This window comes from Botrimarina mediterranea, assembly GCF_007753265.1.
Classification (GTDB): Bacteria; Planctomycetota; Planctomycetia; order Pirellulales; family Lacipirellulaceae; genus Botrimarina; species Botrimarina mediterranea.
The window spans coordinates 5,344,603-5,401,073 of the sequence record NZ_CP036349.1 but is presented as its reverse complement, the minus strand read 5'-3'; the positions used below and the strand labels follow the sequence as shown (position 1 = coordinate 5,401,073).

52 protein-coding genes, 1 tRNA gene and 1 riboswitch (1 of these 54 running past the window's edge) are annotated in these 56,471 nt (G+C 65.6%); of the genes, 25 read left to right on the top strand and 28 right to left on the bottom strand.

Annotated features, from left to right (window positions below):
* Positions 1 to 433 precede the first annotated feature (433 nt).
* Positions 434 to 1,765, bottom strand: a complete 1,332-nt coding sequence (locus Spa11_RS23510) for a methyl-accepting chemotaxis protein (RefSeq protein WP_145116383.1) — start codon at positions 1,763 to 1,765, stop codon at positions 434 to 436.
* Positions 1,766 to 2,281: 516 nt separating this feature from the next.
* Between Spa11_RS23510 and Spa11_RS20745 the strand changes: the two genes are divergently transcribed.
* The 3 genes from Spa11_RS20745 (at position 2,282) to Spa11_RS23670 (ending at position 5,212) form a co-directional block, all read left to right on the top strand.
* Entirely contained in the window at positions 2,282 to 3,601 is a 1,320-nt protein-coding gene (locus tag Spa11_RS20745; RefSeq protein ID WP_145116381.1) for a UDP-glucose dehydrogenase family protein, read from the top strand.
* Positions 3,602 to 3,796: 195 nt separating this feature from the next.
* Positions 3,797 to 4,855, top strand: a complete 1,059-nt coding sequence (locus Spa11_RS20740) for a DUF1559 domain-containing protein (RefSeq protein WP_145116379.1) — start codon at positions 3,797 to 3,799, stop codon at positions 4,853 to 4,855.
* Positions 4,856 to 4,942: 87 nt separating this feature from the next.
* Complete coding sequence (locus Spa11_RS23670; protein ID WP_391503294.1) at positions 4,943 to 5,212, top strand: DUF5808 domain-containing protein; 270 nt, start codon at positions 4,943 to 4,945, stop codon at positions 5,210 to 5,212.
* 40 nt (positions 5,213 to 5,252) lie between these two features.
* Here the strand turns inward: Spa11_RS23670 and Spa11_RS20735 are convergent, their stop codons facing one another.
* The 5 genes from Spa11_RS20735 to trpB all read right to left on the bottom strand — a co-directional run bounded on the left by Spa11_RS20735 (position 5,253) and on the right by trpB (position 8,918).
* Complete coding sequence (locus Spa11_RS20735; RefSeq protein ID WP_145116377.1) at positions 5,253 to 5,789, bottom strand: hypothetical protein; 537 nt, start codon at positions 5,787 to 5,789, stop codon at positions 5,253 to 5,255.
* Positions 5,790 to 6,264: 475 nt separating this feature from the next.
* A complete protein-coding gene (gene trpA, locus Spa11_RS20730; protein ID WP_145116374.1) occupies positions 6,265 to 7,065 on the bottom strand; it encodes a tryptophan synthase subunit alpha in 801 nt (266 codons plus the stop codon).
* A 46-nt stretch (positions 7,066 to 7,111) separates the two neighbouring features.
* On the bottom strand, positions 7,112 to 7,417 hold the full coding sequence (locus Spa11_RS20725) for a type II toxin-antitoxin system RelE/ParE family toxin (RefSeq protein ID WP_145116372.1): 306 nt from the start codon (positions 7,415 to 7,417) through the stop codon (positions 7,112 to 7,114).
* Complete coding sequence (locus tag Spa11_RS20720) at positions 7,417 to 7,674, bottom strand: hypothetical protein (protein ID WP_145116370.1); 258 nt, start codon at positions 7,672 to 7,674, stop codon at positions 7,417 to 7,419. Before Spa11_RS20720 ends, Spa11_RS20725 begins: the two co-directional genes overlap by 1 nt.
* Before the next feature lie 17 nt (positions 7,675 to 7,691).
* Positions 7,692 to 8,918 (bottom strand): tryptophan synthase subunit beta, encoded by a 1,227-nt coding sequence (gene trpB, locus Spa11_RS20715; RefSeq protein WP_145116367.1) that lies wholly within the window; start codon positions 8,916 to 8,918, stop codon positions 7,692 to 7,694.
* Positions 8,919 to 9,061: 143 nt separating this feature from the next.
* Between trpB and Spa11_RS20710 the strand changes: the two genes are divergently transcribed.
* The 3 genes from Spa11_RS20710 (at position 9,062) to Spa11_RS20700 (ending at position 12,138) form a co-directional block, all read left to right on the top strand.
* Complete coding sequence (locus Spa11_RS20710; RefSeq protein WP_145116365.1) at positions 9,062 to 10,000, top strand: hypothetical protein; 939 nt, start codon at positions 9,062 to 9,064, stop codon at positions 9,998 to 10,000.
* Between the two features lie 37 nt (positions 10,001 to 10,037).
* Positions 10,038 to 10,925, top strand: a complete 888-nt coding sequence (locus Spa11_RS20705) for an Fpg/Nei family DNA glycosylase (RefSeq protein WP_315851337.1) — start codon at positions 10,038 to 10,040, stop codon at positions 10,923 to 10,925.
* 157 nt (positions 10,926 to 11,082) lie between these two features.
* Positions 11,083 to 12,138, top strand: a complete 1,056-nt coding sequence (locus Spa11_RS20700) for a DUF3500 domain-containing protein (protein ID WP_145116363.1) — start codon at positions 11,083 to 11,085, stop codon at positions 12,136 to 12,138.
* 182 nt (positions 12,139 to 12,320) lie between these two features.
* Here Spa11_RS20700 and Spa11_RS20695 read toward each other — a convergent pair whose 3' ends face one another.
* The gene (locus tag Spa11_RS20695) at positions 12,321 to 12,986 is read right to left on the bottom strand and encodes an NAD(P)H-hydrate epimerase (RefSeq protein WP_145116361.1); all 666 of its coding nucleotides are present in this window, start codon (positions 12,984 to 12,986) and stop codon (positions 12,321 to 12,323) included.
* 340 nt (positions 12,987 to 13,326) lie between these two features.
* On the opposite strand from Spa11_RS20695, the gene Spa11_RS20690 reads away from it, so the two are divergent.
* From Spa11_RS20690 to Spa11_RS20670, 5 genes are all read left to right on the top strand, one after another.
* Positions 13,327 to 14,244, top strand: a complete 918-nt coding sequence (locus Spa11_RS20690) for a hypothetical protein (RefSeq protein WP_145116359.1) — start codon at positions 13,327 to 13,329, stop codon at positions 14,242 to 14,244.
* Positions 14,245 to 14,321: 77 nt separating this feature from the next.
* Positions 14,322 to 15,026 (top strand): class I SAM-dependent methyltransferase, encoded by a 705-nt coding sequence (locus Spa11_RS20685; protein WP_145116357.1) that lies wholly within the window; start codon positions 14,322 to 14,324, stop codon positions 15,024 to 15,026.
* Between the two features lie 198 nt (positions 15,027 to 15,224).
* Positions 15,225 to 15,761 (top strand): translation initiation factor IF-3, encoded by a 537-nt coding sequence (gene infC, locus Spa11_RS20680; RefSeq protein WP_145116355.1) that lies wholly within the window; start codon positions 15,225 to 15,227, stop codon positions 15,759 to 15,761.
* A gap of 159 nt (positions 15,762 to 15,920) precedes the next feature.
* A complete protein-coding gene (locus Spa11_RS20675) occupies positions 15,921 to 16,964 on the top strand; it encodes a site-2 protease family protein (RefSeq protein ID WP_145116353.1) in 1,044 nt (347 codons plus the stop codon).
* Positions 16,965 to 17,143: 179 nt separating this feature from the next.
* Complete coding sequence (locus Spa11_RS20670) at positions 17,144 to 17,881, top strand: SDR family oxidoreductase (protein WP_145116351.1); 738 nt, start codon at positions 17,144 to 17,146, stop codon at positions 17,879 to 17,881.
* A 351-nt stretch (positions 17,882 to 18,232) separates the two neighbouring features.
* Here Spa11_RS20670 and Spa11_RS20665 read toward each other — a convergent pair whose 3' ends face one another.
* From Spa11_RS20665 to def, 8 genes are all read right to left on the bottom strand, one after another.
* On the bottom strand, positions 18,233 to 18,967 hold the full coding sequence (locus Spa11_RS20665) for an esterase/lipase family protein (protein WP_145116349.1): 735 nt from the start codon (positions 18,965 to 18,967) through the stop codon (positions 18,233 to 18,235).
* A 162-nt stretch (positions 18,968 to 19,129) separates the two neighbouring features.
* The gene (locus tag Spa11_RS20660; RefSeq protein WP_145116347.1) at positions 19,130 to 19,378 is read right to left on the bottom strand and encodes a GlsB/YeaQ/YmgE family stress response membrane protein; all 249 of its coding nucleotides are present in this window, start codon (positions 19,376 to 19,378) and stop codon (positions 19,130 to 19,132) included.
* 27 nt (positions 19,379 to 19,405) lie between these two features.
* On the bottom strand, positions 19,406 to 19,768 hold the full coding sequence (locus Spa11_RS20655; protein WP_145116345.1) for an STAS domain-containing protein: 363 nt from the start codon (positions 19,766 to 19,768) through the stop codon (positions 19,406 to 19,408).
* Between the two features lie 186 nt (positions 19,769 to 19,954).
* Complete coding sequence (locus Spa11_RS20650) at positions 19,955 to 21,361, bottom strand: 2-oxo acid dehydrogenase subunit E2 (RefSeq protein WP_145116343.1); 1,407 nt, start codon at positions 21,359 to 21,361, stop codon at positions 19,955 to 19,957.
* 113 nt (positions 21,362 to 21,474) lie between these two features.
* Positions 21,475 to 24,210: a pyruvate dehydrogenase (acetyl-transferring), homodimeric type gene (aceE, locus tag Spa11_RS20645; protein WP_145116341.1), complete on the bottom strand. Its 2,736-nt coding sequence runs from the start codon at positions 24,208 to 24,210 to the stop codon at positions 21,475 to 21,477.
* Between the two features lie 143 nt (positions 24,211 to 24,353).
* Positions 24,354 to 25,778: a dihydrolipoyl dehydrogenase gene (gene lpdA, locus Spa11_RS20640; protein WP_145116339.1), complete on the bottom strand. Its 1,425-nt coding sequence runs from the start codon at positions 25,776 to 25,778 to the stop codon at positions 24,354 to 24,356.
* A gap of 417 nt (positions 25,779 to 26,195) precedes the next feature.
* The gene (fmt, locus tag Spa11_RS20635) at positions 26,196 to 27,131 is read right to left on the bottom strand and encodes a methionyl-tRNA formyltransferase (protein ID WP_145116337.1); all 936 of its coding nucleotides are present in this window, start codon (positions 27,129 to 27,131) and stop codon (positions 26,196 to 26,198) included.
* Between the two features lie 138 nt (positions 27,132 to 27,269).
* Positions 27,270 to 27,857 (bottom strand): peptide deformylase, encoded by a 588-nt coding sequence (gene def / locus Spa11_RS20630; protein ID WP_145116335.1) that lies wholly within the window; start codon positions 27,855 to 27,857, stop codon positions 27,270 to 27,272.
* Between the two features lie 220 nt (positions 27,858 to 28,077).
* Here def and Spa11_RS20625 point away from each other — a divergent pair, with 220 nt between their 5' ends.
* From Spa11_RS20625 to Spa11_RS20605, 5 genes are all read left to right on the top strand, one after another.
* The gene (locus tag Spa11_RS20625) at positions 28,078 to 29,031 is read left to right on the top strand and encodes a vWA domain-containing protein (protein ID WP_145116333.1); all 954 of its coding nucleotides are present in this window, start codon (positions 28,078 to 28,080) and stop codon (positions 29,029 to 29,031) included.
* Positions 29,032 to 29,302: 271 nt separating this feature from the next.
* Positions 29,303 to 30,022 carry a MotA/TolQ/ExbB proton channel family protein gene (locus Spa11_RS20620; protein ID WP_145116331.1) on the top strand — a complete coding sequence of 240 codons (720 nt, stop codon included), beginning with the start codon at positions 29,303 to 29,305 and terminating at the stop codon, positions 30,020 to 30,022.
* Positions 30,023 to 30,239: 217 nt separating this feature from the next.
* Entirely contained in the window at positions 30,240 to 30,671 is a 432-nt protein-coding gene (locus Spa11_RS20615; protein ID WP_145116329.1) for an ExbD/TolR family protein, read from the top strand.
* Positions 30,668 to 31,138, top strand: coding sequence for an ExbD/TolR family protein (locus Spa11_RS20610; RefSeq protein WP_145116327.1), 471 nt, complete (start codon positions 30,668 to 30,670; stop codon positions 31,136 to 31,138). The genes Spa11_RS20615 and Spa11_RS20610 overlap by 4 nt, the downstream gene beginning before the upstream one ends.
* A gap of 209 nt (positions 31,139 to 31,347) precedes the next feature.
* Positions 31,348 to 32,799 (top strand): hypothetical protein, encoded by a 1,452-nt coding sequence (locus tag Spa11_RS20605; RefSeq protein WP_145116325.1) that lies wholly within the window; start codon positions 31,348 to 31,350, stop codon positions 32,797 to 32,799.
* 104 nt (positions 32,800 to 32,903) lie between these two features.
* On the opposite strand, the gene mtnC is transcribed toward Spa11_RS20605, so the two are convergent.
* The 3 genes from mtnC to mtnB form a co-directional block, all read right to left on the bottom strand.
* Complete coding sequence (gene mtnC, locus Spa11_RS20600; RefSeq protein WP_145116323.1) at positions 32,904 to 33,599, bottom strand: acireductone synthase; 696 nt, start codon at positions 33,597 to 33,599, stop codon at positions 32,904 to 32,906.
* Between the two features lie 171 nt (positions 33,600 to 33,770).
* A complete protein-coding gene (locus tag Spa11_RS20595) occupies positions 33,771 to 34,367 on the bottom strand; it encodes a 1,2-dihydroxy-3-keto-5-methylthiopentene dioxygenase (RefSeq protein WP_145116320.1) in 597 nt (198 codons plus the stop codon).
* A 106-nt stretch (positions 34,368 to 34,473) separates the two neighbouring features.
* Positions 34,474 to 35,130, bottom strand: a complete 657-nt coding sequence (gene mtnB, locus Spa11_RS20590) for a methylthioribulose 1-phosphate dehydratase (RefSeq protein WP_145116317.1) — start codon at positions 35,128 to 35,130, stop codon at positions 34,474 to 34,476.
* Positions 35,131 to 35,528: 398 nt separating this feature from the next.
* On the opposite strand from mtnB, the gene glgA reads away from it, so the two are divergent.
* The 3 genes from glgA to Spa11_RS20575 all read left to right on the top strand — a co-directional run bounded on the left by glgA (position 35,529) and on the right by Spa11_RS20575 (position 40,449).
* A complete protein-coding gene (gene glgA / locus Spa11_RS20585) occupies positions 35,529 to 37,010 on the top strand; it encodes a glycogen synthase GlgA (protein ID WP_145116315.1) in 1,482 nt (493 codons plus the stop codon).
* A gap of 95 nt (positions 37,011 to 37,105) precedes the next feature.
* Positions 37,106 to 37,993 (top strand): galactose-1-phosphate uridylyltransferase, encoded by an 888-nt coding sequence (locus Spa11_RS20580; RefSeq protein ID WP_197529555.1) that lies wholly within the window; start codon positions 37,106 to 37,108, stop codon positions 37,991 to 37,993.
* Between the two features lie 257 nt (positions 37,994 to 38,250).
* Positions 38,251 to 40,449, top strand: a complete 2,199-nt coding sequence (locus Spa11_RS20575) for an alpha-amylase/4-alpha-glucanotransferase domain-containing protein (protein ID WP_145116310.1) — start codon at positions 38,251 to 38,253, stop codon at positions 40,447 to 40,449.
* Between the two features lie 78 nt (positions 40,450 to 40,527).
* Here the strand turns inward: Spa11_RS20575 and bioD are convergent, their stop codons facing one another.
* Together bioD and Spa11_RS20565 are read right to left on the bottom strand one after the other, a co-directional pair.
* The gene (gene bioD, locus Spa11_RS20570) at positions 40,528 to 41,187 is read right to left on the bottom strand and encodes a dethiobiotin synthase (RefSeq protein ID WP_145116308.1); all 660 of its coding nucleotides are present in this window, start codon (positions 41,185 to 41,187) and stop codon (positions 40,528 to 40,530) included.
* 65 nt (positions 41,188 to 41,252) lie between these two features.
* Positions 41,253 to 42,122 (bottom strand): shikimate dehydrogenase family protein, encoded by an 870-nt coding sequence (locus Spa11_RS20565; RefSeq protein ID WP_145116306.1) that lies wholly within the window; start codon positions 42,120 to 42,122, stop codon positions 41,253 to 41,255.
* 175 nt (positions 42,123 to 42,297) lie between these two features.
* Here Spa11_RS20565 and Spa11_RS20560 point away from each other — a divergent pair, with 175 nt between their 5' ends.
* Entirely contained in the window at positions 42,298 to 43,155 is an 858-nt protein-coding gene (locus Spa11_RS20560) for a hypothetical protein (protein WP_145116303.1), read from the top strand.
* A 12-nt stretch (positions 43,156 to 43,167) separates the two neighbouring features.
* Here the strand turns inward: Spa11_RS20560 and Spa11_RS20555 are convergent, their stop codons facing one another.
* From Spa11_RS20555 to Spa11_RS20535, 5 genes are all read right to left on the bottom strand, one after another.
* The gene (locus tag Spa11_RS20555; protein ID WP_231933056.1) at positions 43,168 to 43,992 is read right to left on the bottom strand and encodes a class I SAM-dependent methyltransferase; all 825 of its coding nucleotides are present in this window, start codon (positions 43,990 to 43,992) and stop codon (positions 43,168 to 43,170) included.
* A 100-nt stretch (positions 43,993 to 44,092) separates the two neighbouring features.
* Positions 44,093 to 44,311: a DUF5522 domain-containing protein gene (locus tag Spa11_RS20550; RefSeq protein ID WP_145116300.1), complete on the bottom strand. Its 219-nt coding sequence runs from the start codon at positions 44,309 to 44,311 to the stop codon at positions 44,093 to 44,095.
* Positions 44,311 to 45,180, bottom strand: coding sequence for a DUF4465 domain-containing protein (locus Spa11_RS20545; RefSeq protein ID WP_145116298.1), 870 nt, complete (start codon positions 45,178 to 45,180; stop codon positions 44,311 to 44,313). Before Spa11_RS20545 ends, Spa11_RS20550 begins: the two co-directional genes overlap by 1 nt.
* Positions 45,177 to 46,079 (bottom strand): DUF1559 domain-containing protein, encoded by a 903-nt coding sequence (locus Spa11_RS20540; RefSeq protein ID WP_145116295.1) that lies wholly within the window; start codon positions 46,077 to 46,079, stop codon positions 45,177 to 45,179. The genes Spa11_RS20545 and Spa11_RS20540 overlap by 4 nt, the downstream gene beginning before the upstream one ends.
* A 146-nt stretch (positions 46,080 to 46,225) precedes the next feature.
* Positions 46,226 to 46,455: riboswitch (cobalamin riboswitch) on the bottom strand.
* A 159-nt stretch (positions 46,456 to 46,614) separates the two neighbouring features.
* Positions 46,615 to 47,691, bottom strand: a complete 1,077-nt coding sequence (locus tag Spa11_RS20535) for a permease (RefSeq protein WP_145116293.1) — start codon at positions 47,689 to 47,691, stop codon at positions 46,615 to 46,617.
* 179 nt (positions 47,692 to 47,870) lie between these two features.
* Between Spa11_RS20535 and Spa11_RS20530 the strand changes: the two genes are divergently transcribed.
* Complete coding sequence (locus Spa11_RS20530; RefSeq protein ID WP_145116290.1) at positions 47,871 to 49,328, top strand: hypothetical protein; 1,458 nt, start codon at positions 47,871 to 47,873, stop codon at positions 49,326 to 49,328.
* A gap of 123 nt (positions 49,329 to 49,451) precedes the next feature.
* On the opposite strand, the gene Spa11_RS20525 is transcribed toward Spa11_RS20530, so the two are convergent.
* Positions 49,452 to 51,224 (bottom strand): DUF3592 domain-containing protein, encoded by a 1,773-nt coding sequence (locus Spa11_RS20525; protein WP_145116288.1) that lies wholly within the window; start codon positions 51,222 to 51,224, stop codon positions 49,452 to 49,454.
* Positions 51,225 to 51,462: 238 nt separating this feature from the next.
* On the opposite strand from Spa11_RS20525, the gene Spa11_RS20520 reads away from it, so the two are divergent.
* The 4 genes from Spa11_RS20520 to Spa11_RS20505 all read left to right on the top strand — a co-directional run bounded on the left by Spa11_RS20520 (position 51,463) and on the right by Spa11_RS20505 (position 54,871).
* Positions 51,463 to 53,106: an OprO/OprP family phosphate-selective porin gene (locus Spa11_RS20520; protein WP_145116285.1), complete on the top strand. Its 1,644-nt coding sequence runs from the start codon at positions 51,463 to 51,465 to the stop codon at positions 53,104 to 53,106.
* Between the two features lie 151 nt (positions 53,107 to 53,257).
* On the top strand, positions 53,258 to 53,764 hold the full coding sequence (locus Spa11_RS20515) for a hypothetical protein (RefSeq protein ID WP_145116283.1): 507 nt from the start codon (positions 53,258 to 53,260) through the stop codon (positions 53,762 to 53,764).
* A 213-nt stretch (positions 53,765 to 53,977) separates the two neighbouring features.
* Positions 53,978 to 54,643, top strand: coding sequence for a phosphate signaling complex protein PhoU (phoU, locus tag Spa11_RS20510; protein WP_145116280.1), 666 nt, complete (start codon positions 53,978 to 53,980; stop codon positions 54,641 to 54,643).
* Between the two features lie 155 nt (positions 54,644 to 54,798).
* Positions 54,799 to 54,871: transfer RNA gene (locus Spa11_RS20505), tRNA-Arg, on the top strand.
* 47 nt (positions 54,872 to 54,918) lie between these two features.
* On the opposite strand, the gene Spa11_RS20500 is transcribed toward Spa11_RS20505, so the two are convergent.
* Both Spa11_RS20500 and Spa11_RS20495 read right to left on the bottom strand, forming a co-directional pair.
* On the bottom strand, positions 54,919 to 56,040 hold the full coding sequence (locus Spa11_RS20500; RefSeq protein ID WP_145117088.1) for a DUF1559 family PulG-like putative transporter: 1,122 nt from the start codon (positions 56,038 to 56,040) through the stop codon (positions 54,919 to 54,921).
* Positions 56,041 to 56,115: 75 nt separating this feature from the next.
* A protein-coding gene (locus Spa11_RS20495) for a PEP-CTERM sorting domain-containing protein (RefSeq protein ID WP_145116277.1) crosses the window boundary here: on the bottom strand, positions 56,116 to 56,471 show its 3' portion. It continues 649 nt past the right edge of the window; 356 of the gene's 1,005 nt are visible here — the last part of the coding sequence; the start codon falls outside the window, past its right edge; the stop codon is at positions 56,116 to 56,118.

Sequence of the window (56,471 nt, the reverse complement as noted above, 5' to 3'; positions counted from 1 at the left end):
AGAGGTTGGGTCAATAACCGGCGCCACGCGGCAGAGACGTTGGAAACCACACGAGGCAGCGCAACCGCTACAGCCGTTGTGGGCGTCGCGAAGAAGGGGCGAGAAACCGCTCCAGAGACCGGCGCAGACGGCGCCGACGGCACAAACCGGCGATAAGAAGGCGGCGCGAGAGCGCCGCAAGATTTCGGATATTTTTATGCGCGGCGTTCGGGTTGAGCCGCGCGTAGTGATCGTGGCGAGGCGCGCGACGTTAGTCGTCGGTGGGAAGCACCATTCGATCTAACGCGACAACAGGCGCACACCGACGACTAACGTCGCGCGCCTCGCCGTCAATCGCAGGCGATGTGCATTGCGCCGCTCCCAAAAGCAACAGCGGCGGGGAATCGCGAGGATTCCCCGCCGCCGTTTGCCCCATCCCCTGATGTGGAGCCGACTATTCAGAGAGACGCACCAAGCCCTCGGCCGTCTTCGACAGTTCGCTCATCGTGATCGATTGCTCTTCGATCGCGGCGGCGACGGTGTTGGTGTTGCCGGAGACCTCGGTGACGCTCTCGGTGATCAAGCGGATCGACTCAGAGACCTCGGCGATGCGGGTCTGAATCTCTTGGACCGACTGCTCAATGCTCTGCGTCGCGTTCGAAGTCTCGGACGCTAGGTCCTTCACCTCGTTGGCGACCACGGCGAACGAACGGCCGTTCTCGCCGGCGCGGGCCGCTTCGATCGTGGCGTTGAGCGCCAGGAGATTCGTCTGGTCGGCGAGCTCTTGGATCACGCCAACCACCTTGCCGATCGCGCGGCTGCTCTCTTGCAGGGCGTCGGTAGCGGCGTTGGACGTCTGGGCGTGGTTCTCGGCCTGCTGCGCCAGGGTGGCGGTGCGGGCGACGTTCTTGGAGATCTCTTCGATGGTCGCCGCCATCTCGGTCGTGCTGGTCGCGACGCTGTGACCGACGGTCTGGGCTTCCTTCTTGTTGCCTTGCTCGGCCTGGACTTCCTTGGTGATGTCTGAGGCGAGCTTCACAACGCGGACGACCTGACCCTGGGCGTTGAGCACGGGGTTGTACGAAGCCAAGATCCACACCTCACGCCCGCCCTTGGCGAAGCGTTGGAAGCGGCCGGCAAAGAACTCGCCCTGACGCAAGCGGCTCCAGAACGAGGTGTACTCGCCGCTGGCCGTGTAGGTGGGGTCGCAGAACATCCGGTGGTGCTTGCCGCGAACCTCGTCGAGCGAGTAGCCGAGCGTCGACAGGAAGTTGTCGTTGGCCTTGATGATGACGCCGTCCGGCTCGAACTCGATCATCGCCTGCGAGCGGCTCAACGCATCGATCAGAGCGGTCTGCTCGAGCATCAGCTGCTTGGTAGCGGTGATGTCCGAGGCGATCTTGACGACCTTCAAGACGCGGCCCGTCTCGTCGAGCACGGGGTTGTAAGAGGCCGAGATCCAGATCTCCTGGCCGCTCTTGGTGACCCGCTTGTACTCGCCCGCGGAGAATTTGCCGCGGGCCAAGTCATTCCAGAACAACTGGTAGGCCGTCGATTTGCTCTCGGCCTGATCGACGAAGATCCGGTGGTGCTGACCGCGAATCTCGCCGAGCGTGTAGCCGACAACCGAGAGGAAGTTCTCGTTGGCGTCGAGGATCTCGCCCTGCGGGGTGAACTCGATGGTCGCCTGGGCCCGGCCGAAGGCGTCGAGGACTGCCTGCGCGTCGTTCGGGGCGGGGGTTTCGACCGCGGGGATGCGCGAGGACTTCGTCTTCGTCATGAACATGCTGGAACTCTCAGAAAACGGTGGGCGGGGAGGGTGGGCCGCCGAGCGGGGTGTGAACCCCCGTTGGCGGGCATGCCGTAATCTGGGTTAGCCCGGCGCGCCCCGCCTTGGCGCGGATACGGCAAGTACGGCCAGAGTTCCGGGGTCAAAACCGATAGGCGCGGAGGATCCCGACCCGAATCGAGCCGAAAACGCCCCGAAGAATCCGCGTTATTTACCCAATCCATCGCCACACGGGCGTGGCTCTCTTCCGGGACTTTTTAGTAAGTTTTTAGCCGCTGACGGCGGGTATTGCGGATCGGTACGATTGTGCCTACGGATGGCCGCGAAGGCCGTGATAGCGAAGTTCGAATATTGACGGACCAACTGGACGACCCAGCCCGCCTTCGCTCGACGGCGTCAACCCGCCAATTATCATGAAGACCCCCGCCGGCGGGCGCCTTCGGCTTGCCACCCCTCCCCGTCTACGATGGCTCATCCCTTCGCTCACTCCGTCCTTTCGCAGTCGCCCCTCGCATGAAGATCGCAGTCATCGGCACCGGCTACGTCGGCCTCGTCACTGGCACCTGTTTCGCCAACAGCGGTAACGACGTCACCTGCATCGACATCGATGAGAAGAAGATCGAGCGGCTCAAGGGGGGCGTCATCCCGATCTACGAGCCGGGCCTCAAGGAGCTCGTGCTTCGCAACGCCGAGGACGGACGCCTGCACTTCACGACCGACACCGCGGCGGCGGTGAAGACAGCCGAGATGATCTATCTGGCCGTCGGCACGCCGCAGGGGGATGACGGCGCCGCGGACCTGTCGGCGATGTGGGCCGTCACCAAGGCGATTGCCCCGCACCTGCGTGAGGACGCGATCGTCGTCACCAAGAGCACGGTCCCGGTGGGCACCAACGCCCGCATCTTCGCCATTCTGAAAGAGTTGACCGGCCGTGAGTGCCACGTCGCCAGCAACCCCGAGTTCCTCAAGGAAGGTGCGGCGATCGACGACTTCATGAAGCCAGACCGCGTCGTGGTCGGCGTCCGCGACCCCGAGGTCGGCGAGAAGCTCCGCCAGCTCTACGCGCCGTTCTTGCGGACCGAGAAGCCGTTCCTGGTGATGTCGCCCGAGTCGGCCGAGATGACGAAGTATGTCGCCAACGCGCTGCTCGCCACCAAGATCAGCTTCATCAACGAGATGGCCAATCTCTGCGAGAAGATGGGCGGCGACATCAACGACGTCCGCCGCGGCATCGGCCACGACAGCCGCATCGGCTTCGCGTTCTTGTTCCCCGGCGTCGGCTACGGCGGCAGTTGCTTCCCCAAAGACGTCCGCGCGCTCACCGCGATGACCGAGGACAAGGGAAACCTCCCCGAGATGCTCCGCGCGGTCGACAGCGTCAACGAACGGCAGAAGACGGTGCTCTTCAACAAAGTCAAGTCGCACTTTGGCGATGATTTGGCCGGCAAGAGAATCACGGTCTGGGGCTTGGCGTTCAAGCCCGAGACCGACGACATTCGCGAGGCGCCGGCGCTGGTGCTCATCAAGCAACTGCAGGACGCCGGCGCCACGATCGTCGCGCACGACCCCGAGGCGATGGAGAACGTCGCCAAGGAGACCACCGGTATCGAATTCTGCGAGTCGATGACCGAAGCCGTGAAGGGCGCCGACGCATTGTGCATCTGCACCGACTGGAAGGCGTTCAGCCAGCCCGACTTCGCCGAGATGTACCAGCTGATGGCGTCACCGGTCGTCTTCGACGGCCGCAACCTCTACGACCCGGCGCGCATGAAGGCGCGTGGCTTTTGCTACCACAGCATCGGCCGCGTCGCGGTCGATGGCCGCAAAGCGTGAAGCGATCGAGCGTTCGTCAGCAGCGTTACGCGTTTAAGTTAGCCGCCTTACACAACGGCGCCTCGGCCCCGAAAAGCCGCGGCGCCGTTGTTCTTTTCGGGGGTTCGTCAACTCAGGGGGCCTTCCTAAAGTTCCCCCTGTGGGCTGGGTCTCATCGAAGCAATCGACGTTCCGCATGACAGGAGGGGCTAAACAATGACGCATCGCTACACGACTCTCGCCGCCAGACGAACCGCGTTTACGCTCGTCGAACTGTTGGTCGTGATCGCGATCATTGGGGTGCTCGTCGCGCTGCTCTTGCCGGCGGTGCAAGCGGCGCGTGAGGCGGCGCGGCGGACGCAGTGCAACTCACAGCTCAAGCAGATCGGATTGGCGATCCAGAGCTACCACGACGCCAACGGACAGTTCCCAACAGGCCGCACCTCGACCGATGAGTTTGGGGTGTCCTGGGCGTACGCGATCCTGCCGCAAATCGAAGAGCAATCCCTTTACGATGCGTTCGACCCGAGTCAGCCGGTTCACTCGGAGGCCAACGCGACGGCAATGCGGACGCCGATCGCTGTCTACGCCTGCCCTAGCCGTGGACCCGCGACGGCCGATCGCGACTTCGACAACAACGAACAGGGCGCGGGCGCCAACGGCGAACCCCGCGGCGTCGCCGTCCGGGGCGACTACGCCGCCAATGCCGGACTCGAAGAGGACACCGGCATGGAAGACTCGGACTACCTCGAGGGTGAGGTCGACTTCCGTAGCGGCCACGTCGACTGGTCGCTTTCAGGGCCGATCTTCAGCAACTCGAAGATCGAGTCCCGCAATGTCACCGATGGGATGTCGAAGACACTCGCAGTTGGTGAGAAGTTCATCCCGCAAACCGAGGGGGATTGGGACGACAAATTCATCCACGCCGCCCAGGGCGATACGTGCTTCCTCGCGTCAGACAATATCACCACGATCATGCGCGGGACCGAGGACGGCCTTGGTGACTCGTCGGATCGCATCGAACAGGGCAGGCGTAACCAAGCGGCCCAGCTTTTCGGCGCGAGCAATCACCCGGGGATCGTGATGTTCGCCTTCCTCGATGGACACACCGAGGCGATTAGCACTGGCCGCAGCGGCCGGGCCGAGACGATCAACCCCAACCAGATCCGCGACGTCCCCAGCAGTCTCGACGCTGAGGACCAGGGGCTGATCGACCAATGGGGCTGGCTGATGGCGATGAGCACCATCGCCGGCGAAGAGGTCTGGACGGACTGAGACGCCCAAGAATCCAACAGGATCTTCGCCAATAATCGTGACCGATTGGCGAACGGCTCGATGCTAGGCTGATTTGCGCGGTGGCTGATGCCGCCGCCAAAGCGTCGAAATCCGGGGCCGGGCGATGGACCAGAAAGAGATCACCAGGCCGAATGGCGGAATTCGGATAACTGGTACTTCGGCATCTACAACAGCCCTCGAGATACCCGCGTATGGGTCGCAAAGCGGATCCCATGGACCGGCTGGACGCTGAACTTCGCCCACCGCGCGGCGTGGATCTGGACCTTTGGCGTTGTTGTGCCTGCTTTCGTGGTTGCCTTTGTCGTAACTGCGGTATCCATAGCTGTATTCAAGTAGAGGCCACGTCGCCGCTACACATCGACAGCTAGGTGGGGAGTCAAACCAGTAGCGGCCCGCCCTCTCGCTCTTCCCACGCCTTTCGCACCTCGCCTAAGCCGTAGACGCAGAGCTCGAACTCTTGGCTGAGGCGTTCGAGCAGTTCGCTCGGCGCCGTTTCGCGATCGACCTGGATGCGGCTCGCGGCGGCGTAGCTGCGTTTGCCGAGCTCACGGTAGTTGAGCAGCGCATCCTTGCCGCCGAGGTGCTTGTTGCGCGCCGCGATGTCGGGGAAGACGCCGGTCCAGAAGAGCGTGAAGTCGCCGATGTGGCGGTGGAGCTGCCGCTTGGCGGGGCCGCGCCGGGCCTCGGCCTCGGCAAGCATGTCGGCGACCTGCGTGAGGCGTTCGCCCCGCACACTGCGGACGGAGTAGATGTCGTCCGACGCCAGGAACCGCGACAACAGCGCGGCGATGTAGTCGATCAGCGGCGGGTCGGCAACGCCCAGCTCGACCATGAAGGCCTGCTCGGTGACGCCGGCAAAGAACCGTCGGGCGGCCGACGCTTGCTGTTCGGCCTCGGGACGATCGTCTCGCATGGTTGGTCGCTCTCCGTGTGACGCTCGGCGGATGAACGCCGCGCCCGTGGGGAGCGAACCACTGTGTGCGATCGGTTGGAGCGCCGTCGTAGCAATCTCGTGGCGCCGGCCCCAACCGCCGACCGTGGCCCCGACCCCGCCCCTGATAGAGAGAGGTCACACCCTCGGACGCGCCGTTGTGGATACGCGGCTGGTAACGCGAATGGTCGATCACGCCGCCAGCCGCCGCCTGTGGCAGCTACCAATATTCTACCTGGCGAGTTTGGTCGATGCCAAAATCGGGCCAGCAAATTGCATCGGCCCGTCGGAGGGCATGGCTGGAGAGATTTACCACAGAGGCACTGAGAGCACGGAGGAAGCACTGAGACAAGACTAACAGGATGGCCAGGATCGGTCTGCGAACGTGGACAATCCCTTTTCCAGTAGATCCGGTCAAACTCTCTGTGCGTCCTCAGTGTCCTCTGCGTCTCTGTGGTTACTTGAGAGCCGCCAGTAAGGTCGCCACGTAGTCGCCGACTTCCTTCAGCACTTCGGCTTGCGGGCGGGTCGCGGCTTCGGCGACGCGCTTGACGATGGCCGAGCCAACGATTAGGCCGTCCGCTACGGGGGCCAGCAACTTCACGTGCTCCGGTTTGCTGACGCCGAAGCCGATGCAGATCGGCAAGTCGGTCTGCGTCCGCAGCCAGCCGACGTTGTCCACCAGTTGCGGCGGCAGCTCGGTGCGTTCGCCCGTGATGCCGGCCACCGAGACGTAGTAGACGAAGCCGGTGGACGTTTCGCAGATCCGCACCGCCCGTTCTCGCGGCGTAGTGGGCGTCACGAGCTGGATCAGCGACAGCCCGCGCGCGGCGGTCACCTTCGCGAGCGCCGCCGACTCGTCGAGCGGCAGGTCCGGTACGATCAGTCCCGCGACGCCGCGCTCGGCCACGTCGTCGCAGTACTTCTCAACGCCGTGGCGGTAGATGATCGCGTAGCTGACCATCGTCACCACAGGAGCAGGCAAAGCCGGGCACGTCTCGCCGAGCATCTCCAAGATCGAAGCCAGCTTGATCTTCTTGTTCAGAGCCCGGGTGTACGACGCCTGGATGACAGGCCCGTCGGCGATCGGGTCGCTGTAGGGGACGCCCACCTCGCAGAGGCTCGCCCCCCGGCCAACGACCTCCCGCAGCACCGCGGCGGTGAAGGCCACGTCGGGGTCGCCGGCGGTAACGAACGGCATCAGGGCCTTGCGGCCTTCGGCGCGGAGCTTGGCGAAGAGGTCGGGGATCGCGGGCATTGCGATGGCGGAATTTGGATTGCGGATTGCGGATTGCGGAAGTCGACTACGGCGAGTCGTCGGGGCGGAGCCGCATCTTCTCGATTCGGCGGGCCGAATGGTAGAGCCGGAGGATGCGAAGCTCTCTCCCGGCTTGTTCGTAGAACAGCAGATAACGACCGATGAGCACGCGGCGGCAGCCGCCGACGCGGTGGTCTCGTTCACCTTGGGTCGGCTGAGCGCACAGCAAGTGAATGCGGCGATCAACTTCATCGACAAAGCGGTCGGCTGCCTCGGCGCTGTCCGCAGCGATGTGCTTCCAGATGGCGCCGAGGTCTCGGCGTGCCGGACCAGTAAAGATCGGCTGAAGCATCAACGGCCGCCGTGCTGCTGATGCATCTCAGCAAGAAACGCATCCTTGTTCCACGGGGCCACGTCACCTTGGGCGATGGCCTCTTCGGCCTCCTCTAGCCCCCGCCGCATGTACTCGATGTGCTCGGCGTCGGCCTCGGGAACCGCGGGCTCCTCGAAAATTACGTACTGCTTGTTCGTCTTGGGGTCGCGAATACGAAGACAATGGTCTTCCGACTGGGCGAGCGCTTCGACTTGTTCGGGCGTGATCTGGACCATGGCAATGCTCCGGTTGGTTAACCGTAGTTTACTCCCTTCAACCGCGCGATCTCCATCGCGTCCTTGTCCCCACGCCCGCTTAGGCAGATAACCACGATGTCGTCCTTCGAGCGCTTCGCCGCTAGTTCCATCGCCTTGGCGATGGCGTGCGACGTTTCGAGCGCGGGCATGATCCCTTCGTGCGACGCGCAGGCGTCGAACGCCGCCATCGCTTCGTCGTCGCGGCAGCTCGTGTACTGCACGCGGCCGGCGTCCTTCCAGTAGCTGTGCTCGGGGCCCACGCCCGGATAGTCGAGGCCCGCCGACATGCTGTGGACGTCGCACGTCTGGCCGTCCTCGTCCTGCATGACGTACGAGAAGCTGCCGTGCAGCACGCCGGGCTGGCCGTAGGTGAGCGGGCTGGCGTGGTCGCCGGGATTGGCGGAGCGTCCGCCCGCTTCGACGCCCACCAGCTCGACGCCTTTATGCTCAACGAACGGATAGAACATGCCCGCCGCGTTCGAGCCGCCGCCGACGCACGCCACCACAAGGTCCGGCAGCCGGCCGAGCCGCTCTTGGCACTGGGCGATCGTCTCCTTGCCGATCACCGACTGGTAGTCGCGCACGATCCGCGGGAACGGGTGCGGACCGACGACCGAGCCGAGGATGTAGTGCGTCGTCTCGACGCTCGACATCCAGTCCCGCATCGCCTCGTTGACGGCGTCTCTTAAAGTGCGCGAGCCGCTGGTGACGGGCCGCACTTCGGCGCCGAGGAGCTTCATCGCAAAGACGTTCGGCGACTGTCGGCGGATGTCCTCTTCGCCCATATAGACGATGCAATCCAGGCCGAAGTGCGCGCACGCCGTGGCGGTGGCGACGCCGTGCTGGCCGGCGCCCGTCTCGGCGATGACACGCTTCTTGCCCATCCGCATCGTCAGTAGCGCCTGGCCGAGCGTGTTGTTGATCTTGTGGGCGCCGGTGTGGTTGGTGTCCTCGCGCTTGAAGTAGATCTGGGCGCCGCCGCACTTCTCGCTGAGCCGCTGGGCGTGATAGAGCGGCGACGGCCGCCCCACGAAGTCTCGCCACAGCACGGCCAGCTCGTCCTGGAACGCTTGGTCCTTGACGGACTTCTCGTACTCGGCCGTCAGCTCTTCGAGCGCCCGCATCAGCGTCTCGGGCACGTAACGACCGCCGTAAGCCCCAAACCGCCCAAGGGCGTCGGGGAGCGTCGTGGGAACGGCAGTGTCTAAGGAAGTCGTGCTCATCGGTTATCCTGGTGGGGTAAGCCGTCTATTGTCGGCTGGAGCGGCTCGGCGGGCAAGCGGACGGGAACCGCCAAGACGCCAGGAACGCCAAGGATCGCCAGGGGATTTCACCGCGGAGGACGCGGGGGACGCGGAGAGAGGGAATGGGTGTGGACGAGCGGTCTCAATCACTATCGGAACTTGTCTATCGTCATCGGGCGATTTGGGCGCCTGCGGTTTGGTTTGGCGCCGTGGTGTCGATCGAGTTTGCCCTCAACGCGGCGGTCTACTTCCCAATCCCACGACCAATCCTGCAATGGCTGCTTTGGACAGGTCCCAATGTCGTCGCAGCAGCTATGAGCGCATTCATAGTTTTGGCAAGCCTTTGGACGGGGTTGGGCGTTGGATCATGGCCTTGGCGGATCGTAAGTGCTCTGACGGCAATAGGTTTGCTAGCGGTTATTCAGTCGTCGGGATTGCTGCCGCTGCTCATAGTTTTCTACTCATTACTTTGGAGCGTGTGGGCAGCGATCGGGTGGTGGGTCCGCTGGCGTTGGCGACGAGTTTGGGGGCTTATCGACCGATCAGCCAACTCAAATGCCGGCCACACAACAATTAAGGACCTTTTGATTCTGACTGCGCTATTAGCGTGCGCTCTAGGGCTGGGGGGCTGGTTGTTACGTCGGGAACCCATTGAACAAGACATCTATGACTCGATGAAGGGTTGGTCATTTGTCTTGTCAGTTGGCTTCAATTTCGTCTGCATGCTTGTAGCAGCCGTCAGCCTGTTTCCGGTTCTAATCGCAATGTTGCCAATCCATCCTCAACCGCTCAGTTGGCGTAGAGCGATCATCGGAGGAGTCGTCTCCACTCCACTGATCGTGCTAGTAAATGGCCTAATGGCGTACCCGCACTACTCACAAGTGTTCGGGCAGATCAACTTAGGATGGACCATACTGATGTGGCTTGTCAGTGCAGCATTTCAGGTGCTGGCCATCGTCGCGTCCATCGTATGGCTACGTTGGGCTGGTTATCGGTTAGTCGAGTTGCCATCGGCCCGCTCGTCAGAAATGACCATGACTTCAACGCCGATCCATCCCTGAACTCCTTTTGTTCTCCGCGTCCTCCGCGAACTCCGCGGTGAACCTCCCCCTGGCGATCCTTGGCGCTCCTGGCGTCTTGGCGGTACCCATGCCCGAGCTACCCGAAGTTGAGACCATGCGGCGGGGCGTCGCCGAGGCGGCGGGCGCTACGGTCACCTCGTTCGAGCGGTTGCCTTGCCCGCGGAAGCCGATCGGGGTGGCGCCGCGCGTGGACCATTTGCGGCGGCGTGTCGTTGGACGTGGGGTGGCGGCGGTTGAGCGGCTGGGCAAGCGGGTGGTCCTGCGGCTGGAGACGGGCGACCGGCTGGTGATGGAGCCGCGGATGACGGGGCTGGTGGGCGCCGGTGATTCGCCCGATCCGTTTTACCTGCGGGTTGAGCTGGGACTTGAGGGCGTTGGTCTGGAAAGGGTTTGGTTCTGGGACCGGCGGGGGCTGGGGAAGGTTCGGCTTTATTCGGCGGCGGAGTTTGCCGTTGAGTTGGGGCCGGAGAAACTGGGGCCGGATGGGCTGGTGGTTTCCTCCGACGACTTGCATCGCCGGCTCGCCGGCAGCCGTCGGGCCGTGAAAGTGGCGCTGCTGGATCAGCGCGCGGTCGCGGGGATCGGGAACATCTACGCAGCGGAGATTCTGCACGTGGCCGAGGTGCACCCCGCGACGCGATGCGACCGGCTCACGCAAGCGACGTGGCGGCGCATCGCCGAGGCGACGCGGGCGGTGCTCGAAGAAGCGGTCCGCTACGAGGGCTCGTCGCTCGGCGATGGCACGTATCGCAACAAGCTCAACGAGGACGGCGGCTACCAACTCCACCACCGCGTCTACGGCCGCGCGGGCGAGCGATGTCCGCGCTGCGGCGGGACCATCCAGCGGATCGTCCAGGCGCAACGCTCGACGTTCTTCTGCGCGAGTTGTCAGCGGCGAAGGTGATGTCGATCGGCTCATTTAGCCCCCGGTCATTGACCGGGGGCTAATTGCAGGGGCGACGTCAATCTTGTTGTCGGGTCGGTGATTCGCCGCACAACTCGACATCGTGAATCGGCTACAATCAACCGTTCCCACTCTCCTCTCCCAAAGGGCGCCAGCCATGTCCGAGCGCATCAAGTGTTGCGACCGCCGCGAATTCCTCACCACCGCCGCGGCGGGAGCGGGTTTGGCCCTGCTTCCAGGAATTGGGCTGCCGGGCGCCGGCAAGGTTTGGGCAAAGCCTGCAGCAAGCGTCACGCCGGCATCGACGCCCGAGTCGCTTGTCAAAGTGCTCTACGAGTCGTTCACGCCGAAGCAGCGTGAGGCCGTGTGCTTCGCATGGGACCACGCCGGCCCCGAAGGCGGTCCGCTCCGGCGCCACGTGTCGGCGAACTGGGACATCACGGAGCACTACGTCACCGACGACTTCTACAACGCCGATCAGAAGGCGCTCGTCCGTTCAATCTACGAAGGCATCTACAACCCCGAGTGGGTCGAGCGAGTCGACAAGCAACTCGACGATGACGCCGGCGGCTTTGGCGAGCAGAACTCGATCGCCATTTTCGGCGAGCCGGGTTCCGAGCAGTGCGAGTTGGTGATGACCGGCCGGCACATGACGGTCCGCTGCGACGGCAACACGACGCCCAACTTCGCCTTCGGCGGACCGATCTTCTACGGCCACGCCGCCGAGGCGTTCGACGAAGAGGCCACGCACCCCGGCAACGTCTACTGGCCGCAAGCCGTCGCCGCCAACGCGCTCTACAAGATGTTCGATGGCGCGCAGCGCGACGTGGCCCTCGTCCGTACCGGCATGCCCGGAGAGAGCAACATCAACTTCCGCGACCCGCAGAAGCACCAGGGCATCCCGGTCGGGCAGCTCAGCGCCGACCAGCAACAGCACTTGCGCGAGGTGCTCGCCAAACTCGTCGAGCCTTACCGCCAGAGCGACCGCGACGAAGCGATGAACTGCCTGCTCGGCCAGTCGGTCGAAGGCCGCAGCGGTCTCGAAGCGTGCCACCTCGCTTACTTCGCCGAAGGCGACATCGGCGATGACGGCGTCTGGGACAACTGGCGCCTCGAAGGCCCGTCGTTCGTCTGGCACTACCGCGGCGCGCCGCACGTCCACGTGTGGGTGAACGTGGCGGATGATCCCAGCGTGCGTGTCACCACGGGTTAGTTCTTTATCCCCTCCCCTATTAGGGGAGCCCGTTTCCAGAAGAACGGGGGAGGGGTCTAAGTTGTCCGTGACGATGTCGGTTACTTAAACAGAAGTAGTGACCGTCTTGCGCCAAACATGCGACATCGTAACGGCCCATCAACACCCCTCCCCTAAAAAGGGGAGGGGAATAGTCGCTCGCGCTATCGTTCGAACGGCACGCCGATATCAACGACATGCACCTCGCCGAGGAACGCCTTCGCGGTCGGGTTGGCAAACCCTGCCTTGGGCGCCACGAACGTGCAGGTGTGATGCGCGCGGACGGTCGGCGTCCCAGGCGAACCGGTGTCGCAGTCCATGCCGCTGGGGAGATCGACCGCAAAGCGTTTGCCGTTCTCGCTGTTGATCCAGTCGATCAGCGTGTCGTAGGGCGGTCGCGGCGAACCGGTCGCGCCCGTGCCGAGCAGCGCGTCAACGATCCACGCCGCGTCGCGCGAGAGGGCGTCGAGTTCTTGAATGGCGAGGCCCGCATTGACGCCCGTCACGTCGAGGATCGGAACGCCACAATGCGTCAGCGCCCCGAACATCGCCAGCGCATCCCCTGCTAGCTCGGACGGCTTCGCGCCCAACGCGACTCGGCACTCGTGACCGCGGACCTTGAGGTGGCGCGCGATCACAAAGCCATCGCCCCCGTTGTTCCCCTTGCCGCAGACGATCAGCACCGGACCGTCGATACCAAGCCGTTCCATCACATCGACGCACCCGCGCCCCGCGTTCTCCATCAGCACCAAGCCCGGCAGGCAGAGCCGTTCGATCGCATCGCGGTCGAAAGCGCGGGCTTGGTCACGGGTGAGGGACGGTGGAGCCATGCGCGAATGCTAGCAAGGAGGTAATCCGGAACCAGCGCCAGCGGCGCGGTTCCGTCCCAGGAAAAAAAGGGCTCTTTCAGCGGCGCCCCGTGTGAGGCTCTAGGAAGCCGTTTACGGCGTTTTCGGGGCGAGGTGACCATGGGGTCAAGAGAGGAAGCGAAAGGCGGCTTATGGGCCCTCTATGCACGCCTAAACGCACGTCCAGGTGCCTAGTCCGGTCCCTAGGTCCCCGAACCTCCGGCAGCCGGGTCGGAGAGGCCTTGCCAGCGAGCCGGCTTTTCGCGACCCTCCGCCGCCCTGGGCCGCCGGCCCTGGGGTCTTCGTTCTACCACCGGTCTCGATGCGTCGCCTTCTTCTCGCCGCCGCTTTCGCTTCCGTAGGGTGCGCTGCGCCCCAGCTTGCGCAGAAGCCGGTCGTCGTTGAGGACGAAGAAGCCGTTGTCCGCGGGCAGGGTCCGATGGTCGTCGAGCCGGCCCCGTGGGGACCGAGCTACCTCGCGCCGGGCGAGTTGAGCTGCGACACCCCGGCCCCGCCGTTTGGGTTGGGGTACGAAATGGGCCCGCCCATTGGCGCGTTCAGCCAGCCGCCCCTTCTCGTTCCAAGAAACGGCCCCGTCCCCGGAGCGCCGGCGCCCAAGCCGCCGCAGCCCGCCGCCATGACGGCCGAACCGGGGTGGTTCGACGTACTGCCGCCCGAGGGCGGGCCGATCAGCGACGACTTTGGATTGCCGTCGCAGCCGGCAATCGAGAACCGCATCCCCAACCCGATGTACGTTCGCGCAGGCGATCCGGACATCGCTTGGGAAACGGTCGCCCGCGAGGCGAGCCGCTACTTCCCGATCCGCAGCGAGGAACGCGTCCGGCAGACCGGTTCGATGCTCACCGAGGGCCGCTTGGAAACGCAGTGGGCCTCGGGCTCGACGATCTTCGAGCCGTGGCGCCGCGACTCGGCCGGGGCGTTCAATCGTTGGCAGAGCACGTTGCAGACGATCCGCCGGCGGGCGGTGATCCGCGTTATCCCGGCCGCGGGGGGCTATGAGCTCGATGTCCGCGTCGATAAGCAGCTTGAGGACCTCAGCCGCCCCGAACGCGCCAGCGCCGGCGCCGCTTCATTGCGCAACGACGCCGCCCTCTCGGCAGACACCGGGGCGGTCGATCCGATCATCGGCTCGGACCGGTGGATCGACATCGGCCGCGACGAGGCCCTCGAGCAGCGAATGCTGGGGCGTCTGGCGGGCCAGTTCGGCGCGGGACGCTGAGCCTGCCGTCGTTTTTACGGCGGTGCGGTCGTGAACTATACTCATTGGTCCGGCTATCGGTGGCTGCCCGGCGACCAATGCGATCCAACTCCAAGCTTGTGATGGCGAATTACGACGCCGCGACAATCAATTCGCCGAATCCCCTGGCGCGATACGCTCACCGCACCCGCGTACGGCGTTCCCTGGAGTATGTCCGCCAGCGACTGGCGGAGGGCAGAGTGCTGGACTACGGCTGCGGGTCGGGGGTGATGATTGCCGCGCTGATCGACGAGAAGCCCGACTGCGCCGTGGGTTACGAGCCGTTCATGGACGAGCGCTGCCGGCCCGGCCTGCCGATCTTCGGCACGATGGACGAGGTCCAGCGGCACGGTCCATTCGCGACAGTCACCCTCTTCGAGACGATTGAACACCTGTCCGACGAAGAGCTGGATCGGTTCTTGTCCGACTGCGAGCAAGTGCTCGACCCGGGCGGTGCGATCCTGATCAGCGGCCCGATCGAGGTCGGCCCGGCGCTGTTTTTGAAAGAGTGCAATCGGTTCCTGATCCGACTGCGGCCGTCGGAGCATTACCCGGTGGAGTTCCTCAAGGCCAGCCTGTTGGGCGTCCCCGCCCGCCGCGCCAGCAACATCAAGACAAGCCACCGCGGTTTCGACTTCCGCCGGGCGATGGCGTCGCTCCGATCCAAGGGCTGGCGGACCGAGGTGCTCGCCTATTCGCCGCTGCCGATCGGCACCTGGTACGGCAACTCGCAGGTCTTCTTCCGGGCGACGCGCGACCGCTAGGCGATCCGTCTCCTAGGGCTGCCGGCGACAGGACCCCTCCGAACCCAAAAAAACCGGCTATTCGGCCGAATCCCGCCGAAAGTCGTGGCCGGTTCAGTTGACGCAGACCGCCAGTATGACCAATACTTGCGGGTCTCTCCGTCTGCCCGATCACCCTTGAAGGGGTGGTGGGTCCCCGATTCCCCTGTAGGAAAACACTTGTCCCGCTTCCGTACCGCCGAACGCCCGGCCGACCGCAAAGACAGTCAACGCATCAACGAGGCGATCCGAATCACCCCCATCCGTGTGATCGACGCGGAGGGCGAACAGCTCGGCATCATCCCGACCGAGGAGGCGCTGCAGCGCGCCCGCGACGCCGGCCTCGACCTGGTGGAGGTAGCTCCTACGGAGCGGCCCCCCGTCTGTCGGATCATGGACTACGGCAAGTTCAAGTACCAGCAGAAGAAACGGCACCACAAAGGCCACACGCACCAGAGCCAGAACAAAGAGATCCGGCTGCGTCCGAAGATCGGCGAGCACGACCTGATGACAAAGGTCAACAACGCCCGCAGCTTCCTTGAGAAGAAGGACAAGGTGATCTTCTCGGTCATCTTCCGTGGCCGCGAGAACGCCCACACCGACGAGGGCTTCAAGGTCATGCAGCGCGTGATCAAGGAGTTGGAAGACTGCTCCAAGCTCGAGCAGGGCCCCACGATGCAGGGCAAGCGGATCATTGCGACCATGGCGCCGAAGTAATCGCTTCGTTTCTGTGGGAGGGGTCTCCAGACCTCGATTGCGGTTCCGAGCCGTTACGGCATGGTGCGCGTCATCGGCGTCTGGAGACGCCTCCCACATTTTTAGCGACGCGTGCGCCTCGCCTTTTTTTGACGCCTTGGGCGCCCTACGATCGGCGGCATGAGCGACCCCACGCCAACGCCCCCGCAGTCCGCCGACGATCAGTACGTCTCGCCCCCGCCCGCCGAGTTCTCGGTTGAAGTTGGGGGCGAGCTCCGCGCGTCCGACTTGAAGTCGAAGCCGCGCCGCGGCGTGCGCCGTCGCCGGATCGGCCTGCCGGTCGGGCTCTTTATCGCCACCTGCGCGAGCACGCTCTGGGTCGGCGCCTCCGATTGGCGACCGCTCGAGCACATGGACACGTGGGACGCGATGGCCGTGACCCTGTCGGGCGGTTGGCGGCAGGGCGTCGTCTACATGCTCGCCGTGCTCGCCATCCTGCTGTCGCACGAGATGGGGCACTTCATCCTCACGCTCATCCACCGCATCCCCGCGAGCTACCCGCTCTGCATCCCCGTGCCGTTCAACCCGATCGGCACGATGGGCGCGGTCATCGGCATGGACGGCCTCCGCGCCAACCGGCGTGAGATCTTCGACATCGGTCTCGCCGGCCCAATCGCGGGGCTCATCGTCGCGCTGCCGATCCTCTGGTACGGCGTCGGACAACTCGACCTCTCGCAACGCCCGCAGGCGAACGAGATACAGCTCAACAGCCCGCTGGTGGTGAAGTGGATGATCGAGAGCCGCGACGCGTCACGGCCCGTCGTCGACGCCGCGGGTAACACCACGCTCAACAAAGGCGACTGGATCGGCATCTCGCAGGTCAACGCCTACTTCATGGCGGGCTGGGTCGGCATGCTCATCACCGGCCTCAACATGCTCCCCATCAGCCAACTCGACGGCGGCCACACCATCTACGGCCTCTTCGGAAAAGACGCGCACACCTTCGCGCGGGCGTTCATCGTCATCGCGATCACGTATGTGGTGATCAACCTCGATCAAGCGGCCGTGTGGACGCCGATGCTGATCCTGGTGATCCTGATGGGCGTCGATCACCCGCCCACGTCGGACGACACGATCGAACTCGACAACCGCCGCTGGATGATTGGCATGGCGTCGCTAGCGATCCCGGTGCTGTGCTTCCCGCTGTTGGGATTGAAGCAATGAAGACCTTGAGCCGAACGCGCTAGCGTCGGGCGCCATCGGATCTTGCTCAACCGTGGTGGCGCCCGACGCTAGCGCGTTCGGCTCAACGGCGATCGACTTGGTCGAACCACCGCAACCGTCCCAGCGTACCTCCTCCTACGCGTCCCCTCCCCAACTCCCTCCATCCTTGGAGCCCCGCCATGAGTTTTGACGTGAAAGGCCGTGTTGCGCTGGTGACCGGCGCCAACCGTGGCATCGGCAAAGCGATCGTGAAGTCGCTGGTCGATCACGGCGCCAAGAAGGTCTATGCGGCGGTAAGGTCGCTCGATTCGGCGGAACCCCTGGTCGGCGAGTGCGGCGCCATCGTCGCCCCCATCGAGATGGACCTGCAGAAGCCGGCGACCATCGAAGCGGCCGCGAAGACCGCGGCGGACGTGGACTTGGTGATCAACAACGCCGGCGTCTTCGGCAGCGCCGATCCTTTTGCCGACGATGTGTTCGAGAAGCTCGAGTACGAACTCGACGTGAACCTCTACGGCCTATTGCGGGTGGCGCGGGCGTTCGCGCCGGTGCTGAAGAAGAACGGCGGCGGCGCGTTCGTGCAACTCAATTCGGTGGTTTCGATCCGCAGCTTTTCGGTCGGCTCAACTTACAGCGCGTCGAAGGCCGCTTCCTACTCGATCACCCAGGCGCTCCACGACCTGCTCAAGGAGCAAGGAACCACCGTGCTGAGCGTCCACCCGGGTCCGATCGCCACCGACATGGCCGACCACGCCGGCCTCACCGACGCCGACCCACCGAGCGTCGTCGCCGAAGGCATCGTGGCGTCGCTCGCCGCGGGTGACTTCCACCTGTTCCCAGACAAGATGGCGAAGCAATTCGGCGAGGCCTACGCGAGCTACGCGAAGGCGATCGTCGAGGCGCCGATGGAGGTGTGAGGAGGAGCCATCAGCGGTCAGCCACGAGAGCGTGCTTCACCTAGCCTTAGCGTTTCTAGCCCCGCGCTGATCAACGGAGCAACGTGGGGACGTCTCGCGCAGAGACGCAGAGCAGGATGCCTTCAAGACTCACGCAAAGGCGCTAAGCCGCAAAGAACGCGTTCCTGCGCGATCGTTTGCGGCTGCGCTCGTTTCTCAACGACTTTGTCTTTGCGCCTTGGCGGCTTTGCGTGAGTCTTCGCTGCCTACCCTCTGCGTCTCCGCGTCTCTGCGCGAGACGCTGCGGCAAAACGAACGACGCTATCGCAGTCAGCGGTTGCTGGCCGTATCCGCGTCGGCGCTTGTTACGGCCTACGCTTCCGCCATCGGCGTGAGCCGATCACGGACCGCTGATAGCTGACCGCCTTCCCCAAATCGCCCCGTGCGCAGGAACCGCGCCGTCAACTCCGCCGTCTCTTTGGTCCACAAGACGCCCGTGTGCCAGCCGTTCACCGTGCAGTGGTCGGCGGCGCCTTCGAGCAGGGTCTGCTCGGGGTAGAGAACGCGGTCGTTGCTGGCGGCGATCACCCCCACGTCGATCCCCGCCGGCGCCGGGCCGAGACGGTTCACGAAGCTGTCGGGCGCGTCGACGAGTTCGACGAGCGTCGGCGCGATGAACCGGTGCGGCCGCACGATGAAGTTGTCCCACGCCGGATGACCACACTCGACCGCCAGCCGCGTCGCCATGTGCGAGCCGCGGTTCGGCGGGGCGATCTGCACGACCCGCCCAAAGTTCGGCGGCAATTCCTCACGCAGCGCGCAGCGGGCGACGATGCCCCCCATGCTGTGGACTACGAGGTGGACCCGGTCATAACTCGGCGCGACCCGACGCAACAGCGCCGCCAGGCGTTTGCCGAACGTCTCGTTCGACCACCACAGCGACGGGTAGCCGGTCAGCCGCGTCGTGAATCCCGCCGAGCGGAGCCGGGCCGCTAGCGGCGCCAGAAAGAACCGCGTCGAGGCGATGCCGTGCGTCAGGACGACCAACTCGCGCATCGGTTGCGGAGCGGCGGGCGGCGTGGCGTTGGAATCAGCGGGACCGATCATGGCGGCGAAGCTGGCGTGGGGTTGTCTGCTGCTACTTCTATACGCCGGTCACGCACGAATTGACCACAGCAATCGCTCCTATGAGGCTTCACGCCTTTGCGTGAGTCCTCCGGCGACCCGCGTCGCCGGCTCGCCTTCCTCTGCGTCTCTGCGCGAGACCTTTCAGAACTTCGGGCCGAAGTAGCGGATGGCGGCGATACAGATGGCGGCGCCGACCGTCGCGGACACGAGCGTCGCCGGGAAGCCGACCGCTTGGAAGCCGAAGATTCGGAAGACGAAGCCGCCGATGAACGATCCCAAGACGCCCACAAGCATCATGCCCAACACGCCCGCCCGGCCCGCCTCCATGAACCAGGTGGCGAGGTAGCCGGCAACGAGGCCGATGAACAGGAACCAGATCAGGCTGAGCATACAGGGCTCTTCGTTTACCGCGGGGGATTACTGCATCGCCGCGGCGCGGTCGGGGTAGACCGCCATCACCTCGTCGAGCCGCAGCATGTGCATCGCTTCGTGGGGGTGTTCTTGGAGGCCGCTGAGCCGCAGGCGGCCGCCGCCCATTGCGATGCGTTTGTGCAAACGCACCAGTTCGCTCATCAGGGCCGACGAGAAGAACGACACGTCGTCCATCTCGAGGACGACCTGCTGGGCGCCGCGGGCGTGGACCTCGTTCCAGAGGCCGTCGGCGAGCCTGAACTGCCCCGGGCCCCCGGGTGGGTGCAGCCGCACGCAGAGCCAGCCGCCGATGTCCTCGAAGGTCGACCGCCAGCCGTCGAAGAGGTCCACCGTCGAGGCCTCACTCATCGTAACCGCCTAGAGAAGGAACCACAGATGCACACGGATAAACACGGATGCTTTATCGCTGTTGACGCAGTTTAGCCTTGGTTGCGTCAGCAATGCAAAGAGTTGTAGGAGCCTGCAGCAGTATGCAGCTACTCCTTTCAGCTCTTCATCCGTGTCCATCGGTGTTTATCTGTGGTTCCAAAAAAATCACGGCGCCAGAAGGAGGCGGCCCGGGGCGGCGAGGAAGCCCTTCAGTTCGTTGACGAAGCGGGCGGCGTCGGCGCCGTCCACCACGCGGTGGTCGTACGTCAGCGACAGGGGCATCACCAGCCGCGGCTCGATCTTCGCGTCCTTGCCCTTGCCAATCACCCACGGCAGCATGCGGCTGCGGCCGACCAGCAAGATCGCCACTTCGGGCGGATTGATGATGGGCGTCGAGTACGTGCCGCCGACCGCGCCCATGTTGCTGATCGTGAACGTGCCGCCGCGCATCTCGTCGATGGCGAGCGCTCCCTCCCGAGCCTTGTCCACCAAGCGGTCGAGTTCGCGGGTGATCTGCGAGATGCTCAGCCGGTCGGCGTCGCGGATCACCGGCACCACTAGGCCGCGATCGGTGTCGACCGCCACGCCGATGTTGACGTACTCCTTGTAGATCACCTCGCCCGCTTCCATGTCGACCGAGGCGTTGACGATCGGGTGCCGCTTTAGCGCGCCGGCGATCGCCTTGATCAGGAACGGCATCTGCGTGAGCTTGAGGTCCTGGGCGGCGTAGTCTTCTTTGCTCGCCAGGCGGATCTCTTCGAGCTCCGTGACGTCGACGTCGTCGAAGTTCGTCAGCTGCGGGATGGTCGTGTAGCTAGCGACCATGTTCTTGGCGATGGTCTGCCGCATGCGCGACATCCGCTCGCGACGTACGGCGCCCGCGGCGTCGCTGCTGGGCACGCCGGGCCCACCGCTCGGCGCCGCCGCGCGGGCCTGCTCTTGAGCAGCGCGGACGTGGGCCTGCACGTCGTCCTCGGTGATGCGACCGCCCGAACCGCTGGCTTGAACGCGACGCAAATCGACGCCCAGCTCCCGAGCGAGGCGACGCACCGAGGGGCTTGCCGCGGCCGAGGCGCCTTGGCTCTCGCTCGCGACGGCGGCCGGCGCCGGCTTCGCGGCGGGGGCGACGGGCTTCGGCGCAGGCTCGGCCTTCGGGTGGTGAATGCCATCGGCGAGGTCCTCGGCCTGGGCGTCGCCATCGGCGTCGTCGTCAGCGGGTTGGGGCTCCGCCTTCTTCGCCGTCTCTTGCTTCGGAGCCGGCTTGGGCTCTTCCGCCTTGGCCTCTGCCTTCGGTGCCTCGGGCTTTGGCGCTTCTTCCTGCTTCGGTGCTGCCTCGCCCGCTTCGATCTCGAAGATCGCCGCGCCGACGGCCACCGTGTCCCCTTCTTTCACGAGGACCTTGGTGATCTTCCCGGCCGACGGGCTGGGGACCGGGACGGTCGCCTTGTCGGTCTCGATCTCCAGCAGGTCCTGCTCGACGGAGACGGTGTCCCCCTCCGACACGAGGATCGAAAGGATGTCGCCCGACTCGATGTTCTCGCCGAGGCTGGGGAGGGTGATTTCAGATGGCATGGCGACTATTGCTGCTATTGTTGGAACCGCGAATCGACGCGAATTATCGCGAAGAAGATCAATTAGCGTCGATTCGCGTTATTCGCGGTTTCACTTCTTTGAATCAGATTGGGCTACGCGTACAGCGGCGACTTCTTCTCGCGGTCATAGCCGAGGTCGTTGATCGCTTGATCGACGACGCTCGCGTCGAGCTTGCCGTCGCGGCTGAGCTTGTAGAGCGTCGCGATGACGATGCTCTCCTTGTCCACCTCGAAGTGGCGGCGGAGGTTCTCGCGGCTCTCGCTGCGGCCCATGCCGTCGGTCCCGAGGCAGTACATCCCGTTGGGGGCGTACGGCAGGAGCTGCTCCGACAGGGCGCGGAGGTAGTCGCTGGCGGCGATGATCGGGCCCTCGGCGCCGGCCATCTGCTGCTCGAAGAACGAATGCCGACGCGGCGCCGCCGGGTTGAGCATGTTCCAGCGCTCGCACTCTTGCGCGTCGCGACGCAGCTCGGTGTAGCTAGTGACGCTCCAGGCGTCGCTCGACACGCCGTAACGCTCGGCGAGGATCTTCTGGGCGTCGAGCGTGCTGTGCAGGATCGAGCCCGAACCGAAGAGCTGCACGTGGTGCTGCTTGTTCTGAGCATCGACACTGCTCACCTTGTGCATGCCGCGGACGATCCCCTCGATGACCGCCGGGTCGGGCTGACCGTCGGCGCCCTTGGGGATCTCCGGCATCATCACGTTTTCGTTCTCGACCATGATGTAGTAGATGCACGTCTCGTTCTCGACGTACATCTTCTGCAGGCCATGGAAGACGATGACGGCCGTCTCGTAGGAATAGGCCGGGTCGTAGGCGCGGACGGTGGGGAACGCGATGGCGTTCACCAGCGAGTGGCCGTCTTGGTGCTGGAGCCCCTCGCCGTTGAGCGTGGTGCGCCCCGCGGTGCCGCCGAGCATGAAGCCCTTGGCCCGCATGTCGGCGGCGGCCCAGATCAGGTCGCCGATGCGTTGGAAGCCGAACATCGAGTAGTAGATGAACATGGGGATCATGTTCACGCCGTGCGAGCTATAGGCGGTGCCCGCGGCGTTGAAGCTGCTCATCGAGCCCGCTTCGGTGATGCCCTCTTCGAGCAGCTGGCCGTCCTTCGCTTCCTTGTAGTAAGCGAGTTGATCGGCGTCGACCGGCTCGTAGAGCTGGCCGGCGTGGGCGTAAATGCCGATCTGGCGGAACAAGCCCTCCATGCCGAAGGTGCGCGACTCGTCGGGGACGATCGGCACGATCTGCTTGCCGATCTTCTTGTCACGCAGCAGGTCGCTCAGCAGGCGGACGAAGCCCATCGTCGTGGACATTTCCTTGCCGGGCGCTTGGCTGACGAGCTTGTCGAGCGTCTTGCCGTACTCGGCGAGCGTCGGCACCTCCATGGTCACCGGCTGCGTCGAGCGCGCCGGCACCGAGCCGCCCAGCGCTTCGCGGCGCTCGCGGAGGTACTTCATCTCGGGGCTGTCCTTCGGCGGCCGGTAGAACGGCGCCTCGGCGACGCGCTCGTCGCTGATCGGGATGCCGAACCGCGTGCGGAACTCGCGGAGCTCTTCCTCGTTGAGCTTCTTGTTGTTGTGGGTCATGTTGCGACCCTCGCCCGCCTCGCCGAGGCCGTAGCCCTTGATCGTCTTGGCGATGACGACGGTCGGCTTGCCGTTCTTCTGGGTGACAGCGCGTTGGTAGGCGGCGAAGACCTTCTCGGGGTCGTGGCCGCCGCGCTTCATCTTCTCGAGTTTCTTGTCGGCGAAGTTCTTCACGCGCTCGGCGAGCTCGGGGTACTTGCCGAAGAACTTCTCACGGATGTAATCGCCGCCGGCGACGACGTACTTCTGGTACTCGCCGTCAACGACTTCCATCATCCGTCGAGCGAGCAAACCGTCGTGGTCGGCTTCGATCAGCGGGTCCCAGTCGCCGCCCCAGACGACCTTGATGACGTTCCAGCCGGCGCCGCGGAACGCGCCTTCGAGTTCTTGGATGATCTTGCCGTTGCCACGCACCGGCCCGTCGAGCCGTTGCAGGTTGCAGTTGATGACGAAGATCAGATTCTCAAGATGCTCGCGCGACGCGAGCGTGATGGCGCCGAGCGTCTCGGGCTCGTCGCACTCGCCGTCGCCGAGGAAGGCCCAGACGTGCTTCTTCGAGCAGTCCTTGATGCCGCGGTCGGTGAGGTACTCGTTGAAGCGGGCCTGGTAGATCGCCATGATCGGCGCGAGGCCCATCGACACCGTCGGGAACTCCCAGAACTCGGGCATCAGCCACGGGTGCGGGTAGCTAGAGAGCCCGCCCCCTTCGCCCATCTCGCGGCGGAAATTGACGAGGTTCTGCTCGGTGAGCCGGCCTTCGAGGAAGGCGCGGCTGTACATGCCCGGGGCGGCGTGGCCTTGGTAGTAGACTTGGTCGCCCGAGAAGCCGTCCTCGCCGCGGCCCTTGATGAAGTGGTTCAGCGCGACTTCATACAGCGTTGCCGAACTGGCGAACGTGCTGATGTGACCGCCCGGCGAAGCGGGGTCGCGGTTGGCGCGGGTGACCATCGCCATCGCGTTCCAGCGGACGTAGCTCTTGATGCGCCGCTCCAACTCGCGGTCGCCCGGGTAAGCGGGCTGATCCGTCCGGGGGATCGTGTTGACGTAAGGCGTCGTCGCCGTGAACGGCAACTCGACGCCGCTCCGCACCGCGGCCGACTCGAGCGCAGCGAGCAGTTCTTGCGCGCGCTCGGGGCCACGGTTCTCCAGGACATACTCGAGCGATTCGAGCCATTCGCTCGTTTCGACCGGGTCCACGTCGTTAGGAATCGGCGAGGCGGGAACTTTGGCGTTGGCGCTGGCCATAGGAGTACCTAGGTCGGATTAACCACAGAGCTCATCGAATGCCCAATGACCAAATCCCAATGACCAATGCAGCTAGTTTCGAGCATTGGTCATTGGGGCTTGGTCATTGGTCATTCATAGATTCTCACTCGGTGGTGGACTCTTTACTTACGTTTTGGCTTGTAAATCTCTGTCGCCGTGCCCAGGTGGACTTCGCCGGCGAAGGCGATCGTTTCGCTGAGCGTTGGGTGCGGGTGGATCGAGCTGGCGATGTCGTGGACGTTGCAGCCCATCTCGATGGCGAGCACGGCTTCGGCGATCAGCTCGCCGGCGCCGGAGCCAACAATGCCGCAACCCAGCACACGCTCGGTCTTAGGGTCGATGATCCACTTGGTGAGGCCGTCGGTGCGGCCGTTGGCGGTCGCCCTACCAGAGGCCTGCCATGGGTAGGTGGCGACCTCGACCTCGCGGCCCGCCTTCTTGGCTTCCTCGACGGTGAGGCCGGCCCACGCGATCTCGGGATCGGTGAACACGACGGCGGGGATCGCCTGGGCGTCGAACGCCGACGGCTTGCCGGCGATCACCTCGGCGGCGATGCGGCCCTCGTAGGCGGCCTTGTGGGCGAGCATTGGGTCACCCGCCACGTCGCCGATCGCGAAGATGTTCGGGTCGCTGGTCCGCTGCTGCGTATCGACCTCGACGAAGCCGCGCTCGTTGACCGTGACCTTCGTGTTCTCCAGGCCGAAGCCCTTCGACACGGGCCAGCGGCCGATCGAGACCAGCACGCGGTCGAACTTGACCGTGTCGTTCAGCTCGGGACCTTCGATCTGCACCTCGACCTTGTCGCCCACATCCTTGAGCCCCGCCACCTTATGATTAAGCAGCACGTTGGCGAACCGCTCCTTCACCCGCTTGGCCAGCGGGCGGACGAGGTCACGGTCGGCGCCCGGGAGCAGGCCGTCGGCGAGTTCGACGACCGTCACCTTCGAGCCGAGCTCGTGGTAGACCGTCCCCATCTCGAGGCCGATATAGCCGCCGCCAACCACCAGAAGTGACTCGGGGATGTCCACCAGCGCCAGAGCGCCGGTCGAATCCACCACGCGCGGCGAACCAATGTTGAGGAACTTCGGCATCGCCGGGACGCTGCCGGTCGCCAGGATGCAGTAGTCGAACGTGAGCTGCTCGTCACCGACGATCGTTGAGGCGCCTTTGACGGGCTCCAAATTGAGAGTCTTCGAATCGACGAAAACGCCGCGGGCGTGGATCCGCTTCACCTTGCGGGCGTCGGCGAGCTTCGCCAGACCGCCGGAGAGGGTCTCGATAACCTCTTCCTTGCGGGCGCGGACCTTGTTGATGTCGATCGAGGGCTTCGCGAACTCGACGCCCCAGTCGGCCAGCTCCTCGGCCTCGGAGATCACCTTGGCGGTGTGCAGCAGGGCCTTGCTGGGGATACAGCCGCGTAGGAGGCACGTGCCGCCCAGACGCGGGTCGGCTTCGACGATTGTCACTTCCAGGCCAAGGTCGGCTGCCAGAAACGCAGCGGCGTAGCCGCCCGGTCCGCCGCCAAGAACTACCACCTGAGAGTGCATCGTCGATTCGGGTCCTGTAGCGGGGCCAGCAGTTGGTGGGAGGCTCTGATAGGAGAGACGCACGCCGAGCGGGCGACGTTCGGCCCCTCTCTCACCTACAAGGGAGACTCGGCTTATCGACGCTGCCGCAAGGGCGGGCTGAGCCGGCTGCGACGGTTCTGCGTCCGTCAGCGTAAATCTATTCCGCCAAAGCCGTTACAGCCCCTAGAGTTTACCCACGGCGTCGGGAGGCACAATGGGCTGAACAAGACAGGCAAACGCGACAAAAAGGGCGCTTCGGCGAGCCGGCGACGTCAGTCGTCGGAGGAACTCGGGGCCCGCTTCACTCCGACGACTGACGTCGCCGGCTCGCCGCCCCTCTCTATGTTGGGTTGTGTACCCGCTGCAACTCCGGGCGCGGACGCTCCCGGCTCCCCGTCACTCGGGTTGGAGTACGGTTCCCACGGCCAGCGCTGCCCCGCGCAGCCACTCCTCCGCCGCCATCCGTCGCTTGCCCGCGGGTTGGACCTCGAGCAGCTCGACGGCGCCTTCGCCGGTCGCGACGACGAGCCGTTTGTCGACCGCCAGCACCTCGCCGGGCAGCCCCTCGCCGGGGACGATCTCGACCCGGTCCACGGAAAGCCGCAAAGGCTCGCCTTTGGGTTGGGGTACGTACGCGTACGCCCGGGGCCAGGGCTGGAGGCCGCGGACTTGGTTCTTGATCGCCGGGGCGGGGCGGGACCAGTCGATCCGGCCGTCCTCCTTCTTGAGCCGCGGCGCCTTCGTCGCCAGTGACTTGTCTTGCGGCGTCCCCGAAGCCGTCCCGCTAGCAAGCTCGTTGACCACGCGCAGCGTGACCTCGGCGCCGAGCCGCGACAGGCGGTCTTCGAGCTCGCCGGAAGTCTCCTCGGAGCCGATCGGCGTACGGACCTCGCCAAGGATCGGCCCGGCGTCGAGCCCCGGCGTCATCTGGATGACCGCCGCGCCGGTCTCCGCGTCGCCATTGAGGACCGCCCACTGCACCGGCGCCGCGCCGCGGTACTTGGGGAGCAGCGACCCGTGCAGGTTGATCCCGCCCAGCCGCGTCGCGCCGAGGGCGTCCGGCTTCAAAATCTCGCCGTAGTCACACACAACGAGCAAGTCGGCCTCATAGCCGGCGAGCCGAGCGACCGACTCGGGCAGGTTCACGCTCTCCGGCTGCCAAAGCGGCAAGCCGAGCTCTTCGGCCGCCGCCGCCATCGGAGCGGGCGGTTCCCCCTTGCGCCCCCGCGGCGGCCGCGTCACCACGGCCAGGACCTCGTGCGCGCTGCTCGCCACCAGCGCCCGCAGCGAAGGCACAGCAAACGGCCCGGTTCCTAGAGCAACAATCCGCATCGGTTCTTCCAAAGTAGGGGAACCACAGATGGACACAGATAAACACGGATGAAAAAGGACAGGACGGCGCTGCCAAGAAATCCACTCGACGAATTTGTCTTATCTGTGTGCATCCGTGTTCATCTGTGGTTCTTTCATTTAGCAGCGGAGAGCTTCGAGTTCGGCGAGCCGCGCGAGGATCGTTTCTTCGCTCGGCACGTCGCCGGTGTTTTGGCGGCTCTGCCAGTCGACTTCCAGCTCGTAGAGGTCGTCATCGACCTCGGCCCGTTCGGTCGGCGTCATCTTGTCGATAAAGAGGATGCCGTCGAGGTGGTCGGTCTCGTGTTGGATGACGCGGGCGAGCATCCCTTCGACGGTCTCGTCGATCTCGTTGCCGGCCAAGTCGTACGCCTGCACACGGATCGACGTGTTGCGGATCATCGGCCCGCGGACCTCGGGGAGGCTCAGGCAGCCTTCGCTCATGGTCGTCTGACCTTTCCCCTTCGAGAGGACCGGGTTGATGAGCACCCGCTCATGCTCCGGCTGGTCGGGGTCGCCAGTCACGTTGATGACGAACATCCGGTAAGGAAGATCGACCTGATTGGCCGCGAGGCCGATCCCTTCGTGCTCGTACATGAGCGCGAGCATCTCCGCGGCCCAGTCCCGGAGTTGCCGATCGACCTTTGCTAGCGGCTTCGAGACGTGCCGCAGCGTGGGGTGCGGGTAGTGGACGATTTCCAGCGGCAAGACAGCGGCTCCGTGCGAAGGGCTTTTGGTGGAACGGGTAATATACAGCGTAACGGGCTGGTGATGCACTCCGGTCGCTGACGCTCCCGGCTCGCCTACGGCTTGCTGGCGAGCCGGGAGCGTCAGCGACCGGGGTGCGCCACGGACCAAGCGCCCCATCAACAACGCGCCAGCGTCGCCATTGGAGCCAACCGCCCCCCACTGCTAGTCTCCCAACCCCATGCTCGCCCCGATTACCGACCGCCGCACGCGCACGCTCGCCTGGGCGACTTCGCTCGCGGTCCACTCGATGCTCTCGGCGGGCGCCTTCTGGGCGGGCGCGCAGGGCGGGACCGAGGCGGGCGGCGACTCCGAGTCGCGCGAGATCGGCATCGTGTTGCGCGAGTCGAGCCTGCCGCCGTCGCCGTTCGAGTCCGACTCGCTCAGCGACGCCGACGTCCCCACGCCGGTGGAAGCGACGCCGATCGAGACCGCGCCGACCGAAGCCGCGTCGCTCGCGCCGAGCGCCTTCAGCGACCTGCTCGAACAACTCGTCGAACCGAAAGACCCGGGCGCCGGCCCCAAGGCGTCGGCCGGCGGCCCGAGCGCCGCGGCGTCCGCGCCATCGGGCGGGAGGCCGAAGCTGCCGATCGGTAAGGCGCGGGTCGAGTTCCTCGGCGTCGAAGGCGTCGGCTCGCGGTTCGTCTATGTGCTCGACCGTTCGATCAGCATGCAGGGCGCGCCGCTCCGCGCGGTGAAGACGCATCTCATCGCCAGCCTCGAGGGGATCGGCCCGGCGCAACAGTTCCATATCCTGTTCTTCAACTCGCGGACCTCGTCGCTCGACCTCACCGGCGGCCAACGCCGCGTCGCGTACGGGACCGACGAGAACAAGACCCGCGCCGCCAAGTTTGTCCTCAGCGTCAACGCCGATGGCGGCACCGTCCGTGAGACCGCCCTCGAAGAAGCGTTCGCCTTCCGGCCCGACGTGATCTTCTTCCTCACCGACGTGGACACGCCGATGACGGCGGGCCAGCTCGCCGAAGCGATCGCCGACGCCGCCGGCAGCGTCGCCATCCACACGATCGAGTTCGGCAAAGGCCCCAGCGACGGCCGCCGCAACTTCCTCGTGGAGCTCGCCGAAGGGACCGGCGGCCAGCACGCCTACGTCGACACGTCGATGCTGTCGCGGTGAGTGGCTGGCCCCCCCATCCGTGAGGCAGTGGGAGTGGCGGTCGTGAACGTCCATTCAGGCGTGCGAGGATGGCCCTAGAGTCGCTTCTAATCGTCCGGACGACCAAAGTGTCGACCCCGGGGTTCGGACGCGTTAAAGGGCCTCCTAGCGGCTCCTGGGGGCTCCCCCGGGAAGGCCCCGATCCGCCTTCGCGCGTCCGCGGCTTTTCGTGAGACTGGCGTCTGAGCCCCGCCGCGATGATTCGGCCCGCCCCCACGATTCTGCCAGCCTTATGCCGATCCCCCTCTTTGCCGACGCCGCCTGGGCCTGGCAGCTCATTACCTCCGGCGGCGTCGTCGGCATGGTCCTGTTGGGTCTGCTGCTGGTGCTGTCGCTGGCGGCGCTGGCGCTAGCGGTCGAGCAGTTGGTCTCGCTGCGGGTGTCGCGCCTCGTTCCCGAGGGGCTCGCCGCCCGGGTCCGCAAGCTGCTCGAGGGGGGCGACCTCGCCGGCGCCCGCAAGGCGTGCGCCGACGGCGGCATGCTGGGCGACCTGCTAACGACCGCGATCGACGAAGCGACCGAGATCGCTGACGTCGCCGCCCCCGCCTGGCCCGCGGTGGAGAAGGCGATGGAGGAAGAGGCCGCGTCGTACGCGGCCCGGCTCGCCCGGCCGCTCGACTACCTTTCGCTGATCGGCAACCTGGCGCCGATGGTGGGTCTGTTGGGAACCGTGGTCGGCATGATCTTCGCCTTCCGCGAAGTCGCCGAGACCCAGGGCGCCGCCACCGCCGCGCAGCTCGCCAGCGGCATCTACCAAGCCCTGGTGACGACGGTCGGCGGCCTGATGGTGGCGATCCCGTCGCTCGGCGCCTACACGGTGCTGCGCAACCGCGTCGATGCGATCGCCGCCGACGCCGTCGTCGAAGCCGAGTCCGCCACGCGGCCGCTGAAGCGAGCGCTGTCCGGCGCCAAGCCGATCCGCCTGCAACCACCGCCGGGCGTCATCGGATGAATCGTCACCTACCTATCGGCGTTGCCGCAGAATCCCCCCTCCCTTTTAGGGAGGGGATGGGGGAGGGTCTCGACACCCCGCAACGATGTCGGCTGTTTGGTGAGTCAGTCGTAAAGTGTCGGTACTCAACGCGGCGTTACGCAGGACGCCGCCGACCCTCCCCTAACCCCTCCCTGATAGGGAGGGGGATATTCGCCAACCTCGACGGAGGTCGGTGATGCGGGCTCCGGTTCGAGATGCGCGGTCGCGCGCCGCGGGTGAGCTGAATATGACGCCGATGATCGACGTCGTATTTCTGTTGATCATCTTCTTCCTCGTCAGCAGCCACCTCGCGCGCCGTGAGAGCCGGCTGGCGCTCGACCTGCCGACGGCGGCGACGGGGCAAGCGGACGACGACCCCTCGCCACGTCTGACGATCAACGTCGCCGCCGACGGCGCGTTGTCGCTCGGCGCCGAAGCGATTGACCCTACGCAACTCACCGAGCGATTGCGCGCTCAGAGCGAGGCCGAAGGCGACGCGCTACGGGTGCGGCTACGCAGCGACCGGGCGGCGCCGTACTCGGCCGTCGAGCCGGCACTGGCGGCGTGCGCCGAGGCGGGCGTTGAGGACATCGCGCTGGCGGTCTATGGCAAGGAGGCCCGGCGATGAAGGCGCCCGCCCTCCCACGCCGCGGCGGCGGCAACCCGATCGGCGCGGTGATGACGCCGATGATCGACGTGGTCTTCCTGCTGCTGGTGTTCTTCCTCTGCACGTCGTCGTTCGAAGAGCCCGAACAGAACCTCGCCGCCAGCCTCGTCGTCGCCCAGCAGACGCCCGGCGCTGGCGCCGCGATGACGCCGCCGCCCGAGCTGGAAGACGTGAAGATCGTCGGCGAGATGCGCGGCGACTCGACGCTGTGGACGGTCAATGGCGGGCGACAAACGACGGACCTCGCCGAGCTGACAACGCTGCTGAAGCAACTCGCCGCGATCGATCGCGCGCTACCGGTGACGATCGACGCCGGCGCGGCCGTGCCAATGCGCGACGTCGTCGGCGCGTACGATGCGGCAAGGGCCGCGGGCTTCGGTCGGGTGCTGCTCGCGGCAGATGCGCTGCCGGGGGAGACCAAGCCATGAGGTGCGGACAGTTGTTCCCCTCCCATGTAAGGGGAGGCCCTTTCTCCCAGGGAATGGGGGGAGGGGCGAGAACGCTCAATAAGGTGCGGACGGGGTACCGAACCAAATCACTCGTGCACTCGCCAAACCGAGCGACATCGTTGCGGAGTATCAAAACCCCTCCCCTAGCCCCTCCCCTGAAAGGGGAGGGGAACTACGCGCTTCGCTTGTTGCTGCTGGTAACGTTGTTTGTGGCGTCGCCCTGTAACGCTCAGCTCTCGCTCGACGCCGAGCTTGATCGCGCGGCGGCGCGGTACGCTCCGGCGGCGACGCCGGCGCCGGAGAAGGTGGACGCGCTCGTGGCCGAGGCGGCTGAGCATTATCGCGCCAAGCGTATCGACGACGCGGTGGCGGCGCTCGACCGGGCGGCGGGCGTGGCGTTCGCGGCGGAGGCGACGGGCAAGGCTTTCGAGCTGTCGCTCACCGCGGCCGAGATGCTCCGCAAAGCGGGCAGCGCCGCGGAAGCGGCAGAGCGGTTCCATCAAGCGGCGCTCAGCAACACCCGCGACCCCCGCGCAGCGCAGGCGCACGCGACCGCGATCGAGGTCTTGGGGGCGACGCTCGACGGCGCGCCGGCCGAGCGACTCGACCAATACGCCAAGCTGCTCGACCAGCACCTCAGCATCTGGCCCGAATCGGCTGCCGCCAACACGGTGCGCTGGCGCCGCGTCGAGCTCGTCGCGCGCCGCGGCCAGTGGGACGCGTTGCTCGCCGCGGTGCGAAGCGTAGGCCCTGACGACCCGCATTTCGATCGCTCGCGCGAACTGCTGGTGTCGGCGTACGCGGGGCTGCTCGTCGAGGATCGCTCGCCAAAGCGCTTCGACGCGGCGCGCGACGAGTTGCAGCCGCTGATCTTCGTCGATCCGCGGGCGTGGCCCGCCGAGTGGTCGCCGCTGCAGCGCGAGGCGGCGCTAGTGCTCGCTCGCGCCGCGGTCGATCAACACGCCGAGGGTTTGGAATATGGCAAGCGGCTCTTGGTGCACGCGCTCGACGACCCGCCGCCGCCCGAGCCGGCCTGGCGGCGCCGGGCGGCCACGTTGCTGGTCGTCGCGATGCTCGCCGGCGGTGAGATGACCGAGGCGGACGATTGGTTGCGAAGCGTCTATAAGGGCAAGTCAGCGGAGCGAGAGCAACTGCTGATCACGACGCTCAATCACTTGCGGACGGACCCCGGCGTCGGCGCCGGGGCCGATCGGTTGCTGCGGAGCCTCGGCGCGCTCGAAGGCGAGGTCCGACAAGACGCCCAGTCCGCCGCCGCTCTTGTCGCCGCAGGCCGCGACAACGAAGCGCTACAGCTCTACAAGCAACTCGCCGCCGAGCGCCCCGACGACCGCGGCGTGCAGATCGAGTATGCGAAGCTGCTCGGCTCGAGCACAGACGCCAAGGACCGCGAAGCGTCGCTCGGACGATGGCGGCTTATCGAGTCGCGGAGCGAAGCGGGGTCCGACGGTTGGTTCGAGGCGAGGCTCCAGCGCCTGCGCCTGCTCATAGCGACGGGCAAACGTAACGACGCCAAGAAGCTGTTAGCGCTGACGCGGCTCTTAGCGCCAACACTCGGCGGCGATGAGCGGCGGGCGGAGTTCGAGCAGATCGCGCAGCAGCTCGAACAAGCGTCGCAGTGAGGTGTGGCGAGCCCACGATGTTAATCGTGGGTGGAACCCTGGCCAACTTGTCGAATCGAATGGCGCTTCCCACCCACGATTAACATCGTGGGCTCGCCATCTTCTCAGTGGGTGATCTGCTCGAAGCTCTCGATCGTCTCATGCGGCGGTTCGATGGGCGACGCCGCTGCGTTCCCCGGTCGCACGACGAGCGCTGTTTGCATCCCCGCGGCGCGGGCCGCGTTGAGTTCTTCGGTGATGTCGCTGAGGAAGAGCACTTCCGCAGGCGCGAGGCCCCAGGCGTTGGCGATCGCCGTGTAGCTCGCCGCTTCACGCTTCGGGCCGGTCGTGGTGTCGTAGTGGCCGCTGAAATAGGACAGCAGGTCGCCGGCTTCGGTGTGGCCGAAGAAGAGCCGTTGGGCGTGGATGCTGCCGGAGGAGTAGACCCGCACGTCGAGTCCCGCCTCACGCCACGCGGTGAGGGCCGGCGGCACGTCGGCGAAGACGTGGGCTTGCAGCTCGCCCGAATGGAAGCCCGCTTCCCAAACAAGACCTTGCAGCGTCTTGAGACCGGTGGCTTTGACGTCGCCATCCATCAGCCGCAGCGCCTCGGCCGTTAGCTCGTCGGGCGTCGCCAAGTCACGGCCCGCGTCCGCGGCGAACTGCTCTCTCACGCTCGCCAACGCGTCATCGTCCCAATGCTGGGCGACATAGCTGGCGATCCCCTTACGAGCGAAGGGGAACATCACGTCGTAGACGTAAGCAACCGCCGAGGTCGTCCCCTCGATGTCAACAAGAACGCCCCGACCGGTGAAGTGCATCTTCTCCACTGCTGTTTTGAACTACAAAGGAACGAAGGAACCAAGGAAGCGGTTAGTCCGATAGTCTGGTAGTCCGTTAGGAGAAAGTTTGCCGACCAACCCTAACGGTATACCGGACTATCCACCTAATGTCCTTCTTTGTTCCTTCGTTCCTTTGTGGTGATTTCTTTTTCAAAGCCGGACCGGCCCGTCGCCGAGGGCGGCGCTGGCGGCTTCGGCGGTGAGGAAGTTGGGGCCCCAGCAGACGGGCGGGTGCTCGACGTGCACGCCATTGTCCATGTACTCGGGGGTCCAGCCCGCCATCTCTTGGAAGAGGCGGATGCAGCGGATCGTGCGGTCGTTGCAGAGGTGGAACCAGTGCTTCGTGCCGCGCGGAACGTTGATGAGGTCGCCGACGCCCACCTCGATCGCGAACACCGGGTCGCCGTTCTCCGGATTGACCCAGAAGACGCCGTGGCCGCGGACGGTGAAGCGGACCTCGTCCTCGGAATGGGTGTGCTCCTTGTCGAAGCGGGCGAGCATCGCGTCGAGGTTCGGCGTCTCGGGCGAGACGTTGATCACGTCGGCCGTGACGTAACCGCCGGCGACCTTGAGCCGCTCGATCTCGGGCTCGTACGCGGCGAGGATCTCCTCGGCGGTCGCGTCGTCACCGATGCGGCCCTCAACGTCCCACCGCTCGTGCCAGATGCCGTAGGGCTTGAGGAACGCGGCGATCTCGGCGGCGTCGTCGAGCTGGGTGTTGGTGGCGGGGACTTTGACGGTAGCCATTTTGGGAGGGGCCAGGGGCTGAGGGGCCAGGGGCTAAGGGAACGCGCTGTCGCGATTGGGTGGCGAGCCGGGTGGCGTCAGCCCCCGGAGTGAAGTGGACGCCAACTCACCTCAAAGACAGCTTGCGTCCCTCACACTCGAACAAAAACTCCAACGCCTCGACACACGCCCGCGCGCCGTCGAGGTCGCTGGCCCAAGTATACAGCCCGTGCTTGTGGATCAAGAAACCGTAACGGACCGCTTCGTCGCCCGCTTTGATTCTCTCGCTGAGTTCAGCAGAGAGGGCGGCGATGTCCTGGGTGTTCGGGAAAATGGCCAACTCGACGGACGTGTCGTGCGTCTTGATCCCGGGGAGGGCCTTGAGCATCTCGTAGCCCGATAGCGTCAGGACACCAGTTGTGGCGTAGGCGTCCGACAGCAGCGTCCCCCAGACCGAGTGGGTGTGGACAATCGCCCCAGCGCCCGCGTCGCGGCCGAGGACGACGTGCAGCATGGTCTCGGCGGACGATTTGGGGGCACCAGGCTCGATGGCGGCGCCCGTGTCGTCGATGAGGACGAAGTCGTCGGTCGTCAGGCGGTCCTTGTGCTTGCCGCTGGCGGTGACCAGGAGGCGCAAGGGGTCCGCGGAGAGCCGCACGCTGTAATTGCTGCTGGTGGCGCGGGACCAGCCCTCGGCGTGCATCTGGGCGCCAAGGGCGACGAGCCCCTCGGCGGCGGCCCGGCGAGCGGCGGGCGAAATGTCGGCGGCAACGGCGGTGGACATGCCGTCAATCGTCGCAGACGAAAACGGAACCGCCAAGACGCCGGGGCTGCGCCAGATCCCAATGTCCAAGCCCCAATGACCAATGAAGGAGGAGAGGCCAGGGGCTAGGGGCTAGGGATGAGGGATAGTCCGTGCGGCAGCACGCCATTGGTCATTGGGGCTTGGTCATTGGTCATTCCTTCCCAGGCCCCTTGCCGGTCCGGTTATCCCGATCGCGTCGGCCTTTCTGTCGCGGGGCGGCGCTAGTTGGGTTTGGCAAACCGGAACGGCTGCATAAGATTCGGCGGTTGGGTCGATTCTTTTCTTTGCCTCCCTTGGCGCTCACGCTGTTGGGCTTGCGACCCGCCCGCTGGCCGCCGCCCGACAGATGGACTCCCTCTCCGCTGGAACGCCCGCCTGTGAATGTCCTTTTTGCTACGACCGAGGCGACGCCGTTCTGCAAGACGGGCGGCCTGGGCGATGTGTGCGGCTCGCTCCCGATCGCGTTGCGACAGCACGGGGTGAAGCCGGTGCTGTTCATGCCGGCGTTCCGCCAGGCGATGGAGTCGGGCCAGCCGATCGAGCCGACGGGCATCCACTTCGAGGTGCCGATCGGGCGCAAGAAAGTGGTCGGCGAGTACCTCCGCAGCACGCTCCCCGGGAGCGACGTGCCGGTCTACCTCGTCGAGCAGCACGGCTACTACAACCGTCCCGCGCTGTACCGCGAAGCGGCGGGCGACTACGTCGATAACTGCGAACGGTTCGTCTTCTTCAATCGGGCGATCCTCGAAGCGGTCGACCTGCTCGGGCTCGACGTCGATGTGATCCATTGCCACGACTGGCAATCGGGTCTGATCCCGACCTATCTGCAAACGCTGTACGCCGACCGCTCGTCGCTCGACCACGTGACGACGCTCTATACGATCCACAACCTCGCCTACCAGGGGAGCTTCTGGCACTGGGACATGGAGCTCACCGGCCTCGGCTGGGAGCACTTCAACTGGCGTGAGGTCGAGTTCTACGGACGGATCAACTTCATGAAGGCCGCGCTGTCGCAGGCCGACGTGATCAGCACCGTCAGCCCGCGCTACGCCCAGGAGATCCTCGACCCGCCGATGAGCTGCGGGCTGGAGGGCGTGCTGCGTCATCGCCAGAGCGACCTTACCGGCGTGCTCAACGGCGTCGACTACGGCCAGTGGAGCCCGGCGACAGACCCGTTCTTGTCCTCCAATTACGGCGTCGAGAACTTCGTCGAAGGCAAAGCCGCCTGCAAGCGCGCCCTGCAACAAGAGATGGGGCTGCCGATGCGCGACGACGTTCCGCTCTTGGCGAACATCGGGCGGCTCGCGGATCAGAAGGGCTTCGACCTGATCTCGGACGTCATGCCGCGGCTTGCCGAATCGCTCGAGGCCCAGTGGGTGCTGCTCGGCACCGGCGAGCCGCACTACGAACAGATGATGCTCCGCCTCGCGGCCGAGCACCCCGAGCGTGTCGCCGTGCGGGTCGGCTTCTCGAACGAGCTGGCCCACCGCATCGAAGCCGGCGCCGACATGTTCTTGATGCCCAGCCGCTACGAGCCCTGCGGGCTCAACCAGATGTACAGCCTCAAGTACGGCGCCGTGCCGATCGTCCGCGAGACGGGCGGCCTCGCCGACACGATCACCAACGCGACCGAGTACACGCTCGGCGACCGGACGGCCAACGGCTTCTCGTTCGCCGACGCTTCGGCCTACGCCCTGTCGATGGTCATCGACCGGGCGGTGCGGGCCTACCGTCAACCGGAGTTGTGGCGGCAGATCGTCGAGACGGGCATGAATCAAGACTGGTCGTGGGACCGCAGCGCTCGGCAGTATGTCGAGCTGTACGAGCGGACGATGGCCAAAGCGCCCGCGATGGCGTAGCAGCCGAGGTGACTGGGGCTAGGGATTCGGGGCTGGGGGTTTGTAAGGTGACTGCTGTTTTGACTTCGTGCCCTACTTCGCTTGCCCAGCCGCCCGTGTCCACTTGGCGTTTCGATTCATTGAACCAACGGAAGGTGCGGATCGCGCCGGCGCGGGCGTTGCGGCCGAATGACTTTGGCGGACCGACCGAGAAGAAGCGTCGCTGCCCCTTCTGCGGCGGTTCGGAAGCCGACACGCCGCCCGAGGTCGATCGGATTGCCGACAGCGCTGGGGCGTGGTCCGCGCGAGCCATCCCGAATCAGTACCCAACCGTCGACGGCGCCGACGGCGTCCAAGAAGTCATCATTGAGTCGCCCCGCCACGTCAGTCGGCTGGGGGAACTCACCGACGAAGAGTTGACGGCGGCCGTGACCTGTTGGGCGCGGCGGCTGGTGCATCGGCGCCGCGAGGGTCGCTTCGATTACCTGCTGCTCTTCAAGAACGAAGGGCCGGCGGCGGGCGCCTCGATGCAGCACGTCCATAGCCAACTGATCGCGCTCCCAACGGCGCCGGCTCAGGCCGCGGCCATGTGGGACGCGATCCGCCGGGGCGACCTGCCGCAAGACGAGTCCTGCGTCGTGAGGACGGCCGCCTGGGAGCTCGTGTCGCCCACGGCGCCAAGGTTTGCTTACGAGTGCTGGTGGCGTCCGAGGGGGGGCCAGATGCCGCTAGAGGCCCTTGCCGAGGGCGAGGGCGCCGGCGAGTTGGCACGGCAGCTGCGGAGAATCGTGGCGGCCGTCATCAACTTGGGCGGCTGCGATGCGTACAACTTGATCGTCCAGGTCCCGCCCGTTTCGCACGCTAGCGACGTGGGCGATCGGTGGTGGATCGAGGTCGTGCCCCGCTCGGCGGGGATCGCCGGCCTCGAGCTGGCGACCGGCCTGTGGGTCAACCCCGTTGGTCCCGAAGAAGCCGCCCGGCGACTGGCGGAAGAGCTTGCTTAGTTAGCTGTTGTTGGCGAAGCGACCTTGCCGATTGGGCTGCTTGGCCGATTGGGCAAGTCGCGGCGTTAGCGGCCTCCCTGCCGATCGTGCGGCTTGGAGGCGCCGAAGACTCCGAATTCCCCGGTTGTGCTAGCGATGCTGCGTGGACGGCCTACGGCGCCGTTCGCTACCATCGCGGTCATGCCGGCGGACTTTCCGCGTCGAAGACGTAAAACGACGCCCTCACCATCGTTCCTGCTATCACCGAAGCGTCTGCGATGACCCAACCGCTACGGCTTGTGCTCGTCCTGCACAACCATCAACCGATCGGCAACTTCGACGGCGTTATCGAGCAGGCGTACCAGGACAGCTACCTGCCGTTCCTCGACGTCTTTGAGGAGTACCGCGGCCTGCCGATCGGCCTGCACACCAGCGGCTCGTTGATCGAGTGGCTCGAGCAACACCGGCCCGAGTACCTCCATCGGGTGGCTCGCCTCGTGTCGGAAGGCCGCATCGAGGTCCTTGGCGGCCCGTTCTACGAGCCGATCATGACGATGATCCCCAGCCGGGACCGCGTCGGGCAGATCCGCTCGTACACGCAGTGGCTCAACGACCGCCTCGGCGCCCGGGTCCGCGGCATGTGGATGCCCGAGCGTGTCTGGGAGCAGTCGCTGACGCGCGACTTGGTCGAAGCGGGGATGGAGTACACCATCCTCGACGACTTCCATTTCAAGAACGCCGGCTGGACCGAGAACCAGCTCCACGGCTACTACCTCACCGAGGAAGACACCCGCCTGTTGTCGGTCTTCCCCGGGAGCGAGAAGCTGCGCTACACGATCCCGTTCCAAGAGCCGCACGAGACCATCAACTACCTGCGGCAGGTGTACGAGCAACAACCCGGCGCGGTCGTGCTGTTCGGTGACGACGGTGAGAAGCTCGGCACGTGGCCGGACACCAAGGACCACGTCTACAAGAACGGCTGGCTGCGGCGGTTCTTCGACGCGCTCCAGCAGAACAGCGACTGGCTGTGGGTCTGCACGCCGTCGCAGGCGCTCGACGCGGTTAGCCCGCTGGGGAAGCTTTACATCCCCGAGTGCAGCTACCGCGAAATGACCGAGTGGGCGCTGCCGGCTGAGCAGCAGAACGTCTACCACGACGTGGCGCACGACCTGCAAGACATCGGCCGCTGGGACGCGGTCTCGCAGTTCGCCCGCGGCGGGTTCTGGCGGAACTTCAAGGTCCGCTATCCCGAGACCGGCGACATGTACGCCCGTATGCAGATGGTGAGCAAGCGCCTCGCCGAAGCGCAGGCCGACGCCGCCCGGCGTGACGACGCTGAGCCGTGTCGCACGCTCGAGTCGGCGCGAACCGAGCTGTACCGCGGCCAGTGCAACTGCAGCTACTGGCACGGCGCGTTCGGAGGCATCTACCTGCCCCACCTGCGTCACGCCGTGTTCAACCACCTGATCGCGGCCGAGAACCTGCTCGACCAGCGCGAGGGCCGCGGCCTCAACGACGCCGACTGGGTCGAACTCGACACGGCCGACTACAACCTCGACGCCCGCCAAGAGGTGCGTCTGGCCTCGAACCGCCTCGTCGCGTTGCTGACGCCGTCCGACGGCGCCGAGATTTACGAACTCGACGTGCGGTCGATCTGCCTGAATGTCGGCTCGACGCTCGCCCGTCGCGAAGAGGCCTACCACCGCAAGGTGCTCGCCGGCCCCGACCAGACGGGCGGCGATGTTGCCAGCATCCACGACCGCGTGGTCTTCAAACAAGAAGGCCTCGACCAGATGCTGCAGTACGACTCGCGTCAACGCCGCAGCCTGACGGATCACTTTTACGACCTCGACGTCTCACGTGACGCGATCGCACGGAACGAGGCCCGCGAGGCGGGCGACTTCGTCGGCGCCATCTACGAGACCAAGCTCCGCCGCAAGCCCGAGCGGATGCAAGTGCAGTTCACCCGCGAAGGCCACGTCGATGGCTGCCCCGTGCGGCTCACCAAGGGCGTCACGCTCGACGCCGGCGGCGCGACGCTCGAGATCGCCTACCTGCTCGAAGACCTGCCCGGCGACCGTCCGCTGCACTTCAGCACCGAGTTCAACTTGGCGGGCCTCCCGGCCGGCGCCGACGACCGCTTCTTCCACCTGGGCGACGGCCAGTCGATCGGCCAACTCGGCGAGCCCCGCGACATGGCCGATGTCGAAGAGCTGCACCTCGTGGACGGCTGGCTCGGCATCGACCTGGGCTTCACGATCGACCGTCCCACGTCGATCTGGACGTTCCCGATCTCGACCGTTAGCCAGAGCGAAGGCGGGTTCGAGCTGGTCAACCAATCGATCACCGTCCAGCCGCACTGGATCCTGCAAGGCGACGAGCAAGGCCGCTGGAGCGTCACGATCCGCCTCACGGCCGACACATCGGCGGCCGAAGGCCGCGCAATGCAGCACACGCCGGAGATGGCGTCGGTGTGAAGGGGTAAGCCCCAATGACCAAGTCCCAATGACCAATGAAGGCGTTGCCCCGCCGATGTGTTGGTCATTGGGGCTTGGTCATTGGTCATTCATTGGCGTTCGCCAATCAATTGGCCGATCGAACCCGCCGCCCCACTTCACGCACCCCGACAGCGGCGCCGTCATTCGCTGCGTGAGCTCCGCGGCGTTCGTCGCTCGGCTCGCATCGCCCGTGGCGCTCGTTTCGTTGAGCACCATGCCCGCGACGCGCAGGCCCTTCGCCTCGGCGGTGATCAGCGTTTGCATCACGTCGTTGATGACGCCCAGCCGATTCGCCGCGACGACCACCAGCGGCAGGCCGAGGTCGCGCGCCAGATCGGCGTTGTAGTCGTCGTCCGAGAGTGGCGACATCAAGCCGCCGGCGCCTTCGACGAGGACGAAGTCGCTCGCCGCCCGCCACGCGTCGTAGCCGCTCCGCAGCAAAGCCGCATCGACACGGCGACCCTCTCCGCGCGCAGCGACATGCGGCGCGAGCGGCGCCGTGAAGCGCTGCGGGCAGACGGCGTCGAGCGTCAGCGGTTTGCCTGCCGCTTCCCAGAGCGCGACGGCGTCGTCGGAGACATCATTATGGCAACCACTCGCCGCCGGCTTGTAGACGCCAACGCGTATGCCCTCGGCGACGAGTTGCTTCGCAATGAGCGCGGCTACGTACGTCTTGCCGACTTCGGTGCCGGTGCCGGTGATGAAGAGGCCGGACAAACGAGGCTAGAGGCTAGAGGCTAGAGGCTAGAGGCTAGAGGCTAGAGGCTAGAGGCTAGAGGCCCCTAGACTCCTAAGAACTCTTCCGCCGCGTCGCGGAGGACTTCGCGGTCGACTTCGAGCCCTGTCCACGCTTCGACGGCGAGGGCCGTCTCGGCGATGAGCACCGGGAGGGCGTCGACGACGCGGGCGCCGCGGCCTTCGGCGGCGAGGTGCAGCGGCGAGCGGTTCGAGCCGATGCCCAGGTCGATCACCACGTGCGACGCGTCGAGTTCCGGCGCCAGCGAATCGGCGACGCGTTGGTTGTCGCTCTTAGGCCATGACGCGGTCGAGATGATCCAGTCGATGGTGTCGGGGAGCTCGAGCCAGTCGCCCTCCCACGCCAGCGGCCGGACCTCGCAGGCGAGGGCGTCTTTGGGCGCCGCTTCGCTGCGGCCTGTCTGGGCGGCGAGCACCACGGCGGCGGCGCGGTCGGCCAGCGGGTCGGCGATCGCCACCAGCGCCGCGCCGCGTTCGACCAGCACGTCGGCGATCGACGGAGCTTCGCCCCCCGCTCCGAGCACCACGACGCGTTTGCCGGCCGGCTCGCCGATCTCGGCCAGGGCTTCGACCAGGGCGGGGCCCGAGGCGTCGTCCCCCTGGAGGGCGCCGTCGTGCCGCGTGAGGTGGGTCAGCCGGCCGGTCCGCTTGGCCCGCTCGGTCCGCTTGGCGGCCCCCCCCGGCTTGTCGGCCAGGGCGCCACGGAGCCGCACGCCGGCGAACCCCAGCGCGTCGGTCCCCGCCAGAGCCTCGCCGAGGCGTTCGGCCTGGGTCTGGAACGACAAGAACCGCCAGTCGAGCCCGAGGTCCTCGAGGGCCCGCTCAATCATGAAGTGCGTCGGGTCGCCGCCGACCGACTCGCCGATAAGGCAGCACTTTTCGAGGAGGTTGGACACGGGGGGAGGGGGCGGTGGGCGGTCGGCAGTGGGCAGGAACAACGAGACTGTAGCGAGTCGCGTCGTGCCGACATGGGAGGGCGGTCTGAATCTAACGACGCGAGCTCCCAATTCTCGCTCCCCGACGCGCCGACCGCAACGCGCCGGCGCCGTCGAGGGCGGTTAGCATGGAAGAATGCTCGCCGAGACCCTTTTCCCGATGAAATGGCGCCGCCTCTGGCGCCGCCGCCTGAAAAGGCGCCCGCTGCTGCCGTTCCTGCTGGCGGCGTTTGTGGCTGCTGATATCGCGGTGCTCAGGTTCGCCGAGAGCTCGCGGAGCGATTTTGCTGAACTATCGCTCCTAGCGATGCTCGGAGCACAGCTAGGGTTACTGGCAATTTGGACGACCCATTCAATGCGTGGCTGGGCACCGCGAGTAGCGATCTCAACTGGTCTACTTATGACGGCGGTTAGTTTGGTTGAGCAACCCGACGAAGATCAGTACATCCGTGCGGTTATCTTCCCAACTTTTGCCGTGACCGCCTTGGGAGTCATCTTTAGCCGCTGGATAGCGTCATCGCATCAACGCCGCAAGGTGATTGCAGTACGCAAGCGGAAGTTCGGAATTGCGACGGTGTTGTGGATAACCTTGGTCGTCGCTCTTCTAATTGCAGTGCTTCGAAACGCCGGTTGGTCCGTTCTGGCTTACCCACTTACTTTGATTCTGGCAGTGGTTGAAGCGGCGCCAGCAGTCGCGATGGTCGCGGTTGATAGATGGTTTCCCAAAGGGTGGAAACGATTCTACGGCTTACTGGCGACTCCATTCGTCGCCGTGTTAGCGACAGCGGCTTGGGCGATGACGCCACGGGGAGGACCCGCCATGATTGGCCAGCCTCGCGATTTTCTACCCTACTACATCGTACAGGCCTCCATCATCGGGCTGTCTCTCTATTTACTGACGCCTCGATTCCGAATTGATCGTAGCGGTTTAGTCATCGACGGCGAATCCCCAGATCGAGACGAGACAATTGGCTCCATCGACCTCTCCGCTTAACCCCATCCGCATTCATCTGCGCACATCTGCGGCTAAAACCCGTCTCGCAAGTATCCGCACGTAGGGCGCCACATAGCGGCTGCGTTGGCCGTGGTCGCCGGGTTCTTCGGCGTGGGACGGTTCGCCGAGGTCTTCGACGACGAAACCCGCGCGGCAGAGGCCGCCGATGAGTTGTTCCCAGCGGTGCAGGAACTCGAGCGTGCCCGGCTCGCGCGTACGGCAGGGGTCGGATGGCGGCAGCGGGCCTTCGTGGTAGTAGGGGGTGCGGAGTTCTAGCGCGCCGTTTCCGCTAAGCCGACTAGCGGCTTGGAGACTCGTTGGCGTCTTGTGCTGCGAGACGTAAACGCCGCCGGGCCGCAGCACGCGGGCGACTTCGCGATAAACGGCGGCGACGTCCGACGCGTAACAGCTGCTGACGGGTTGCACGACCGCGTCGAACTCGTCGTCACGCAACTCCGACAGATCATCCATCGACGTCTGGCACAGCCGCAGGCGGCAGCCGCGGGCCTCAGCGACGGCACGATCCTTCTCCAGCATCGCCTCGCTAACATCAACAACCGTCACCTCCATCCCCGCCGCCACATGCAACGGCCCCTGCCGCCCACCCCCCGCGGCAAGACACAGCACCCGCTTGCCGACGACCGAACCACCAAGCCCACGCCTCAGCCACCCATCCGGGTCAACCGCCCGCAACGGGTCCGCGAAATCCGCCGCCGTCGCCGGCCGAGCGAGCGGCACGCCTTGCCGGGCGAGGTCGTTCCACGCCTGGCGGTTACGCTCGATAGCGGTGCGTCGCGGGTCGAGTTCCATGCGGCGATTGTAGCCAGCGTCGATCACGCAGCGAAAAGCAGGAAAGGGAACCACAAAGTAACAAAGGAAGACTCTTGTGAACAAACGAATTGCAGATAAATCCTTTGTTCCTTCGTTCCTTTGTGGTTCAAGAAATTGGAGTTGGAACGATGGTCGTGGCGTCGATGGTGGGGCTACTCGCGGCTAGCGCCGACGGCTCTCCTTGGTAGGGGCAGTGGCGGCAGCCGTTGTCGCAGCAGGTTCCGCGGCGCAGCAAGAATGCGGCGGTGAAGACGACGCGGCCGTGCTCGACGTAGTGGTCGGCGAGGGGGTGGACCGGCTGCGGTTGCTGCGAGGACGGAGCCATCACGCCTTCCTGGCGGCGATGGCGACGCAGCCGATGGCGACGAGCAGGATCGACGCGGGTTCGGGGATCGTGTTCAGCGTCAGGTCGTCGATCGCGAAGTACGTCGGCGTGTTGATGCCGAAGGCGCCGACATCGGACGACGAGAAGTCGAAGTGTAGGCTCGCGGCGCCGGCCAGCGGCGACAGGTCCCACTCCGTCCAATCGGTGACGAGGTAGTCCTCGGCGCTGTTGGCGGAGCGGAAGTCGGCGAGATAGAAATCGACCGACGCGTCGAGGACTCCGCCCTCGGCGTCGACGCCATAAGCGGTGACCATGAACCAATCCTCATCTGTGCCCGACTCGCCGCCGAACTTCTTGGCGAACGAGTCTCCGTCGCGCATCGACAGGGCCGCGTAAGTGGTGTTAGTGATCCAGACGCTCTCGACGCTGTGACCGGACGGGAGCGTGATCGTCGGCAGGCCCGCGAGCGCCGCCGCATCGATCGGGCCGCTGCCGAGCGTGCTGGCGGCGAAGGCGAGGCCGTAGTTGTCGGCGCCCGGGCCATGGCCATCGCCGGTGATCGCGCTGTGCTGGTTGCCGAATCCGGGCGTCGTGTTGTCCGACTCGTTCGAGTAGGCGAAGCCACTCCACGTGCTGAAGGAAAGGTCATACACATTGCCGAAGGCGGCGCCGTGCGAGGCGAACGCACCGCGGACCTCGGGCCCGAAGGCGCCATCGACCGTGTCGCCATTGGGATCGGGGCCGACCCAACGCGATTCGGGAGCGAGCGTGAGGTCATCAAAATCGACGACGCTCTGCGCGGCGTGAGCGCTGGCTACGCTACCAGCGAGGAGCAGCGAGAGACTTAGCAGGGCATGACGTAGGTTCATTTTCGCTCCAGGTTGTCGTCGCGCGAACAGATCGCGGCGAGCGTCAGGTTGTCGGTCGAGTTGGGGTAGAAATGGACGGACGCGTCGGCGAAGACGACGAGCGCGCCGCCGGGGTGAAAGCTGCTCAGCTCTTGGCCGAAGTCGGCGAGCTGCCGGGTTGTGGAGTCGCGGGCGTTGATCGGCGCCGACTGGTCGAAGACGTTGCGGACACTGATCCAGATCGAGTGAATCCCTTCGGGGACTTCGCCAACGATCGCGGTGTGCGAAGCGCCATCGGTGAAGTGCGCGAGCGAGATCGGCTTCTCATAAATCAACACGCCGCGCTCGGGGTTATTGGTGGCGTTCGTCGCGCGGAGGCCGCGTTCACCCTGGATGCCGCCGTAGGCGGTCTTCGCGTAGTCGTGGGGAGACGTGCTCGATAGATCGACCGACTTGCGCGGCGTATCGCCGTCGGGCATGCTCGGGCAAAGCATCACCGGCAATAGCGTCCGGCCCGCGGTGAGGTTGGCGGGATCGGTATAAAGCAGCGATAGGTCGAGCTGATCGCGTAGCGACGCTTCTTCGAACCAGGGCAAAACCTCGGTCGTCCAACTCGGCCCAACATCGGCGCGGTGTTTGTCGTCGAGCCGGCCGCCGAGTGGGAAATCGTTGTTGGTGTCGTGATAGCTCAACAGCGCGAGGCCAACCTGCTTAAGGTTGTTCATGCACGCCGCGCGGCGGGCCGCTTCGCGCGACGCTTGAACAGCAGGCAACAGCAGCGCGACGAGCACGCCGATGATGGCGATGACGACGAGGAGCTCGACGAGGGTGAAGGCGGGGCGGAAGTGGAAAGTCGGAAGTCGGAAGTCGGAGAATGACGGCAAGCTGCCGTCTTCCCACTTCCCTCTGTCTACTTCCAACTTGGCGCGTTCGCGTACCACGTGACCTATTCCATACCGCGACGGTCCGTAGCGCGAGCCCTGGCGCTTGCGCGCACGGGTAAACGCCTACGTATCGGACCGATGCAGCTACACCTCTAACGACGCGGCGGCTTCCCCTCGAAGCTTCCGCATGCCTCGTGTTGGTAGGTCTTCTGACTCCCAAGCCCGTCGGGACCAGCCTTCTCATCTCGCTACGCCGCAAGCGGCATTAGCAGGACAATGGCGTGAAGAATGGGTCCGGCGAAGTTAGTGCTTGGTTACAGCGGCGGGGCCGTCCCGGAATTGCACCGGAGTTCCCTGTTACGTCGGCGAGCCGCAAGCCGCGGCGCCGACCACCAACACACGAAATCGAGCGAGGAGCATAGCACCGGCGGCAGGCCAATGCAAACCATGAGATATGGCCCCCAAAAGCGCCGCATCCGTCATGCGAGCCCCACGGCGTCAGCCCGGGGAGGGCGCCGGGTAACCGCTTCACTCCCCGGGCTGACGCCGCGGGGCTCGCAGATAGTCGGCGTCAGTGGCAGGCGGTTTTGGCTTCGGAATCTGAACTGCAGCACGAGGGGTTTCCGACGTCGGCCAGCGGCGTTTCGTGCGTTGAACTTTTCTTCAGGTCGCGGAGCGCGCACCAGGCGATCCAGGCGATGAGTGCGACCGCCGCGGCGATCTCCCACCAGGCGCCGCCGTGCTCGTGGTGATGGAGATGGTCGGTCGCGGTGAGGGTCAGTCTTGTGCCGCCGAGCCACGTGTCGTAGAGCATGCCGCCGGCGATGCTGCCGACGACGATCGTCGAAAGGTAGGCAACGAGCGGGCGCCAGCCGAGGCCGCGGTAGACGGCGCCGATCGTCGCAGCGTTCGACGCGGGGCCGGCCATCAAGAAGACGATGACAGCGCCGGTCGGCAGCCCGGCGGCGGCGAGCGACGCGGCGATCGGCACGCTGGCGGTTGCGCAGACATAGAGCGGCAGCGAGAGCGCCAACGCCGCGCCCATCGCCGCGGCGCCGCCGTACGCGCCGAGGCCCGCCAGCCAGTCCTCCGGGACGAACGCCGTGATCGTTGCGGAGAGGACCACTCCGAGCGCGAGCCACTTCCAGATAGACCGCACGAGGTCGTCCGCGTGCGCGGCGCCGGAGCGCAAGCGCGCGATGAAGGACGCGTCCTTGGCGACGGGCGCTCCGCTATCGAGGACCGGAAGCGAGAACTTCTTCGGCGTCACCGCGTCGGTGAGCCAACCACCGGCGAGGCCCGTTAACAGCGCCGTGGCGACCTTGAACAACGCCAGTGGCCAGCCCAAGAGGCCCGCCGTCACGAGGACCGAATCGACGCCGGTCTGCGGCGTGGCGATCAAGAACGCGACCGAGGCCCCGCTGGTGGCGCCTTGGCGTTTGAGGCCGAGACCGACGGGGATCACCGCGCACGAGCAGAGCGGCAGCGGGACGCCGACGAGGACCGACTTCCAGACGGCGCCCTTGCCCCCCAGCAGCCGCTGCATGAGCCCCTGCGGCAGAAAGGCGTACATCGCCCCCGCGATGGCGGCTCCCAAGAGCATCCAGGGCGCCAGTTCGAGCGTCATCCGCCACATCGCTTCGAGCACGGGGGGCCTTCGGAGGTGAATAGGTGGGTAGGGCCGTAGGGGGCTTCGGTTCTAGGGGCGGAAAATTTCGCTATCGGACTGACAAACTAACGGACTACCGTACTCTCTTCTGCGTCAAGTTGGCTTCTGCGTCAACCTGCGCCCGCCCCTACGTCATTCAAGTCGCTTCACAACCGCGGATGGACAGCACCGCCGTCACTTTCGTTTGCCCCTCTTGTGGAAAGAAGGTCTCCGCGCCGGCGCGGTTCGCGGGACGCACCGCGCCGTGTCCCGGTTGTCGCGAGCCGCTGCTGGTTCCGATGCCGAAGGTGGTCGCTCAGAAGATCGATCCCTTTGCCAACCTGATCGGCTTCCACTGCCGACTCTGCCAGACACGGATGCATGCACCGCCGGACTTGGTCGGCAGCAAAGCCAAGTGCCCCGATTGCCACACACTGACGGTCGTCCCGCCGCCGCCCGAACCGCCCAAGTCGCTCCGGCCCAAGGCGATGGACGAGGAGGGCTACGAACTCTACGAAGGGGAGCAGCCGCACGGCGTCGATCTCGCCCGGGTCGCGGCGCCAACGGTTTCGTTCTCGTGTCGGCTCTGCGGGACGCACCTTTCGGCGGAGGCGAGCCGCGTCGGCGAGACCGTATCGTGCCCCGACTGCGGCGCAGCGACGCCCGTTCCTGTTACGGCTAAGCCGGCGGCGAAGTTCGCCCTCGTGGCCGAGACCTACGACGTCGACGCGGCCCCCGAAGTCGATACGACCGTGCTACGGACGCGTTTCGAAGAGCTCGTCGAGCGGGCGCCGGCAGGTTACCGCACGCTCTTGGCGAAGGATTCGCCGGAGGGCGGCAAGGCCGAGATCGACAACGAGTCGGCCTCGACCTTCGGCTGGGGGATCGGGCTGTTCGACGGCCTCGCAACGGCCTTCACGCAGTCGAAGATGCTGCTCGCTTGGTTCGGCCTGAGCTTCGGACTCTTGTTCGTTGTGTTGATGATCGCCGCGCTCGACGCACTAGCGTCTTCGGGGGGGATGTACGGCTGGATCGGCATGATCCTGCTGCTCGGGACGACGGTGTTCGTCACCGCGATGTGGATGACGATCGCCTGCACTGTGTGCTGGACGGTGATGGACAGCGCCGCGACCGGCGCGCGGTGCGTCTACAACTGGCCGGTCTTCGACTTCGGCGAATGGGCGCCGCCGGCGGTGACGGTCGTCTTTGCGATGATCGTCGCGGCGATCCCGGGCTCGATCGCCGGCCAGCTCATCCCCAACGCCACCAGCTTGCCATGGCCGCTCGATTCGGTGTTCGGCTGGTCGGCCGTCGGAGCGATGTTTGCTTTTCCCGTGATCGTCTTGTCGCAACTCAACGAGACCTCGATGTGGGCAATCCTATCGCCGGGCGTGCTACGCACGATGCGCTACGCGCCGGTGACATGGCTGGCGTTCTACGCCTCGGCGTTCGGGCTCGCGGTCGGATCAATGTGGATTGGCGAGGACCTTGCCGCGTCGATGGGGCCTTGGTCGGTGTTCGTGATCCTGCCGGTGGAGTTCCTCATCGACCTTGCGTACGCCTGGCTGCTAGGCCGCCTCGCCTGGATCGCCGGCGCCGCGACGCCGCGGAGTGTAGCCGCAGATGATCGCAGATAAGCGCCGATAAGAGAAATGTAGGAGGGGTCTCCCGACCCCGATTACGGCCCCCATTCCGAAACGGCATGGTGCGAGAAATCGGCGTCAGAGACGCCTCCTACAAATGAACCGTTTCATCTGCGCCTATCTGCGATCATCTGCGGCCAATTCTTGTAAGTCATTCAGCCCGGCCCGCTGTCGCAGGTCAAGCACGAGCTTTCGCGCCGCGGCGGCGCTGCGGAGGCTGCCGAGGAGTTTGACGGGTTTGGGTTCGCCGAGGAGTCTGGCGACGACGTCTTGGTAACGCTGCACGTTGTTGCCGGACTGCGATGTCGAGGTTGTCCGTAGCTCAATCGCGCGAACGTATTGGGTCTCGAAGGTGCGTGGACTCCCGGCCAGGCCGCGCCAGGCTTGGCGGGTCGTCCAATGGTCGTCGGCGACGATCAGCTCGGACTCGGCGAGCCACGTGTGCAGCGTCGCGGCGATCATCACCAGCGTCACCAGCAACGAGGCGCCGCCGATCAGCCAGACGGAGTTCCAGAGCAGCCCAAGGCTCGCGCCGCCGACGATCAGCGTCATGATCGTGAGCGGGATCGCCATGCCCAGATGCCGACCCGCGGGGGCGAAGTAACGGATGCTCCCCAGCGCCGCTTGCGGTTCGACGAGAATTCCTTCGGCAGCGAGCAGCGCTTCGAGCGGTTTATCCGATTCGTACTCGCTCAGCGCGGTGAGTTCGACGTCGATATTCTCTTGCGAGTCTTCGGTGCGGAAGACCGGAACCTCGAACGAAGCCGCGTAGTCGATCCCCGGCAGCTCGGCCATGGCCTTGAGCGTCCACGCAACTCGTTTGTCGTCGTCGGTCGGTTGGGCATGGCTGGGGATCGTGAACGTTATCGGCACGCCGAAGCTGCCGGGCTCGCCGGCGTCGAGGAACTTGGCGATGTCGCGTTCGTCCTGCCACAAGACCTCGGTCGTGGAGTTCTTGCCACGGCGGACGACCCGGGTGCAGGTCAGTGAGACGCGCACCGCGTCGGCGGCACGCACCGCCTCCGGCGCCAGGATGACGCCCGCCAACTTGCCGCCGACGACGCCCGGCATCGTCGCCAGCCGAAGCGTCGAGGCGCCGTACTTGCGGCGACGGAGCCAGTGCTTCACCAGCCAGCCGATGAAGCCGACGCCGACAGCGGGGAAGATCGCGACGATCAGGTAAAGCCACCAAGGCTTCTTGTCGTCGCTCATCAGGAAGATCGCCGCGAACGGCAGGGCGATGCTGTTCCACAAGACGGCGAAGAACGCCACCCCGTAGAACTCCTTGTTGCCTTCGCGCTGCACGCCCTCACGCCATTCGTCGCGCAACAGCCAGGGCTTATCGGGCGAGTCGGCGGAGATCACATCGTCCCGCCGAGCCTTTCTCATTCCGTAGAGGGCCGCCGCGATGATCCCGAAGCCGACGCCGCCGAAGGCGAGCACGAACGGCACATGATACACAACCACGACCGGCCGCAGGCGACGATCAAGCAGCGCCTGCGTTGGATCATTGGGATCGACAAAGCAATCGACGGTCTTCTCCGCCTTCCACGCAGCGTGCAGCCGATCGTGCAGGCGGCGATGGTACGAGCCGAAGTTATCCGCCATCGTTGAGAGGCCGACGCGGTCGCTCTCGTAAGCCTGGCCGGCGTATTCGTAGCGATAGTCGGCGACGACTCGCAGGCTGTTCTTCTTATCGCCAGTCCTCTGCAACTCGACGCTCGTAATCGTTGCAGGGACTTCAACCCACGACGCCGCCGACCAAGAGAGCCAGAGGATCGACGCCAAGCTCCACGCCATAAAGACACCCACGCCCGCGAACGGCAGGGCGAAGAGCGTCGCGCAGCCGAGGCCGACGGCGGGGTTCAGCTTGTTGGTCTTCTTCGACACGGGCGGCTAGTTGGCGGAGAGACGCGTTCGTTGAGGTGCGTAGCGAGCGCTGCAAGCATAGCGGCCTCCATGCGGTGCTAGCGGCGACCTTGCCGGTTGTGCTGTTAACGGGACCTTGCTTTCGGCAGTATCGGCTGAACCGCGTGCTCCTTACCCGATCCGGTCAGTGCGGTTGTGCCGATGGTAGCGGTGGCCGCGGTCATGTCGGGGCCAGCTGTCATTCGGGGGGAGCGGCGTGTTGAAGGCTTGGCTACGAATTGCATTCGCTTCGGGCGTGGCGACCTTGGGCGCCGCTGTCGCGTCGGCGGACGTCGGCTGGACGCTCGAGGTGGACCGCCTCGTTGCGCCACGATTGCCGAATGGGGAGATCCGCCTTCTCGCCGCCGAAGAGGCTGTGCCGGCCGGTGAGCCGACATCCGGGGGGGCCAGCGGATCGGCAACAAACGACGAGACACCCGCCGGAAAGCCGCCGTCGGAGGGCTCCAATGGCGTAAAGAGCGCCCTAGAGAGGGAAGAGGAAAAGATCGAAGAGATATCCCGCTCCGCCGACGAGTATGTGGCGGACATCGAGAAGCGATTGAAGAGCCTCGAGTCCGATCACTCCGAGTTGCGGACGGCCCACAACACCTTGAAAGATGACTTTGGCTATCTCGTTACAAGCGGCCACAGCAAGTCAACGATGCAGCTCTTCGGCCGGCTGCACTTCGACGCCTGGGGCTTCCCGGGCGACTCGCCGGGCGTCAACGGCTTCGAGACGGGCGATCCCAACGTCTCACCGCAAGACCGCCTCACGATACGCCGGCTGCGTTTCGGCGCGGAGGGAGACCTGCCCGGCAACATGCTCTACCGCCTCGACCTCGAGCTCGCCGGTGGTAATGAGACGGAGTTCCGCGACGTGTACCTCGGATGGAAGGAACTGCCGGTTTTTCAAGAGCTGTTGATCGGCAACCAGAAGCGGCCTTACGGACTCGATCACATCAATAGCAGCCGCTACAACGTCTTCATGGAACGCCCTTCGGTGATCGAGGCGTTCAACCAAGACAACCGCCGGCTGGGGATTCAGTCGTGGGGCTACACCGACGACCTCGGCTGGAACTGGCGCTACGGGGTGTTCAACCAGCGGATCGTACAGGACGAGGGCGGCTACGTGAGCGATCACTGGCAGCCCGAGGTGGCCGGGCGTCTCTCCAACACCTTGTGGTGGGACGAGGCGTCCGACGGGCGCGGCTACATCCACTTGGCGATTGCCGGATCGTACGCCAACACCGATCAGAACGCGCTGACAGAGAACTTCGCCGGCTCGGGCGTCAGTGAGGCTCGCTTCCGCACTAGGCCCGAAGCACGGACCGAATCGCGTTGGTACGACACGGGCGTCATTCCCGGCGCCGACGATTACGAGCTGCTCGCCTTCGAGTCGGTCGTCAACCTCGGCCCTTGGCAGCTCGTCGGCGAGCAGCAGACGATCTGGGTCGACCGCATCGGCGCCGAGCCAGTGCGGTTCCACGGCGCCTACGCCTACCTGTCGTACTTCTTGACGGGCGAGCACGTCCCCTGGGACCGCGAGACGGGCCAGCTCGACCGCGCTCATCCTTTCGAAAACTTCTTCCTCGTGAACACCTGCAACAGCGGCGTCGCTAGCGGCATGGGCGCATGGCAGGTCGCGGCGCGCTGGTCGTACCTCGACACGGCCGACGGAGACATCCAGGGCGGCCGCGGTGACGCGATCACCGCGGCGCTCAACTGGTACTGGACGCCCTACGCCAAGTGGCAGTTCAACTACATCTACGGCGACATCACCAACAACGACCTCAACGCGCCGCTCGGAGCGCCGAACTTCGGCGACTACCACATCCTCGGCACGCGGTTCCAAGTTGACTTCTAAGCGAGCCAAGCCGCGAGCCGTCGGCGCCAGCCGCGGGTGACGAACCGAATGTCCTGCCAGCCAACCGGGGGCTAAGGCCCCGCGGCGAATGATTAGAAGAATCAGCCGGCACGCCTTAGCGTCCGGTTCCCGTCATCGGGTTTCGACAGACATGACCCACCATCGCCGCATCACCCTCCGGCCGCTCGTCGCATTGCTTGCGGCGTTGTCGTGCTTGACGCCCCTCGCCCAGGCGAAGTGTCCTCACGGCCACGACTGTTTGGTCTGCGTCCCCAAACGCGAAGCGACCAAAGAGGAAAAGTGTTGCTGGTGCGTCGAAGGGAAGAACGTCTCGGTCCCGCCGGTGCTCTGCCCCTGGGAGCCGGGCGGTTCGCCGATCAACACGTTCGACTGGCTCGAACGGCTCCTCGGGCACGGCGAGAGCGTCCGCGGGAAGCGTTGCGGCAAACCTTGTCATCCCTGCCAACCCGGCTGCCAGTGCGTCCGCTGCGGCGAAGTCCGGCAGGTCCGCGACTTGGTCGAGAAGACCTACGAGGTCAACGCCCGCCAGTGGAAGTGGGAGGTCCGCCGCCTGCCGCCGTGCAAGTGCGGGCAATGCGGGTGCGAAGTGATGGATGCTAGCAGCGCGTTCGGATGCGGCTGCCCGATCGGTGGGTAGGGGCAGAAAAGCCGGATAGGGCGGCATTCCCGACGCAACTCCGCGGGGAATGATCTCGCCCGAGGTCCAACGCTGGCCTATTATTAAGGCAGTGTTAAGCCCCGATGAAGACGCCCGCGCCCTTTCCCGGAAAGCCCCGGAGAGTATCAGCGGGCGCCAGTGCGGTCTTGTCGGGCGACATTTTCGCCCGTTCAAGCTAAAGGTCTGCGCGCCATGAGCAAACTGCTGCAACGTCACCTAACCGAAGTCGAGACCGCTCTTTCAGAGCAGGCCGACGCCGTCGAGCGGATGGTCCACGCCGCCTATCAGGGGCTGCGCGAGAGGTGTCTCGGCTCGGCCGCCCAGGTGCTCGACAGCGAGTCGCAGCTCAACCGCAGCGAGGTGGACATCGAAGAGAAGTGCCTCGAGCTCCTCGCTCTGCACCAGCCGGTGGCGATCGACCTGCGTCGCGTCGCGGCGACCCTCAAGATCAACGGCGACCTCGAACGCATCGGCGACCTCGCCCTCAACTTGGCCGAGCGCACCGAGAGCCTGGCGCAGTGCCCCGACGTGCCCGTCCCAGCAGAGCTGGAGCAGATGGTCGAACGGGCGATCGAGATGCTCCGCGACGCCCACTCGGCGTTCGTCAGCGTGGACGAAGCGCTTGCCCACAGCGTCCGCGAGCGCGACGACGAGGTCGATGATCTCAACCGCCGTGTGATCGCCGATTTGGTGAAGCAGATGGAGTCGAGCCCCCAGCAGGTCGAAGGCCTGCTCCACGTCTTCAGCGCAACACGGATCATCGAACGCATCGCCGACCACGCCACGAACATCGCCGAGGATGTGATCTATCTGGCGAAGGGCCGCATCATGCGCCACCGCTGGGCGCAATCGGCCTGAAGCGCGGGTCGGCTGCCAATCCCCGAGAGGGACGAAACCTCGTAATTAGCCCCCGGTCATTGACCGGGGGCTAAATGCTGGCCTCCCCTCCCGCCGCTGGCGAAACCCGACCCGAGGCATTAGTCTGCCAAGTCTCACGCACGCATGCGTGTTTCGCTCCCGTAGCTCAGGGGATAGAGCAGCGGTTTCCTAAACCGCGTGTCGCAGGTTCAAGTCCTGCCGGGGGCGCTTGCGGGATCGGCTGGCGGCGTCCTGGCGCCTCCGCGGCGTGCGGCTCATTGCACGCCGGTTAGGTCGATCGTTTCCTCGACCGCCGTGCCGTTGCGGGTGCCGAGGCTGTTGAAGACGTAGAGGTCGACGTCATAAGAAATTCCGTGAACGGCGCCATCGGCGAACGCGGCGTGGAACGCCCCCGGGTGGGCGGACCCGAACAGGAATGACTCACGGTAAACGTTGCCGGAGTGAGTGATCACCGGCGGCGCGCTGGCGCCCGTCGCGGAGTCGGGGTACGGCTGCGTGGCGGTGAGCCGGACGGTGTCGGTGTCCCATCCGTCGAGCCAGCCGCGGTCGTCCGAGGGGTCGTTGCCTTCGTAGAGGGTGGCGTCGACGTACTTCTCGCCGATGACCATCGTCTTGCTCGACCCGTCGGTGATCTTGGCGAACCGCGTCGGCGAGGCGACGTTCGCCGCGACGACGCCCTGGCTCGGCGTCGAGCCACAGCCGCTCAGGCTTGCGGGCGAGGTCATCCGCCAGGGAGATCGGACGATGACGCCGTCGTAGACGCCGTTGTCGGGAGGGCGCGAGCCCGTGCCGCCGCCGGGGAGCGAGAGCGACCAGAAGAGCGAACGCATCCGCGTGCCGTTGTCGCCGTCGCGCTTGGCGTCCACCAACGGGCTTCCGGTCGAGGCGTTGAGCGTGGTCCCCGGCTGGGCCGAGGCGTAGTCCATCAGGTAAGCCGTGACCGTGTCCCCCTCAGGACCGTCGCGGAGTCTTTGCGCCTCGTAAGCTGTCGGGGGCCGTCGTGAAGGGCAGTTGTAAAGCGGGACCGTGCCGCCTAGCAGGGCCGTGTTGTCGCCGATGCTGTGCAGGGAACCCTCCTCGATGAAGGGGAGGATCTGGAAGGCCCAACTGAGCCCCTGCTTCTGAGGCCCGAAGGGATTGCCACCCTGCGAGTAACACTCGATCGGCTCGCCCCATGTCGCGCCGGCGGTCGGAAAGACCCCGTACGTATCGACGTGGTTCTGCATCGCCAACGCAATGTTCTTGAGCTGGTTCTTGCACTTGGTCCGGCGGGCGGCCTCGCGCGCCGCCTGGACCGCCGGCAGCAGCAGAGCGACAAGGATGCCGATGATGGCGATCACCACCAGCAGTTCGACCAATGTGAATGCGCGACGCATAGCCTATTGCTCCTCTTGCCTCATACCGCGTGGCCGAATGCCTGGGCGGTTCTCTGGTCGTTCCACCACTGCCGCTCAGCCGCGTCGCCGCACCACCGCTGCGGACGCGCCCGCCAGGACGATCCAGAGAGTCGTCGGTTCGGGGACCGCCACCGCCGCGACGGGAGTCGCCGTTGCGCCGTACTGGGAAGCCCAGAACGCGTAGTCTTCTTGCGTGACCTCACCGGGCGTGACGCCGTCCCCCTCGTTGTCGAGGGTGATCGTCTGACCGAGGTTGTCGCGCCAAACGGTGTAGTCGGCCGCATCGACGACGCCGTCGGTGTTGTAGTCGCCCGGCAGCGGCGTCGGGGTGATGAAATCGAGCGAGACGTTATCGAGCACCACGACGTTGCCGTCGTTGAAGCCGAACTCACCCGCGCCCCAGAACCAGC

Coding starts and splice junctions, on each gene's coding strand:
- Spa11_RS23510 (WP_145116383.1), bottom strand. CDS start 1,765: ATGTTCATGACGAAGACGAAGTCCTCGCGCATCCCCGCGGTCGAAACC.
- Spa11_RS20745 (WP_145116381.1), top strand. CDS start 2,282: ATGAAGATCGCAGTCATCGGCACCGGCTACGTCGGCCTCGTCACTGGC.
- Spa11_RS20740 (WP_145116379.1), top strand. CDS start 3,797: ATGACGCATCGCTACACGACTCTCGCCGCCAGACGAACCGCGTTTACG.
- Spa11_RS23670 (WP_391503294.1), top strand. CDS start 4,943: ATGCCGCCGCCAAAGCGTCGAAATCCGGGGCCGGGCGATGGACCAGAA.
- Spa11_RS20735 (WP_145116377.1), bottom strand. CDS start 5,789: ATGCGAGACGATCGTCCCGAGGCCGAACAGCAAGCGTCGGCCGCCCGA.
- trpA (WP_145116374.1), bottom strand. CDS start 7,065: ATGCCCGCGATCCCCGACCTCTTCGCCAAGCTCCGCGCCGAAGGCCGC.
- Spa11_RS20725 (WP_145116372.1), bottom strand. CDS start 7,417: ATGCTTCAGCCGATCTTTACTGGTCCGGCACGCCGAGACCTCGGCGCC.
- Spa11_RS20720 (WP_145116370.1), bottom strand. CDS start 7,674: ATGGTCCAGATCACGCCCGAACAAGTCGAAGCGCTCGCCCAGTCGGAA.
- trpB (WP_145116367.1), bottom strand. CDS start 8,918: ATGAGCACGACTTCCTTAGACACTGCCGTTCCCACGACGCTCCCCGAC.
- Spa11_RS20710 (WP_145116365.1), top strand. CDS start 9,062: ATGGGTGTGGACGAGCGGTCTCAATCACTATCGGAACTTGTCTATCGT.
- Spa11_RS20700 (WP_145116363.1), top strand. CDS start 11,083: ATGTCCGAGCGCATCAAGTGTTGCGACCGCCGCGAATTCCTCACCACC.
- Spa11_RS20695 (WP_145116361.1), bottom strand. CDS start 12,986: ATGGCTCCACCGTCCCTCACCCGTGACCAAGCCCGCGCTTTCGACCGC.
- Spa11_RS20690 (WP_145116359.1), top strand. CDS start 13,327: ATGCGTCGCCTTCTTCTCGCCGCCGCTTTCGCTTCCGTAGGGTGCGCT.
- Spa11_RS20685 (WP_145116357.1), top strand. CDS start 14,322: ATGCGATCCAACTCCAAGCTTGTGATGGCGAATTACGACGCCGCGACA.
- Spa11_RS20675 (WP_145116353.1), top strand. CDS start 15,921: ATGAGCGACCCCACGCCAACGCCCCCGCAGTCCGCCGACGATCAGTAC.
- Spa11_RS20670 (WP_145116351.1), top strand. CDS start 17,144: ATGAGTTTTGACGTGAAAGGCCGTGTTGCGCTGGTGACCGGCGCCAAC.
- Spa11_RS20665 (WP_145116349.1), bottom strand. CDS start 18,967: ATGATCGGTCCCGCTGATTCCAACGCCACGCCGCCCGCCGCTCCGCAA.
- Spa11_RS20660 (WP_145116347.1), bottom strand. CDS start 19,378: ATGCTCAGCCTGATCTGGTTCCTGTTCATCGGCCTCGTTGCCGGCTAC.
- Spa11_RS20655 (WP_145116345.1), bottom strand. CDS start 19,768: ATGAGTGAGGCCTCGACGGTGGACCTCTTCGACGGCTGGCGGTCGACC.
- Spa11_RS20650 (WP_145116343.1), bottom strand. CDS start 21,361: ATGCCATCTGAAATCACCCTCCCCAGCCTCGGCGAGAACATCGAGTCG.
- aceE (WP_145116341.1), bottom strand. CDS start 24,210: ATGGCCAGCGCCAACGCCAAAGTTCCCGCCTCGCCGATTCCTAACGAC.
- lpdA (WP_145116339.1), bottom strand. CDS start 25,778: ATGCACTCTCAGGTGGTAGTTCTTGGCGGCGGACCGGGCGGCTACGCC.
- fmt (WP_145116337.1), bottom strand. CDS start 27,131: ATGCGGATTGTTGCTCTAGGAACCGGGCCGTTTGCTGTGCCTTCGCTG.
- Spa11_RS20625 (WP_145116333.1), top strand. CDS start 28,078: ATGCTCGCCCCGATTACCGACCGCCGCACGCGCACGCTCGCCTGGGCG.
- Spa11_RS20620 (WP_145116331.1), top strand. CDS start 29,303: ATGCCGATCCCCCTCTTTGCCGACGCCGCCTGGGCCTGGCAGCTCATT.
- Spa11_RS20615 (WP_145116329.1), top strand. CDS start 30,240: ATGCGGGCTCCGGTTCGAGATGCGCGGTCGCGCGCCGCGGGTGAGCTG.
- Spa11_RS20610 (WP_145116327.1), top strand. CDS start 30,668: ATGAAGGCGCCCGCCCTCCCACGCCGCGGCGGCGGCAACCCGATCGGC.
- mtnC (WP_145116323.1), bottom strand. CDS start 33,599: ATGCACTTCACCGGTCGGGGCGTTCTTGTTGACATCGAGGGGACGACC.
- Spa11_RS20595 (WP_145116320.1), bottom strand. CDS start 34,367: ATGGCTACCGTCAAAGTCCCCGCCACCAACACCCAGCTCGACGACGCC.
- mtnB (WP_145116317.1), bottom strand. CDS start 35,130: ATGTCCACCGCCGTTGCCGCCGACATTTCGCCCGCCGCTCGCCGGGCC.
- Spa11_RS20575 (WP_145116310.1), top strand. CDS start 38,251: ATGACCCAACCGCTACGGCTTGTGCTCGTCCTGCACAACCATCAACCG.
- Spa11_RS20560 (WP_145116303.1), top strand. CDS start 42,298: ATGCTCGCCGAGACCCTTTTCCCGATGAAATGGCGCCGCCTCTGGCGC.
- Spa11_RS20550 (WP_145116300.1), bottom strand. CDS start 44,311: ATGGCTCCGTCCTCGCAGCAACCGCAGCCGGTCCACCCCCTCGCCGAC.
- Spa11_RS20545 (WP_145116298.1), bottom strand. CDS start 45,180: ATGAACCTACGTCATGCCCTGCTAAGTCTCTCGCTGCTCCTCGCTGGT.
- Spa11_RS20530 (WP_145116290.1), top strand. CDS start 47,871: ATGGACAGCACCGCCGTCACTTTCGTTTGCCCCTCTTGTGGAAAGAAG.
- Spa11_RS20515 (WP_145116283.1), top strand. CDS start 53,258: ATGACCCACCATCGCCGCATCACCCTCCGGCCGCTCGTCGCATTGCTT.
- phoU (WP_145116280.1), top strand. CDS start 53,978: ATGAGCAAACTGCTGCAACGTCACCTAACCGAAGTCGAGACCGCTCTT.
- Spa11_RS20500 (WP_145117088.1), bottom strand. CDS start 56,040: ATGCGTCGCGCATTCACATTGGTCGAACTGCTGGTGGTGATCGCCATC.